The organism is Streptomyces sp. NPDC040718 (genome assembly GCF_055593565.1).
The window spans coordinates 166,724-221,530 of record NZ_JBVIXO010000010.1; the positions used below are offsets into that span (position 1 = coordinate 166,724).

At 73.9% G+C, this 54,807-nt stretch carries 57 protein-coding genes and 1 pseudogene (2 of these 58 only partly in view); 34 read left to right on the top strand and 24 right to left on the bottom strand.

What is annotated here, in order from left to right:
• Positions 1-1,005, bottom strand: partial view of a CHAT domain-containing protein gene (locus ACZ597_RS24560; protein ID WP_471333870.1) — the beginning only. Its footprint begins 1,143 nt before the window's first position; 1,005 of the gene's 2,148 nt are visible here — the first part of the coding sequence; the start codon lies at positions 1,003-1,005; its stop codon lies beyond the left edge, outside the window.
• A 125-nt stretch (positions 1,006-1,130) separates the two neighbouring features.
• Between ACZ597_RS24560 and ACZ597_RS24565 the strand changes: the two genes are divergently transcribed.
• Positions 1,131-1,706, top strand: a complete 576-nt coding sequence (locus ACZ597_RS24565) for a hypothetical protein (RefSeq protein ID WP_471333872.1) — start codon at positions 1,131-1,133, stop codon at positions 1,704-1,706.
• 41 nt (positions 1,707-1,747) lie between these two features.
• Entirely contained in the window at positions 1,748-1,915 is a 168-nt protein-coding gene (locus ACZ597_RS24570; RefSeq protein WP_471333874.1) for a hypothetical protein, read from the top strand.
• Positions 1,916-1,921: 6 nt separating this feature from the next.
• Here the strand turns inward: ACZ597_RS24570 and ACZ597_RS24575 are convergent, their stop codons facing one another.
• The 3 genes from ACZ597_RS24575 to ACZ597_RS24585 all read right to left on the bottom strand — a co-directional run bounded on the left by ACZ597_RS24575 (position 1,922) and on the right by ACZ597_RS24585 (position 5,699).
• On the bottom strand, positions 1,922-2,551 hold the full coding sequence (locus ACZ597_RS24575; protein WP_471333876.1) for a hypothetical protein: 630 nt from the start codon (positions 2,549-2,551) through the stop codon (positions 1,922-1,924).
• Positions 2,552-2,579: 28 nt separating this feature from the next.
• Positions 2,580-3,194 (bottom strand): nucleotidyltransferase domain-containing protein, encoded by a 615-nt coding sequence (locus tag ACZ597_RS24580; RefSeq protein ID WP_471333878.1) that lies wholly within the window; start codon positions 3,192-3,194, stop codon positions 2,580-2,582.
• A gap of 72 nt (positions 3,195-3,266) precedes the next feature.
• Positions 3,267-5,699 carry a SpoIIE family protein phosphatase gene (locus ACZ597_RS24585; protein WP_471333880.1) on the bottom strand — a complete coding sequence of 811 codons (2,433 nt, stop codon included), beginning with the start codon at positions 5,697-5,699 and terminating at the stop codon, positions 3,267-3,269.
• 177 nt (positions 5,700-5,876) lie between these two features.
• Between ACZ597_RS24585 and ACZ597_RS24590 the strand changes: the two genes are divergently transcribed.
• On the top strand, positions 5,877-6,419 hold the full coding sequence (locus tag ACZ597_RS24590; protein WP_471333882.1) for a hypothetical protein: 543 nt from the start codon (positions 5,877-5,879) through the stop codon (positions 6,417-6,419).
• A 1-nt stretch (position 6,420) separates the two neighbouring features.
• Positions 6,421-6,906, top strand: a complete 486-nt coding sequence (locus ACZ597_RS24595) for a PB1 domain-containing protein (protein WP_471333885.1) — start codon at positions 6,421-6,423, stop codon at positions 6,904-6,906.
• A gap of 80 nt (positions 6,907-6,986) precedes the next feature.
• On the opposite strand, the gene ACZ597_RS24600 is transcribed toward ACZ597_RS24595, so the two are convergent.
• From ACZ597_RS24600 to ACZ597_RS24615, 4 genes are all read right to left on the bottom strand, one after another.
• The gene (locus ACZ597_RS24600; RefSeq protein ID WP_471333888.1) at positions 6,987-7,211 is read right to left on the bottom strand and encodes a DUF6213 family protein; all 225 of its coding nucleotides are present in this window, start codon (positions 7,209-7,211) and stop codon (positions 6,987-6,989) included.
• 70 nt (positions 7,212-7,281) lie between these two features.
• A complete protein-coding gene (locus ACZ597_RS24605; RefSeq protein WP_471333891.1) occupies positions 7,282-9,402 on the bottom strand; it encodes a xanthine dehydrogenase family protein molybdopterin-binding subunit in 2,121 nt (706 codons plus the stop codon).
• A gap of 46 nt (positions 9,403-9,448) precedes the next feature.
• A complete protein-coding gene (locus ACZ597_RS24610) occupies positions 9,449-10,441 on the bottom strand; it encodes an FAD binding domain-containing protein (RefSeq protein ID WP_471333895.1) in 993 nt (330 codons plus the stop codon).
• Positions 10,438-10,929, bottom strand: a complete 492-nt coding sequence (locus tag ACZ597_RS24615) for a (2Fe-2S)-binding protein (protein ID WP_471333897.1) — start codon at positions 10,927-10,929, stop codon at positions 10,438-10,440. The genes ACZ597_RS24610 and ACZ597_RS24615 overlap by 4 nt, the downstream gene beginning before the upstream one ends.
• A gap of 156 nt (positions 10,930-11,085) precedes the next feature.
• Between ACZ597_RS24615 and ACZ597_RS24620 the strand changes: the two genes are divergently transcribed.
• Complete coding sequence (locus ACZ597_RS24620; RefSeq protein ID WP_471333899.1) at positions 11,086-11,289, top strand: CsbD family protein; 204 nt, start codon at positions 11,086-11,088, stop codon at positions 11,287-11,289.
• 187 nt (positions 11,290-11,476) lie between these two features.
• On the opposite strand, the gene ACZ597_RS24625 is transcribed toward ACZ597_RS24620, so the two are convergent.
• Together ACZ597_RS24625 and ACZ597_RS24630 are read right to left on the bottom strand one after the other, a co-directional pair.
• Positions 11,477-11,911 (bottom strand): ATP-binding protein, encoded by a 435-nt coding sequence (locus ACZ597_RS24625; RefSeq protein ID WP_471333902.1) that lies wholly within the window; start codon positions 11,909-11,911, stop codon positions 11,477-11,479.
• 82 nt (positions 11,912-11,993) lie between these two features.
• The gene (locus tag ACZ597_RS24630) at positions 11,994-12,317 is read right to left on the bottom strand and encodes a plasmid stabilization protein (protein WP_471333904.1); all 324 of its coding nucleotides are present in this window, start codon (positions 12,315-12,317) and stop codon (positions 11,994-11,996) included.
• Between the two features lie 322 nt (positions 12,318-12,639).
• Here ACZ597_RS24630 and katG point away from each other — a divergent pair, with 322 nt between their 5' ends.
• Both katG and ACZ597_RS24640 read left to right on the top strand, forming a co-directional pair.
• Positions 12,640-14,829, top strand: a complete 2,190-nt coding sequence (gene katG / locus ACZ597_RS24635; RefSeq protein WP_471333907.1) for a catalase/peroxidase HPI — start codon at positions 12,640-12,642, stop codon at positions 14,827-14,829.
• A 155-nt stretch (positions 14,830-14,984) separates the two neighbouring features.
• Positions 14,985-16,133, top strand: coding sequence for a baeRF2 domain-containing protein (locus tag ACZ597_RS24640; RefSeq protein WP_471333909.1), 1,149 nt, complete (start codon positions 14,985-14,987; stop codon positions 16,131-16,133).
• A 164-nt stretch (positions 16,134-16,297) separates the two neighbouring features.
• Here the strand turns inward: ACZ597_RS24640 and ACZ597_RS24645 are convergent, their stop codons facing one another.
• Together ACZ597_RS24645 and ACZ597_RS24650 are read right to left on the bottom strand one after the other, a co-directional pair.
• Positions 16,298-16,774 carry an anthrone oxygenase family protein gene (locus ACZ597_RS24645; protein ID WP_471333911.1) on the bottom strand — a complete coding sequence of 159 codons (477 nt, stop codon included), beginning with the start codon at positions 16,772-16,774 and terminating at the stop codon, positions 16,298-16,300.
• A 76-nt stretch (positions 16,775-16,850) separates the two neighbouring features.
• Positions 16,851-17,819 carry an SDR family NAD(P)-dependent oxidoreductase gene (locus ACZ597_RS24650; protein ID WP_471333913.1) on the bottom strand — a complete coding sequence of 323 codons (969 nt, stop codon included), beginning with the start codon at positions 17,817-17,819 and terminating at the stop codon, positions 16,851-16,853.
• Positions 17,820-17,962: 143 nt separating this feature from the next.
• On the opposite strand from ACZ597_RS24650, the gene ACZ597_RS24655 reads away from it, so the two are divergent.
• Both ACZ597_RS24655 and ACZ597_RS24660 read left to right on the top strand, forming a co-directional pair.
• Positions 17,963-19,165, top strand: coding sequence for a sensor histidine kinase (locus ACZ597_RS24655; RefSeq protein WP_471333916.1), 1,203 nt, complete (start codon positions 17,963-17,965; stop codon positions 19,163-19,165).
• Entirely contained in the window at positions 19,162-19,821 is a 660-nt protein-coding gene (locus tag ACZ597_RS24660) for a response regulator transcription factor (protein ID WP_471333918.1), read from the top strand. Before ACZ597_RS24655 ends, ACZ597_RS24660 begins: the two co-directional genes overlap by 4 nt.
• 31 nt (positions 19,822-19,852) lie before the next feature.
• Here the strand turns inward: ACZ597_RS24660 and ACZ597_RS24665 are convergent, their stop codons facing one another.
• From ACZ597_RS24665 to ACZ597_RS24680, 4 genes are all read right to left on the bottom strand, one after another.
• Positions 19,853-21,571: an acyl-CoA dehydrogenase family protein gene (locus ACZ597_RS24665; RefSeq protein WP_471333920.1), complete on the bottom strand. Its 1,719-nt coding sequence runs from the start codon at positions 21,569-21,571 to the stop codon at positions 19,853-19,855.
• 56 nt (positions 21,572-21,627) lie between these two features.
• Positions 21,628-22,203, bottom strand: coding sequence for a PadR family transcriptional regulator (locus ACZ597_RS24670; protein WP_471333923.1), 576 nt, complete (start codon positions 22,201-22,203; stop codon positions 21,628-21,630).
• A gap of 106 nt (positions 22,204-22,309) precedes the next feature.
• Positions 22,310-23,278, bottom strand: coding sequence for a DUF1648 domain-containing protein (locus ACZ597_RS24675; protein WP_471333926.1), 969 nt, complete (start codon positions 23,276-23,278; stop codon positions 22,310-22,312).
• Positions 23,279-23,292: 14 nt separating this feature from the next.
• Positions 23,293-23,640: a GntR family transcriptional regulator gene (locus ACZ597_RS24680; RefSeq protein ID WP_471333929.1), complete on the bottom strand. Its 348-nt coding sequence runs from the start codon at positions 23,638-23,640 to the stop codon at positions 23,293-23,295.
• Between the two features lie 74 nt (positions 23,641-23,714).
• Between ACZ597_RS24680 and ACZ597_RS24685 the strand changes: the two genes are divergently transcribed.
• The 17 genes from ACZ597_RS24685 (at position 23,715) to ACZ597_RS24765 (ending at position 36,920) form a co-directional block, all read left to right on the top strand.
• Positions 23,715-24,503, top strand: a complete 789-nt coding sequence (locus ACZ597_RS24685; RefSeq protein ID WP_471333931.1) for a crotonase/enoyl-CoA hydratase family protein — start codon at positions 23,715-23,717, stop codon at positions 24,501-24,503.
• Between the two features lie 175 nt (positions 24,504-24,678).
• Positions 24,679-25,617, top strand: a complete 939-nt coding sequence (locus tag ACZ597_RS24690) for an NmrA/HSCARG family protein (RefSeq protein ID WP_471333934.1) — start codon at positions 24,679-24,681, stop codon at positions 25,615-25,617.
• Between the two features lie 112 nt (positions 25,618-25,729).
• On the top strand, positions 25,730-26,071 hold the full coding sequence (locus tag ACZ597_RS24695; protein WP_471333936.1) for a hypothetical protein: 342 nt from the start codon (positions 25,730-25,732) through the stop codon (positions 26,069-26,071).
• Positions 26,072-26,180: 109 nt separating this feature from the next.
• On the top strand, positions 26,181-26,591 hold the full coding sequence (locus tag ACZ597_RS24700) for an STAS domain-containing protein (protein WP_471333939.1): 411 nt from the start codon (positions 26,181-26,183) through the stop codon (positions 26,589-26,591).
• A 212-nt stretch (positions 26,592-26,803) separates the two neighbouring features.
• Positions 26,804-27,571 carry a GntR family transcriptional regulator gene (locus tag ACZ597_RS24705; protein WP_471333941.1) on the top strand — a complete coding sequence of 256 codons (768 nt, stop codon included), beginning with the start codon at positions 26,804-26,806 and terminating at the stop codon, positions 27,569-27,571.
• Positions 27,572-27,629: 58 nt separating this feature from the next.
• Positions 27,630-27,857, top strand: coding sequence for a 4Fe-4S dicluster domain-containing protein (locus tag ACZ597_RS24710; RefSeq protein WP_125741086.1), 228 nt, complete (start codon positions 27,630-27,632; stop codon positions 27,855-27,857).
• The gene (locus ACZ597_RS24715) at positions 27,854-29,236 is read left to right on the top strand and encodes an ABC transporter substrate-binding protein (protein WP_471333945.1); all 1,383 of its coding nucleotides are present in this window, start codon (positions 27,854-27,856) and stop codon (positions 29,234-29,236) included. Before ACZ597_RS24710 ends, ACZ597_RS24715 begins: the two co-directional genes overlap by 4 nt.
• A complete protein-coding gene (locus tag ACZ597_RS24720; RefSeq protein WP_471333948.1) occupies positions 29,233-30,063 on the top strand; it encodes an ABC transporter permease in 831 nt (276 codons plus the stop codon). The genes ACZ597_RS24715 and ACZ597_RS24720 overlap by 4 nt, the downstream gene beginning before the upstream one ends.
• Entirely contained in the window at positions 30,060-30,815 is a 756-nt protein-coding gene (locus ACZ597_RS24725; RefSeq protein WP_471333951.1) for an ABC transporter ATP-binding protein, read from the top strand. Before ACZ597_RS24720 ends, ACZ597_RS24725 begins: the two co-directional genes overlap by 4 nt.
• A 73-nt stretch (positions 30,816-30,888) precedes the next feature.
• Positions 30,889-33,666 (top strand): fumarate reductase/succinate dehydrogenase flavoprotein subunit, encoded by a 2,778-nt coding sequence (locus ACZ597_RS24730; RefSeq protein ID WP_471334116.1) that lies wholly within the window; start codon positions 30,889-30,891, stop codon positions 33,664-33,666.
• Positions 33,667-33,737: 71 nt separating this feature from the next.
• Entirely contained in the window at positions 33,738-34,532 is a 795-nt protein-coding gene (locus ACZ597_RS24735) for a VOC family protein (protein ID WP_471333953.1), read from the top strand.
• A gap of 144 nt (positions 34,533-34,676) precedes the next feature.
• Positions 34,677-34,892, top strand: coding sequence for a hypothetical protein (locus tag ACZ597_RS24740; protein WP_125814320.1), 216 nt, complete (start codon positions 34,677-34,679; stop codon positions 34,890-34,892).
• A 118-nt stretch (positions 34,893-35,010) separates the two neighbouring features.
• Positions 35,011-35,298 carry a hypothetical protein gene (locus ACZ597_RS24745; RefSeq protein WP_471333956.1) on the top strand — a complete coding sequence of 96 codons (288 nt, stop codon included), beginning with the start codon at positions 35,011-35,013 and terminating at the stop codon, positions 35,296-35,298.
• An 81-nt stretch (positions 35,299-35,379) separates the two neighbouring features.
• Positions 35,380-35,733, top strand: coding sequence for a VOC family protein (locus ACZ597_RS24750; RefSeq protein ID WP_471333959.1), 354 nt, complete (start codon positions 35,380-35,382; stop codon positions 35,731-35,733).
• Positions 35,734-35,792: 59 nt separating this feature from the next.
• A complete protein-coding gene (locus ACZ597_RS24755; protein WP_471333961.1) occupies positions 35,793-35,954 on the top strand; it encodes a hypothetical protein in 162 nt (53 codons plus the stop codon).
• A gap of 135 nt (positions 35,955-36,089) precedes the next feature.
• Positions 36,090-36,578: a hypothetical protein gene (locus ACZ597_RS24760; RefSeq protein WP_471333964.1), complete on the top strand. Its 489-nt coding sequence runs from the start codon at positions 36,090-36,092 to the stop codon at positions 36,576-36,578.
• Positions 36,579-36,656: 78 nt separating this feature from the next.
• Positions 36,657-36,920, top strand: coding sequence for a GlsB/YeaQ/YmgE family stress response membrane protein (locus ACZ597_RS24765; protein WP_471333966.1), 264 nt, complete (start codon positions 36,657-36,659; stop codon positions 36,918-36,920).
• 66 nt (positions 36,921-36,986) lie between these two features.
• On the opposite strand, the gene ACZ597_RS24770 is transcribed toward ACZ597_RS24765, so the two are convergent.
• Positions 36,987-37,319, bottom strand: a complete 333-nt coding sequence (locus ACZ597_RS24770) for a gas vesicle protein K (RefSeq protein WP_471333968.1) — start codon at positions 37,317-37,319, stop codon at positions 36,987-36,989.
• Positions 37,320-37,420: 101 nt separating this feature from the next.
• Between ACZ597_RS24770 and ACZ597_RS24775 the strand changes: the two are divergent.
• From ACZ597_RS24775 to ACZ597_RS24785, 3 genes and pseudogenes are all read left to right on the top strand, one after another.
• Positions 37,421-38,200, top strand: a pseudogene (locus ACZ597_RS24775) (SRPBCC family protein); the annotation flags it as partial.
• Positions 38,201-38,426: 226 nt separating this feature from the next.
• Complete coding sequence (locus ACZ597_RS24780; protein WP_471333971.1) at positions 38,427-39,647, top strand: M4 family metallopeptidase; 1,221 nt, start codon at positions 38,427-38,429, stop codon at positions 39,645-39,647.
• A 2-nt stretch (positions 39,648-39,649) separates the two neighbouring features.
• Positions 39,650-39,952 carry a protealysin inhibitor emfourin gene (locus ACZ597_RS24785; protein ID WP_471334119.1) on the top strand — a complete coding sequence of 101 codons (303 nt, stop codon included), beginning with the start codon at positions 39,650-39,652 and terminating at the stop codon, positions 39,950-39,952.
• A 1-nt stretch (position 39,953) separates the two neighbouring features.
• On the opposite strand, the gene xdhC is transcribed toward ACZ597_RS24785, so the two are convergent.
• The 4 genes from xdhC to ACZ597_RS24805 all read right to left on the bottom strand — a co-directional run bounded on the left by xdhC (position 39,954) and on the right by ACZ597_RS24805 (position 45,264).
• On the bottom strand, positions 39,954-40,763 hold the full coding sequence (xdhC, locus tag ACZ597_RS24790) for a xanthine dehydrogenase accessory protein XdhC (RefSeq protein WP_471334122.1): 810 nt from the start codon (positions 40,761-40,763) through the stop codon (positions 39,954-39,956).
• 1 nt (position 40,764) lies between these two features.
• Positions 40,765-43,143, bottom strand: a complete 2,379-nt coding sequence (gene xdhB, locus ACZ597_RS24795) for a xanthine dehydrogenase molybdopterin binding subunit (protein WP_471333973.1) — start codon at positions 43,141-43,143, stop codon at positions 40,765-40,767.
• Positions 43,140-44,609 carry a xanthine dehydrogenase small subunit gene (locus ACZ597_RS24800; protein ID WP_471333974.1) on the bottom strand — a complete coding sequence of 490 codons (1,470 nt, stop codon included), beginning with the start codon at positions 44,607-44,609 and terminating at the stop codon, positions 43,140-43,142. The genes xdhB and ACZ597_RS24800 overlap by 4 nt, the downstream gene beginning before the upstream one ends.
• Positions 44,610-44,997: 388 nt before the next feature.
• Complete coding sequence (locus tag ACZ597_RS24805) at positions 44,998-45,264, bottom strand: hypothetical protein (protein WP_469116286.1); 267 nt, start codon at positions 45,262-45,264, stop codon at positions 44,998-45,000.
• A gap of 278 nt (positions 45,265-45,542) precedes the next feature.
• Between ACZ597_RS24805 and ACZ597_RS24810 the strand changes: the two genes are divergently transcribed.
• From ACZ597_RS24810 to ACZ597_RS24825, 4 genes are all read left to right on the top strand, one after another.
• On the top strand, positions 45,543-46,970 hold the full coding sequence (locus ACZ597_RS24810; RefSeq protein WP_471333977.1) for an amidohydrolase family protein: 1,428 nt from the start codon (positions 45,543-45,545) through the stop codon (positions 46,968-46,970).
• A gap of 185 nt (positions 46,971-47,155) precedes the next feature.
• Positions 47,156-48,538 (top strand): uracil-xanthine permease family protein, encoded by a 1,383-nt coding sequence (locus tag ACZ597_RS24815; RefSeq protein WP_471333979.1) that lies wholly within the window; start codon positions 47,156-47,158, stop codon positions 48,536-48,538.
• A complete protein-coding gene (locus tag ACZ597_RS24820) occupies positions 48,531-50,003 on the top strand; it encodes an amidohydrolase family protein (protein ID WP_471333981.1) in 1,473 nt (490 codons plus the stop codon). Before ACZ597_RS24815 ends, ACZ597_RS24820 begins: the two co-directional genes overlap by 8 nt.
• Positions 50,000-50,710 (top strand): sulfite exporter TauE/SafE family protein, encoded by a 711-nt coding sequence (locus tag ACZ597_RS24825; RefSeq protein WP_471333984.1) that lies wholly within the window; start codon positions 50,000-50,002, stop codon positions 50,708-50,710. Before ACZ597_RS24820 ends, ACZ597_RS24825 begins: the two co-directional genes overlap by 4 nt.
• Here the strand turns inward: ACZ597_RS24825 and ACZ597_RS24830 are convergent.
• Entirely contained in the window at positions 50,694-51,761 is a 1,068-nt protein-coding gene (locus tag ACZ597_RS24830; RefSeq protein WP_471333986.1) for a LacI family DNA-binding transcriptional regulator, read from the bottom strand. The two genes, ACZ597_RS24825 and ACZ597_RS24830, sit on opposite strands and share 17 nt — an antisense overlap.
• A gap of 219 nt (positions 51,762-51,980) precedes the next feature.
• Between ACZ597_RS24830 and ACZ597_RS24835 the strand changes: the two genes are divergently transcribed.
• Positions 51,981-52,763 (top strand): lysophospholipid acyltransferase family protein, encoded by a 783-nt coding sequence (locus ACZ597_RS24835; RefSeq protein WP_471333989.1) that lies wholly within the window; start codon positions 51,981-51,983, stop codon positions 52,761-52,763.
• 5 nt (positions 52,764-52,768) lie between these two features.
• Here ACZ597_RS24835 and ACZ597_RS24840 read toward each other — a convergent pair whose 3' ends face one another.
• A complete protein-coding gene (locus tag ACZ597_RS24840) occupies positions 52,769-54,220 on the bottom strand; it encodes a proline dehydrogenase family protein (protein ID WP_471333991.1) in 1,452 nt (483 codons plus the stop codon).
• Between the two features lie 85 nt (positions 54,221-54,305).
• Positions 54,306-54,807: the final stretch of a lipase family protein gene (locus ACZ597_RS24845; RefSeq protein ID WP_471333993.1), read on the bottom strand. Its footprint extends 1,043 nt past the window's final position; the window shows 502 of its 1,545 coding nt (coding positions 1,044-1,545); the start codon falls outside the window, past its right edge — the gene reads right to left on this strand; its stop codon occupies positions 54,306-54,308.

Below are 54,807 nucleotides of genomic sequence, written 5' to 3' on the forward strand. Positions count from 1 at the left end.
GGTGTTGGTGCCCGACAGGACGGACATCCGCACGGATGCGGAATCGTCCTCGTCTTCCGGGGGGCCGCGGAGCACCTTCAGGGACAGGTCGGTGGGAGCCACTTCGGCGAGGTGGGCCAGCTGCTCGCGGACCTGGTCGCCGATGCCGGACTCGAAGCCTGCCAGCACGGTGCGCAGGGCCTCTTCCGCCGCGGGTGGATCCGGGCCGTCGGGTGGGGCGGCGTCCCGCGCGCGGGCGAGTCCGGACAGCGCCGTCAGGGCGTACACGGCGGCGGAGGGGACGAACAGCAGGCCGCTGCTCTCCTCACGCAGCTTCGGGTTGACGCGCAGCTGCGGCTGGCCCTCGGCTGCCTTGGTCAGTGCGAGCAGCAGCTGTTCGGCGCGCAGCCGGTCGACCTCCACGAGGAGCACGTCGGTGAGCCGGGGCGCGGGCGCCGGAGGGGCCGTCGACCCCAGCGCGGTGGCGAAACCCCGTACGAGGGCCCGGACCGCCACGCCGACGGAGAGGTTTCCCGGGCCCGCCCCGATGAGGACGGTCGCCATGGTCGCGAAGTGGCCGACGAGGATGGCTTCGCGCAGGAGGGAGGCGTACAGCTGGCGGGCACGGTATTCGGTGAGGGTGCCCATCGGCCCCATGCCGATGACGGCGGCCGACCGTACGAAGCCCCCTTCCTTGCACGGGAAGTAGGTGACCTCGCCGAGTTGGGCGTCGATCCAGCCGAGCCGGCTGTGCTCGGTGATCAGGGGGCGGGAACCGGGGGCGGATATGGCACGGTCCAGTGAGAGTTCCGCGGTGTCCGGCAGGAGCGACTGGTAGTGGCCGGTGACGTGGAGGTCGGCGGCCACCTCCACCAGGCCGCCCCAGACCACGGTGATGTTGACGGTTGGACCATCAATGGGCGGTGGCGGGGCGGGAGCCGCGGCCGGATTGCGGGCGGGCCGCCTGTTGGCGGGCGTCGTCACGCCTTCCAGCAGGTCCTCGATGCGAGCGGTGGGGGTGCTCACCACGACGCGCCTCCTTCGAGTCGCCCGAGATTCGCGTACCGGGTGCACCGCACCTGTCCCCCCACAGGATTATCCCACCGTTTCCGCACGGAGCCCTGCGGGGCCCGCTCGCCCGAACGTGCGGAGTGCGCGGCCCCGTGTTCCTGCTGGCCTGCACCGCGCTGGTGGTCGTCTTCCGGCCCGGCCAGGCGCCGCCCGAGCTGGCCCGGCTGCCGGGCACGCAGGACGTGGCCGTGGTCGGCTTCGGGGGAGTCGGCCCGGGCCAGGACCAGCGGGTGCTGGACGACGTGTCGGAGGCCTTCACGACCGCCCTGTCGCAGGACCGGCTGCCCGAGGGCAGCACGGCGCGGGACTTCGCCCGGGTCACCGCACCTCCGCTGGGGGTGCTCGCCGGCGCCGGGCGGGACCGCCGGAGGCTGGACGACTGGACGGCCGCCTTCGTCGACGAGACCAACGCCGGGACCGTCGTCGGCGGCCTGGTCGGCACCGACTCCGGCGGGCAGATCGGCCTGCGGCCCGCCGTGTACGTACGGGCCGCGCAGGTGCTGGACGCGCCCGAACTCGGGCGGGCCCTGGAACGCGTCCGGTCCGCCGAGGGGGGCGGTGACGCGGTCGAGGAGCTGCGGCTGCCGGCCACGTCCATCGCGGCGGCGTACGCCTACGGGCGCGGGGACCCGGCGGGCGCCGTGGCCACCATGTAGGAGGCGGTCGCCAAGGAGCGCGGCTTCGCCCGGCGCGGACTGTGGCAGGCGATCGCGGCCGGGTCCGCCGGATCGGCACCGTGGTGATGCCCCGGTCGAGGACGGCGGTGTTCACCGTCCCCGAGGCGGTCGTCGAGGAGACCGGCGGCCAGGGTGTGCACTGCGTCACCGTGCCGCTGGAGGATCAGTACAACTGCCCTGAGCCGTAGGCCGGTTCAGCGGTAGCGGGCGGAGGCGGCGGCGAAGGGCGTGGCGTGCTGGGGTGCCGTGGCGACGAGGGCGACCCAGGAGCCGTCGGTGAACTCGATGTCCATCCGCCCCTTCTGCAGGACGCCCGTCGGGTTGGCCCGTACGGCGGCCACCGCCGGGCGGGGCACCTCCCAGTGGTGCTTCATCACCGGCGTCGACTGCCACAGCGGCGAGACGTCGCTGAGCCCGAACCAGCGCCGGTCGGTGAGGACCAGTACGCAGGCGTTGGAACGGCGCACGCTGGCGCGGCTGATGACGAAGTGTCCGGCCGCGCTCTGCCAGCCGCCCTCCATGTTCTTCCCGTGGATCAGGCGCGTGTCGAGCTGGTCCGGCGCGTCGGGCACGCGGTCGATGGCGTCCGCCACGGCGGCCGGCCGCGACCGCCGCGGGTCGAGCACCCGGGACTTGGCGATCTGCCGCAGCTGGCGGGGCAGCCGCGCCTCGATCCGCCGCTGGAGGTCGGAGGGGTCCGGTGGCGCGAGCATCGACTCGGGCGGGGTGGGCACACCCGGCCCGAGTTCGTGGGCGCAGGCGGCTATGAGGTGCTCCCCCGGCTGGAGGAACTGCCGGGCCTGTTGGCGCCTCTCCTCGTTCAACGGGCGTGCTCCTGTCCTTCTTCGGTGGTCATGTCCGGTGGAGGGAATTCTCCCCCATCGCCCGACTTTCATGATCACCGGGGTCGCCCCCGGCGGCGTCCGGGGCGGGGCCGGGACCCCGGCCGCGCAGGGCTTCCTCCAGACGGGCGATGTCCCGCGCGTCCTTCGCCCGGCGCGGCCGGCCCGGGATCCAGACGGGCGTCATCCGCTTGATCTCGATCTGGGCCGGGGGGCTGACGATCGCGCACCGCAGGTCCCCGATGCGGCCGGCCGGGCCGTCCAGCATGCCCGGCGGCCACGGCTCCCCGGCCCACGGGCCGCCGGCGACGACGGGAAGTCCGTCGGGGCCGCGGGCCAGCAGGGCGAAGCTGCTCTCCTCGCCCTGTTTCACGAAGTCGAGCTGCTGGCCGGCGGGCGGGCCGGGCAGCGGCTCGTACCCGGCGGCCGCCAGCGCGCCGGCGAGGGCGGGGGCGTCCCCGCTCCAGGCGAACCAGTCGATGTCCTCGTGGTCCCGAGTGGGCGCGCCGAGGAAGAAGTCCATCGCCCATCCCCCGCGGAGCCGGACCTCCACCCCCAGGGCCGCGGCGATCTCCGTCGTCTCGGCGATCAGCCGGAGCTGGCGGCCGGTGCGTTCCATGTCCATGATCACGCAGGCTACGGGCGCGGCGCCGCCCTCGTGGCTCCTTTTCCGGCGTGCGGCCCGCCCGCCCGCGGCTCAGGCGTCGTCCGGCAAGTGGATGTCGAGGACGCAGATGTCGTCGCGGTTCCCCGGCCGCAGTGCGGCCAGGGAGCGGGCGAGCGTTTCGCCCGCGCCTTCCCGCAGCAGCCGGGCGGCGGATACGGCGAGGCGGTCGAGGCCCGCCTCGATGTCCTCCCCCGGTTCCTCCACCAGACCGTCCGTGTACAGCAGGAGGTGGTCCCCCGGCAGCAGGTCGAACACGTGCTGCCCGTACGTGGAGTCGAAGTCGGCACCCAGCAGGGAGCCGTCCGGCTGCGGCAGGAAGGTCGCCGTGCCGCCCCGGACCAGCAGCGGCGGCAGGTGCCCCGCCCGGACCCAGGTCAGGCGGTGGTCCCACGGCTGGTAGCGGCCCATGACCATCGTCGCGGTGGCCCCCTGCTGTTCCCCGGCCGTGTGCAGCAGGAGGCTGTTGAGGCGCTGCAGTACGTCCGGCAGGGGCGATCCGGTGATCACCATCCCCTTGGCGGTGAACCGCAGCTGGGCCATGGTGCCCACCGCGGACAGGCCGTGTCCGGCGACGTCCCCCACGACGAACAGGGCGCTCCGGTCGGGGAGTCCGATCGCCGAGTACCAGTCGCCCCCCACGTTGATCCCGCGGTCGGCGGGAGCGTAGGCGACGTCGACGCACAGGCCCGCCAGCTCCAGCGACTGCCGGGCGACGGGCAGCAGGGTGTCCTGGAGGCGGGCGGCGAGGGCGCGTTCGGCCGTCAGCATGCCCCGCTGGACCAGGTTGGCCCGTTCGCTCTCGCGCAGGGCCAGCTCCGCGTCGCGCAGCGCGGTGAGGTCCTGGAAGAAGCCGTGCACCTCGATCGGGCTGCCGTCGGCGTCCGTCTGGGCCTCGGCGACGATCCGCAGGTGCCGCACGCCCTGGTCGGTGCCGATCCGGAACGGCTGGTCGACCGCCCTGCCGTCGCCCAGCAGCCGCCGCACCACGGCGGCCATCCTCGGCAGGTCCTCCGCCGGCAGGTGCGCGGGCAGGTCTTCCAGCCGCATCGGGCCCAGCGCCGGGTCCCGGTCGAAGATCTCGTAGACCTGGTCGGACCAGATCACGGTGTCCGTCATCAGGTTCCAGCTGGCCCAGCCCAGGTTCCCCAGCCGCTGCATGTCGGCCAGCCTGCGGGTCTCCCGCTCGTTCGTGTCGTGGCGGATCCACGACACCACCAGCCGCTCCCCGAGCCGGGCCGCCCGCACGGAGTACACGGACTGCTGCGGCACCCCCGCGGTGACCTCCTCGTAGGTGAACGGCTCGCCCTCGTACACCGCGCCCGTGGTCAGCGCGTCCAGGTACCCCTCCCAGAGGGCGCTGCCCGCCACGGTCGGGTACGTCTCCAGGATCCGCCGCCCGACCAGCTCCTTGCCGCTGCGCCCCGCCACGTCCAGCGACTCGGGCGCCGCCGCCTCGATCCGGTAGTCCTCGACCTCCCCCGACGGCGAGCGCAGCGGCGTCAGCAGGACCGCGGGCCCCGCGAGGGCGTCGAAGACCGTCTGGACTGCGTCCACGTCCTCGTGCAGCGGGACGAACCCGTGGGGGCCCCGGTCCTCGCGCAGCGGACCGCCGCAGAGCCGCACGGCCCTGCGGAACAGGGTCCGGGTGGTGGCGTCGAAGGGGCCCGGCCGGCCGCGGAAGAAGCCGACGACCGCCGTCACGGGCCCGGCGCCGGGTACGGGGATCCAGGCGCGCGAGGGCCACTGCCCGGGGGGGCCGCCGATGAGCTGGTACCGGGTGGCGTCGAGGCCCGGGTCCTCCAGCCACACCGCCTCCCCGGCGGCGACGGCCTCCAGCGCGGCGACCCCGCCGAGCGGGGGGATGTGGCTCCACTGCTCGGCGAGCTCGTCGCCGACGCCCGCGTGTCCGGCCAGCTCCAGGCTGCCGGCGGACGCCACGGTGTAGATCATCACCGCTTGCACGTCCTCCGGCTCCCCGAGGGCCGAGCGCAGCAGCTCGGCGATCCCGTCCGCGGTTCCCACGCCCGCCAGGTCCCGGGCCAGGCGGGCGAGGAGCTCCCGGTTGGCAGCCGGGCGCCCGGCACCGGCGACGTACCGGCGGGTGTCGAAGGGAGCGGTCACGGCCTGCGGCTCCCGCCCGGATTCCGGCCGTACGGGGGTCCGGCCGGCCCGCGGGGCCGCGGCGGAACCCCCTCCGGTCCGGCCGAGGGTGATCCAGCACTCCTCCAGGACGGTGCGCCGGTGCTGGGCGGCGCGGTCCAGCAGCAGTTGGTACGCGGCGTCCGCGGAGAGGCCCTCCCGGGCCATCACCACTCCCTTGGCCCGTTCGAGGACGGCCGTCATCGAGGCGACGCCCTCCAGGTCGACCACCTCGGCGCGCAGTCTGGCGACGACCTTGGCCAGTGCCAGCACCTCGGGGGCCGCGGCATTACCGGCATCGGGAAGCACGGACTCGCCCTCCATACGTCGAGCATGCCACGTGGGGGTGCGCCGGGCGCGAGCAACGACCGCGTCAGCGCGGCGCGGCGGAACCGGCCCCCGGACCCGGACCGGGGGCGGGTTCGGCCGGCGCGAGTTTGTCCGGCATGAGGGTGGGCAGCAGCGCCCTACAGGCGAAAGGCCCCAGGACGGAGGCCCAGGATGTCCACAGGCACACTCATAGCCGTCATCGCCGCCGGGGTGGTCGTGGTGATCGCCCTCGCCGCCATCATGTGGCTGCTGGCGCGTCGGCGCCATCTGCGCGACCGCTTCGGGCCGGAGTACGAGCGCACGGTCCGGGAGGAGGGCGGCGCACTCGCCGCCGAGCGCGAGCTGCGCGCCCGTGAGGCACGGCACGACGAACTCGACATCAAGGAGCTCCCCCCGGACCGCAGGCGCCAGTACGCCGAGCAGTGGACCGGTGTGCAGGAGCACTTCGTGGACCGCCCGGCGGGCGCCGTCGACGAGGCCGACGACCTCGTCTCCCGGCTGATGCGGGAGCGCGGCTACCCCACCGAGGGGTACCGGGGAACGGTGCGCGACCTGTCGGTCGAACACGGCCGCACGCTGGAGCACTACCGGGCGGCGCACGACGTCAAGGACCGGAGCGTGAACGGCCGCGCGACGACGGAGGAGCTGCGCGGTGCGATGGTGCACTACCGCGCCCTGTTCGAGGAACTGCTCACGGATCAGAGGAGCCGGTGACATGCAGACCCACGACGAGAACCCCACCACCGAACGCACCCCCCTGACCACGGAGGACCTCGCGGGTCCGGACGTGTCGCAGGAGCGCGGTGCGCCGGTCTACCCCGGCGAGGCCTCCGCGGACCTGTCCGAGGACACCCTCTCCGGCCGCGACGAGGGGGCCCGCGCGGAGGAGCCCTACGAGCCCTCCGACGCCGCGGAGCCCGACGCCGGGGACGGGGAGCCGCTCCTCTCCGCCGGGGACGCCGAGCGCTACCGCACGGAATGGGCCGAGATCCAGGGCCGCTTCGTCGACGACCCCAAGGACGCGGTCACCTCGGCCGACACCCTGGTGGCCGAGGTCATGCAGAACCTCGCGGGGACCTTCGCCGCGCACAAGCAGGACCTGGAGGGCCAGTGGCGGAGCGGGGACCGGGTACCCACGGAGGAACTGCGGATGGCGCTCCAGCACTACCGGTCGTTCTTCAACCGGCTGCTGCGGACCTGAGCTCCTGAGGAGACCTCCCGGGCACCCCGTGCGGAGGGGGGCGGAAAGGCCGAGGCCTTTCCGCCCCCCTCCGCACGGGGTCACTCCGAGGCGCAGCCGATGCACTCGACGTCGATCTGGTCGGCGAGCTCGGTCAGTACGTCGGCCAGCTCGGACACCGTCTCCTCGTCGGCGGGCATCTCGCCCGTCTCGGTGGCGTGCACCCAGTCCTCGGCCAGCCGCCGCAGCAGCGCGGTGACGTGGTCCGCGGGGATCAGCAGACCGCCGTCGTCCGCGGGAAACAGCGGTATCGAGACCTGGATCATGGGACTTCCTCCCGGACGGCTCCTTACCGGCGGCTACCCGCGCCGCGCGGGGGCAACCGTCGCCGGCCGCTCAGGTGCCGCCGTGGCCGCCGGCGGCCTCCAGGGCGGCGAGGACCCGGTCGGGGGTGAGGGGGAGTTCGCGGATCCGGCGGCCGGTCGCCCGGGCGAATGCGTTGCCGATGGCGGCGGCCGCGCCCACCGTGCCGATCTCGCCGATCCCCTTGCTGCCCATCGGTTCGAGGTGCTTGTCGTGCTCGTCGACCCAGTACGCCTCGATGTCCGGCACGTCCGCGTGCACCGGCACGTGGTACGACGCCAGGTCCCGCGCGGTGAAGTCGCCGTACGCCGGGTCCAGCGGGGAGTGCTCGGTGAGGGCCATCCCCAGGCCCATCACCATGCCGCCGACGAACTGGGAGCGGGCCGTCAGCGGATTGAGGATCCGGCCGGCGGCGAAGACGCCCAGCATGCGCAGCACCCGCACCTCGCCGGACACCGGGTCGACCGACACCTCGGCGAACTGGGCCCCGAAGGCGTGCCGGGCGTACGGCGAGCGCTGCTTGGCGGCGGCCGTGGTGTCGGCGGAGGCGCACAGACCACCCTCCGGCACCTTCCCGTCACGCCGTCCGAGTTTCAGCGCGAGCGCGCGGCAGGCCTCGTGCACCGCCCACCCCCAGGACCCGGTGCCGCACGAGCCGCCGGCCACCGACGCCGGGGGCAGGCCGGAGTTTCCGACCACGCTCGTCACCCGGTCCGCCGGCACGCCCAGCGCGTCCGCCGCCACCAGGGCAAGGACGGTCCGCGCCCCGGTCCCGATGTCGGTGGCGGCCACTTCCACCCGGTAGGTGCCGTCCGGCAGGGCGTGCGCCAGCGCCTGGGAGGGGGCCAGGTACACCGGGTACGTGGACGCGGCCACGCCCGCGCCGGTCAGCAGCCCGTCCCGGGCCCGGGGCCCGCGGGTACCCGGCCAGCCGAAGCGCCGCGCGCCCTCGCGCAGGCAGGCGACCAGGTTGCGGCTGCTGTACGGGCGCCCGCTGTCAGGTTCGGCGGCGGGCTCGTTGCGCACGCGCAGCTCGACGGGGTCCACGCCCACGGCGTCGGCGAGTTCGTCCATGGCCGACTCCAGCGCGTACATGCCCGGTGTCTCGCCCGGGGCCCGCATCCACGACGGGGTGGGCACGTCGAGCGGTACGACCCGGTGCGCGGTGAGCAGGTCGGGTGCCGCGTACATGACCCGCGCGGGGACCGCCGCCTGCTCGACGAACTCGCGGATGCGCGAGGTGTGGGTGGTGATCTCGTGGGCGAGGGCCGTGAGGGTGCCGTCGGGCCGCGCGCCGAGGCGGACCCGGTGCAGGGTGGGGGCGCGGTGGCCCACCACCTCGGGCAGGTGGGCGCGGGGCAGCGCGAGCTTGACCGGCCGCCCGGTGTGCCGGGCCGCCATCACGGCGAGCACCACGTGCGGGCGGGGCGTGCCCTTGCAGCCGAAGCCGCCGCCCACGTGCTCCGAGTACACGGTGATCCCTTCCTCGGGCAGGCCGAACAGGGAGGCCAGGACGGCGCCCACGAGCCCGGCCCCCTGGCTGGAGTCGTACACCGTGAGCCGCTCCCCGTCGACGTCCCAGACGGCGGTGGCGGCGTGCGGCTCCATGGGGTGGTTGTGCAGCGGGGGCACCGCGTACCGGCAGTCGAGGCGGACCGGCGCGGCGGCGTGCGCGGCGAGCGCGTCGCCCCGCTCGCGGCGTCCCGGGTAGCCGCCGTTGACCTGCTCGGGCTCGTAGGCGTCGGGGTGCTCCTCGTACAGGCGGACGTGGGGGGTGGCGCCCCCGGTGTCGTAGGTCACGGACACGGCCTCGGCGGCGGCGCGGGCGCGCTCCGGGGTGTCGGCGACGGCGAGGGCCACGTACCAGCCGTGGTGGGGCACCCGGTCGTCCTGGAGGAGCCGCAGCTCGGGGTCGTCGGTGGGCCCCAGCCGGGGGGCGTCCGCGGCGGTGATGACGGCCGCCACTCCGGGCAGCGCCGCGGCGGCGGCCGTGTCCACGCGGACCACCCGGCCGACCGCCACGGTGGCGGGCACCGGCCAGGCGTACAGGCAGCCGGGCGGGGTGTGGTCGGCGGCGTAGCGGGCGGCGCCGGTGACCTTCTGCGGGCCTTCCCGCCGGGTCGCGGGCGAGCCGAGCGCGGGGGTGCCTTCCATGGTCCGTCTCCCTCTTTCGCTGTCTCTCCCGCCCGGCCGGCGGGGCTCAGTCCCGTGCGGGCCCGGCGAGCGCGCCCAGTACGTGGCGGGCGAGGTTGCGGGCGAGGAGCACCTTGAAGGCGTTGTCGCGCAGCGGGCGGGCCGCTTCGAGTTCGGCGTCCACGGCCGCGCGGACGGCTTCGGGCGTGGGGCGCTCGCCGAGCAGCCGGTCCTGCGCCACCCGGGCCCGCCACGGCCGGTGCGCCAGTCCGCCGAAGGCGAGCGCGACCCGGGACACCAGGCCGTCGCGGGTCTCCAGGACCGCCGCCACCGAGGCGAGCGCGAAGGCGTACGAGGACCGGTCCCGGGCCTTGCGGTACGCGGAGGGCGCGCCGAATGCCCCGGGCGGCAGCAGGACCGCGGTGACGAGCTCGCCGTGCCGCAGCGTCGTGTCGCGTTCGGGCCGGTCCCCGGGGAGCCGCAGGAAGTCGTCGAGCGGTACCGTGCGGGCGCCGCCGGTGCCGGTGACCTCCACCTCGGCGTCGAGCGCGCTCAGCGCCACGGCGAGGTCGGAGGGGTGGGTGGCCACGCAGAGCGGGGAGTGCCCGAGTACGGCGTGTTCGCGGTTGGCGCCGTCGAGGGCCGCGCAGCCGCTGCCGGGGTCGCGTTTGTTGCAGGGTTTGGACACGTCCTGGAAGTATCCGCAGCGGGTGCGCTGGAGGAGGTTGCCCCCGGTCGTCGCGGCGTTGCGCAGCTGTCCCGAGGCGCCGGACAGCAGGGCCTGGGCGAGGGCCGGGCAGCGGGCCCCGGCCAGCGGGTGGACGGCGAGGTCGGCGCCGCGGACCCCGGCGCCGACGCGGACGCCGCCCGAGGCGGTGCCCTCGACCCCGGCGGGGAGCACGCGGGCGACGTCCACGAGGGTGTCGGGCCGTTCGACGCCGAGCTTCATCAGGTCGACGAGGTTGGTGCCGCCGGCCAGGTAGGCGGAGCCGGGCCGGCCGCCGTGTGCCTCGGCCGCTTCGGCGAGGCTCGCGGGGCGGACGTAGCGGAAGGGCTTCACGTGATCACGTCCCGTACGGCGTCGACGATCCGCGGGTAGGCGCCGCAGCGGCACAGATTGCCGCTGAGGCGTTCGGCGATGGCCTCGCGGCTCGCCTCCGCGCCCTCGGCCGCCACCTCGGCGAGCATCCCGACGGCCGAGCAGAGCTGGCCGGGCGTGCAGAAGCCGCACTGGAGGGCGTCGCGGGCGATGAAGGCCTCCTGGAGCGGGTGGGGGCGGCCGTCCTCCCCCGCGAGGCCCTCGACGGTGGTGATGCGCGCGCCGTCCTGGGCGACGGCGAGCAGCAGGCAGCTGTTGAGGCGCCGGCCGTCGACGAGGACGGTGCAGGCCCCGCACTGGCCGTGGTCGCAGCCCTTCTTCGTGCCGGTGAGGTCCAGCCGCTCGCGCAGCGCGTCGAGCAGGGTGGTGCGGTGGTCCAGGTCGAGTGCGTGCCGTGCGCCGTTGACGTGGAGCGTGACCTGCGAGTGCGTGGCCTCCTGGCCGTCCATGACGAAGCGCCTGCCTCTCCTCGCGGTTCTCCCCGCCCCTTGGCGTCTAACCGGCGGGGGGTGCGGCGCAACGCATCTCCGGCCGGTTCCACCCGATTGGATTCGGACGGCGGAAGCTGGGCAGGCGCCGGGCGAGGCTCTCGAAAGGAGTTCGCCATGGCTGAGAAGGCCAAGGGCAAGATGGACCAGGCCAAGGGCAAGGCGAAGGAAACCATCGGCAAGGTTTCCGGCAGCGACCGGCTGAAGGCCGAAGGCAAGATGGACCAGGCCAAGGGCAAGGCCGAGGAAGCCGCGGGCAAGGCCGACCAGACCGTCCGCGGAGTCGGCGACTCGCTGCGCGGCCGCCGCCACGGCACCTGACTCCCCCACCCCGTGAGGCGTGCCCCCCGGCCGGTTTCCGGCCGGGGGGCACGCACACGCGTACGCACACGCATCAGAGCAGACTGACGCATCAGGACGGACGGCCCCGCTTCAGGAGGGACGGACGGCCCCGCTCCTGTCGGTGCTTCAGGAGGGACGGACGGCCCCGCTCCTGTCGGTCGGACCGTCAGGACACCGGGGGACGGCGCGGAATGTGCACGTGGATCGTTTTGCCCGCGGGCGGGGCGTCGTGCTGGCGGATCTCCACGTCGGTCCCGAGCCGGTTGACCAGGTGCCATCCCCAGCCGCCCTCACCCCGCTGACCGGGACGGCGGGCCCGGGGCTCCTGGCTGCTGCCGTCCGTGACCTCGACGTCGACGCCGTCGGCCCGCAGGCGCAGTTCCAGCGCGCAGTCGCCGGAGGCGTGGCGGACGGCGTTGGTGACGAGTTCGCTGATCACCAGCAGCGCGGCGTCCAGGGCGAGGGCAGGGAACGGGGGGCCGCCGCTCACGGTCGGGTCGAGGAAGTCACGGGCGGCGTGACGGGCCTCGGCGGCCGCGCCCCGGCCGTGCAGGGCCAAGTGGAGCGTGGTCGGTGTCGGATGGACCGGATGGAGAGGCATCGTCATCGTCTTCCCGGAAGTGCCTCGTGTCGTAGGCCGCGGAGCACCCGCCGCGGGGGCGGTGCCCGCGGAGCGGGGTGGGTCAGTGGCCGAGGGCGCGCTTCAGTTCGGACTTGTCCATCTTCGAACGGCCCTCGATGTTCTTCTGCTTCGCCTCGTTGTAGAGCTGCTCCTTGGTGGGCCCCTGCGAGCCGCTGTGCGAGCGCTGTCCGCCCCGCTCGGAGGAGGAGGTGTCCTGGGTGGAGGAGCGGCTCGCGGTCTTCGACTCGCCGGAGCGGGCGCGTTCCTTGTTGACCGTCCGCGCCGCGATCTCCTTGGCCCGGTCCGTGCTCTCGCCGCGCTGCTCGGCGCTCTCCTTGATGTGCTCGTACTGGCGTTCGCGCTTGGGGCTGGATCCGCGAGGCATGGTCACTCCTCGGCTCGTATCGGGATTCACGGGGCGGATCCGGCGGATCCGCACCATTCGCCTGCCCGGGTGCGGGCGGCTCATTCAGCCTGTTTCAACCGCCCTGCCATCCTGGCGCGGCAACGGCCGGCGCGGGCGGCCGGGACGGAGCGGCCCTCACCCGTTCGGCCCTGTCGGATTCGGGTCCGATTCCCCGTATTCCCGCCTCGGGGAGGTGCCCTGCGTGTTCTGTCAGCCGCACGGGTCACAGTGCGCGACCATACGGACGCCGAGAGCAGGCAGCCCGCAAGGTGGAAACACCGAGACAGGAAGAAGGACGGACGTGTCCGGCAGCGAAAGCGAGAACCCCGCAATCCCCTCCCCGGCCGCCACGCCGACCCGCCCCAGGACGAACCGGGACTGGTGGCCGAACCAGCTGGACCTCCAGGTGCTCCACCAGCACTCGCCCCGGTCCAGCCCGATGGGCGAGGACTTCGACTACGCGGAGGAATTCGCGGGCCTGGACGTCGAGGCCCTGAAGCGGGACGTCTTCGAGGTCATGACGACGTCCCAGGACTGGTGGCCCGCCGACTACGGCCACTACGGGCCGCTCTTCATCCGGATGAGCTGGCACGCGGCGGGCACGTACCGGATCGCCGACGGCCGGGGCGGCGGCGGCTCCGGCGCGCAGCGCTTCGCCCCCCTCAACAGCTGGCCGGACAACGCGAGCCTCGACAAGGCGCGCCGCCTGCTGTGGCCGGTCAAGCAGAAGTACGGCCGAAAGGTCTCCTGGGCCGACCTCCTCGTCTTCGCCGGGAACTGCGCGATGGAGTCCATGGGGTTCAAGACGTTCGGATTCGGGTTCGGACGGGAGGACATCTGGGAGCCCGAGGAGATCTTCTGGGGTCCCGAGGACACCTGGCTCGGGGACGAGCGCTACAGCGGTGACAGGGAGCTCACCGGCCCGTTCGGTGCCGTGCAGATGGGCCTCATCTACGTCAATCCGGAGGGGCCGAACGGGAATCCGGATCCCATCGCGGCCGCCAAGGACATCCGCGAGACGTTCGGGCGGATGGCGATGAACGACGAGGAGACGGTCGCCCTGATCGTGGGCGGGCACACCTTCGGGAAGTGCCACGGCGCGGTCGATCCCCAGTACGTCGGTCCGGAGCCCGAGGCCGGGCCGATCGAGCAGCAGGGACTCGGCTGGACGAACTCGTCCGGAACCGGCGTGGGCGTCGACACGATCACCAGCGGGCTGGAGGGCGCCTGGACGACCGAGCCGACCAAGTGGGACAACGGCTACCTGGACAACCTGTTCCGGTACGACTGGGAGCTGACCCGCAGCCCGGCCGGCGCGCAGCAGTGGACACCGACGGATCCCGCGGCCCAGGGCACGGTGCCCGACGCCCACGACCCGTCGAAGCGGCACGCCCCGATGATGCTGACGACGGACCTCTCGCTGAAGCTGGACCCCGTCTACGGGCCGATCTCGAAGCGCTTCCACGAGGACCCGGCCAAGCTCGCGGACGCGTTCGCGCGCGCCTGGTACAAGCTGCTGCACCGCGACATGGGTCCAGTCTCGCGCTACCTCGGCCCGTGGATCCCCGAGCCCCAGCTGTGGCAGGACCCGGTCCCCGCAGTCGACCACGAGCCGGTCGGGGACGCGGAGATCGCCGACCTGAAGGCCCGGGTCCTCGGCTCGGGGCTGTCCGTCTCCCAGCTGGCCGCAGCCGCCTGGGCCGCGGCCGCGTCCTTCCGCGGCACCGACATGCGGGGCGGCGCCAACGGCGGCCGGATCCGGCTCGCGCCGCAGAAGGACTGGGAGGTCAACGCCGGCTCCGAGGTGGCCGAAACGGTGGCGGCCCTCGACCGGATCCGGCAGGACTTCAACGCCGCGCAGACCGGCGGGAAGAAGGTCTCCCTCGCCGACCTGATCGTCCTGGGCGGCTGCGCCGCCGTGGAGAAGGCGGCCAAGGACGCCGGGCACACGGTCGCGGTCCCGTTCGCGCCGGGGCGTACGGACGCCTCGCAGGAGCAGACCGACGTGGAGTCGTTCTCCGTGCTGGAACCCAGGGCGGACGGGTTCCGCAACTACCTCCGGGCGGGCGAGAAGCTGTCGCCGGAGACCCTCCTGCTGGACCGGGCCAACCTGCTGACGCTGACCGCTCCGGAGATGACGGTGCTGACGGGCGGCATGCGGGCCCTGGACGCCGGTTTCAAGGGGTCCCCGCACGGCGTCCTCACCAGCCGGCCGCAGACGCTGACCACCGACTTCTTCGTCAACCTGCTGGACATGGGGACGGAGTGGACGGCCTCGGCCTCGGACGAGAACGTGTTCGAGGGCAGGGACCGGGCCACGGGCAAGGTCAGGTGGACCGCGACGGCCGTCGACCTCGTCTTCGGCTCGCACTCCCAGCTGCGGGCCCTCTGCGAGGTCTACGCGTCGCAGGACGCGGGCGAGAAGTTCGTACGCGACTTCGTGGCGGCGTGGGACAAGGTGATGACCCTGGACCGGTTCGACCTCGCGTGAGCGTCGGCCCGGCCGTCTGACCGTCCGGCCGCCCGCCCCGCCCGTGCCCGGTCCCCGACGGCCGGGACCGGGCGGGCGGGGTGGGCACGCGCCCGGCGGGCGGCGCATCCTGGAGGAGGACCCCCTCAAGCCTTCCTGAACCCCTTGGGGACATCATGGAGCTCGGCTTCCTCAAACCGCTCTTCGACCGCACCGGCCCCTGGGCCTCCGTGTACGTCGAGGCCGCCCGCGCGACCGAGGACGCGCAGCAGATCCGGGCACTGCGCGAGCGGGCCGTCGCCGCACAGCTGATCGACGCGGGCGCCGACGCCTACACCGTCCGGGCCGTGGTGAACCGGCTCCTCGGGGAGCCGGTCAGCGGGGCTCCGCCGGGCCGGGCGCTGTTCGCGTCGGGCGCCGAGGTGCTCCTGGACGTACCGCTCGCGCGGGCCCCGGCGGCCACCGAGGCGACCTGGTCGGTGCTGCCGCACATCGCCCCGCTGGCGGGCCTGCGCGGCGAGGAGCCGGCCTGCCTGGTGGCGTACCTCGACCGCACCGGCGCCGATCTGGAGCTGCGCGACGGCCCCCGCCGCCAGGCCGTGGGGCGGGCGGCGGGCGGGCGGGAGCAGGACCACGGGCACCGCGGCGTGCCCGCGGACCGGCACGAGTGGCACTACCGGAACCGGGTGGAGAACGCCTGGAACGAGACGGCCGACGCCATCGCCGCCGAGCTGGCCCGGCAGTGGCCCGGGAGCGGGGCCGGTCTGCTGGTGCTGGCCGGCGATGCCCGGGAGCGCCGGGCCGTCCACGGCCGGCTGCCCGAGCGGATACGGGCGGTGGCCGTCGAGGCCGAAGGCGGCGGGCGCGCGCCGGGGGCGTCACGGGAGGTCCTCGACCGGGAGATCGCGCGGGTGCGGGAGGGCTTCGCCCGCGAGCGGCTGGAGGCCGCCCTGGAACGGTTCCGCAGGGGCCGGGGCCGCCCCGGCGAGCACCGGGAGTCCACCGTGGACACCGGGCCGGGCCAGGCCGCCGAGGGCATGCCGGCGGTGGTGGACGCCGTACGCAGCCACCAGGTGGCCACGCTGCTGCTGGGGCCGGAGGGCTCCGACGCGGGGCGCGACGTGTGGATCGGTCCCGGCGTGGACCAGGTCGCGGTGCAGCGCGGCCAGGCGCGGGCGATGGGCGTCGACAAGCCCGCACGGGCGCGCGCGGACGACGCCCTGCTGCGGTCCGCGGCGGCGGCCGGCTGCGAGGTGCTCGTCGTACCGGCGGGCATGCCGGGGCCGGCGGGCGGGCTGGGGGCGGTGCTGCGCTGGACGGTGTGAGGGGCGGGGCCGGGGCGGCCCGCGGCCGGACGACGACGACTGTCCGGCCCGTCGGACGGGTGGGGCCGGGCACGCGGCGATCGGGCTGCCCCGCCGGCGGTCGCGGGGGCCGTTTGGTCCATCACCGGCCGCCCCGGCGCGGCATGCGCCTCCCCCTGCGCCGGTCAGTTCGCGTCGTGCTCGATTCCGGGTCGGCGTAGGACCAGGAGGATCAGCAGAGCGAACGCCGCGAACGCGGTGCCGGTGCGGGCGTGATTGAAGATCTCCCAGCGATCGAGGATCTCGGCGTGATCGACGGGCGGCGAGGTGACGGCCCACTCCTTGATCCGGCCGTTGATGGGGACGTTGCCGAGCCGGGTTATCAGGAAGGAGGCCAGTACCAGCAGCCCCGCCCCGCCGGCCAGCCATCGCGGGGTGCCGCGGGTCATCACGGCGAGCGTCACGGCGCTGAGTGCGGACAGCGCCATGGCGCCCTGCATGGTGATGCCGTTCATCTCCATCAGCCGGGCGTGGAAGGACAGCCTCATTTCGAGCGGTACGGCGTCGAACGTGGGGACGAGATTGGCCGCGCCGTAGCCGAACGCGCCCGCGAGCGCGCCGGTGGAGAGCAGGGCGAGACCCTTGACGAGTCGGATGAGCATGTGGAGCACCTCTGTGGGTCTGGTGCGGCGGGTGACGGAGGGCGTGGGCTGTGTGCCGCTGCCTCGACGGCGCGCCTCAGGCGCCGCTCGGCTGGATCATTCTGCGGCCCGCGGTGCTTCCGCCGTCCACGGCGATCGAGGCACCCGCCATGTAGGGGAAATCGTCGGACGCGAGGCCGAGCACCGCGCTCGCGATCTCCTCGGCATCGGCCATCCGTTCGAGACCGTCGACGTTGAGCGGGCCCCACGCCTGCTTGTACTTCAGCCAATCCGCGTCCGGGATTCCCGGCGGCCGGACGAAGGGGGTGTCGGTGGTGCCCGGCAACAGGGCGTTGACCCTGATTCCCTTGGGTCCGTACGCGAGTGCCGCGGACTTCACGAGGCCCTGCACCGCCCGCTTGCTCGCGGCGTACGCGGCGCCGTTCGGCCGCGCCTGCTCGGCCGCCGACGACGAGGTGCAGATGATGACGCCGCGCTGGACCCTGAGCATGTGCGGAACCTCGTACTTGATCGCGAGGAACATGCCCCGCGCGTTGGTCGCCTGGACGTCGTCCCACTCCTCGACGCTCATCTCGTGGGGCAGTCTGCCGCCGCCGATCCCGGCGTTGTTGAAGGCCACGTCGATGCCGCCGTAACGGCTCGCGACCCGGTCCACGAAGGCGCGCACCTGGGCGTCCACGCGCACATCGGCCTGTACGTAGGTCGCTTCACCGCCCGCGTCCCGGATCTCCCGTTCCACCTGGCGCCCCAACTCGGCTCGTCGACCGCAGAATCCGACGTGGGCGCCCTCCGCGGCGAACGCCTTCGCCGCCGCCCTGCCGATGCCGGACGTGGCACCCGTGACGAGGACCGACTTCCCCTGGAAGCGGCCCGCCTTGGCGCGGGACCTCGACGGGGCGCCGGCCGCGTGGGCGGTGGTGCCGAAGGCCACGCCGCCCAGCCCCAGTCCCGCCGCTCCACCGAGGAGGGACCGCCGCCCCAGGGTGGCGGACTGCGCGTCCGCGTCGGCACTCGTGTCTGTACGCGCGTTCGGGTTCGTGTTCACTTCCGTATCCATGGCGATCACGCTCGCAGGCCACAGGGGGTTCCCGACTCCCTCCACGGGGCGGACATCGCGGCCGGTGGGAGGAGGTGGCTCCTCCCACGGCAGGACCCCGGGCGCGCCGGCGAACACCTATCGTGAGAGGCGTGAACCGACCCTGGATCGAGCTCGCGTTCGACAGAAGATTCGCCACCCTACGGATCCTGGCGCTCGCCGGCGTACTGGTCGGCTACTCCCTGCTGCTTCGACAGCCGTCCGGGACAAGGGACTGGGGCCTGACCGCAGCCGGCCTGGTGCTGTGCCTGGTCGCGGGCAGATGGGTGTTCGGCTCGCTCCTGGCACAGTCAGGCCTGCTCGTCCTCGCACACGCGCTGGGCTCCGACACCGTCTCCTCGTTGAAGGTCCTGGCCGCCGTCACCCTCTTCGAGCTGGCGGTCCAGCGGTCCGGGCGCCGCCTCGCGGCCGGGGCGACCGTACTGACGCTCACCATCGCCGTGAACCGCTTCGAAGAACTGCCCGGCGGATTCCTCCCGATCCTCTACAAGATGTGCATCGTCGCAGGCGTGCCGCTGCTCATGGGCTCGTACGTACGCGTGACCCGCGACGCCGCACTGCACGCGCGGGAGTACGCGAAGCAGCAGGAACTCCGGGCCGAACAAAGTCTCCTGGCCGCCCGCGCAGCGGAGCGCACCACCATCGCACGCGAGTTGCACGACCTCGTCGCCCACCACGTCTCCTCCATGGTGCTGCGCGTCGGCGTCGCCCGGCACGTCACCGCCGCGCCCGGCACCACCGCCACCACCGACCCGCGGATCACCGAAGTCCTGGACGACCTGCACGCCAGCGCCGGCGCGGCCCTGACGGACCTGCGGCGCCTGGTGGCCGTGCTGCGCGCCCCGGAACGCACCAACCGCGACATCGGCTCCCTGGTCGCGCCCGGGGCGCTGCTGACGGCACTGGAGTCGGTGGTGGAACACAGCCGCCAGACCGGCCTGACCGTGACCGCTTCCGTGGATCCCCTCGTTGCGCGGCTGGACGCGGTACGCGGCCTCGCGGTCCTCCGCCTGGCCCAGGAGGGCCTGGCCAACGCGGCCAAGCACGGCGGGCCCGGCGCACGGGCCGAGCTGGCCGTTCGGGTGGTCGACGACGTCGTCCACGTGACGATCCACGACGACGGGACCGGAAAGACCCGGACACCGGCCCCCGGCCCTTCCGGACACGGCTTGATCGGCATGCGCGAACGCGTGGACCTGCTCGGCGGACGGCTGGACGTCGGCCCCGCAGCCAGAGGCTGGCGACTCTCGGCCGAACTACCCGCCCTCGAAAGCCACATGGAGCCCCGGACGTGATCGGAATCCTCGTCGTCGACGACCAGCAGCTCGTCCGAATGGGACTGCGCATGCTCTTCGAGCAAGCGCAGGACGTCAAGATCCTGGGCGAGGCGGACAGCGGCGCGGAGGCCGTACGACTGGCCGAACACCTCGCTCCCGACGTCGTTCTCATGGACCTGAGGATGCCCGGAACGGACGGCATCACGGCCACCCGCCGCATCCTGACCGTGCGCCCCGCCACCCGGGTCGTCGCCCTCACCACGTTCGACGACGACGACCATCTGTACCCGGCGCTCGCGGCCGGCGCCTGCGGATTCCTCGTCAAGGACACCCCACCGGCCGAACTCCTGGAGGCCGTACGCCGGGCCGCCGACGGACAGGCCCCTTTCAGCCGGGACGTGCTCGACCGCCTCGTGGCCCAGGCGCTCCACACCCGCTCGTCGCCGGACGCGCCGATGGACACCCCGGCACCGGCCATCACCCCGCGCGAACGGGAGGTACTCGGACTGCTCGGCGCGGGCCTGTCCAACAAGGAGATCGCCGACCGGCTGCACCTCGGTGTCACCACGGTCAAGACGCACGTGGCCAGCCTCATGGCGAAGACGGGCCGGGACAACCGCATCCGTCTCGCGGTCCTCGCCGTCCTCACCGGCATCACCCCGGAGCCCTCGTGATGCGGCTCCGCGGTGATGGGCCGGACAGGCCTTAGGGGGCCATCTCGTAGGAGCCGGACAGCGCCTCGACGCGCTGCCAGATCCTCGCCGCGCGGGCCTCGTCGACGACCGGGCGGCGTACGGCGCCCAGGGCCCAGGCCTGCTGCGCCCCGGTGGCGGAGTCCTTGCCGTGCAGTTCGACGGCGTGGCCGGAGAAGTCGCGGACGAGGACGGAGAACAGCTCGTCGAGGACGTCCGGGTCCAGGTCCGTCAGGCGGGCCTGCTCCAGGATCAGCTGGGCGTGCACCACCAGGGCGAAGAGCTGGCCGACGGAGAGGAGGAAGTCGAGGTCGCGGCTCTGCGCCTCGTCCGGGGCGATGGTGGCGACGAACTCGCACAGGGCGTCGGCCTGTTCGCGGAACCGGGCCACGTTCGCCACCTCGGCGTACGCGTCGAACGCGGGCCGCCAGTCGTGGAAGCGTACGGAGCCGAGGCCCCGGGCCGGGCCCTGGCGGAAGAGGAAGCCGTCGTCGGCGGCGTCGAGCCGGGTGGGCACGGCCGGGTAGTCGACGGGCTCCAGCAGGTGGTTGCGCATGAACTTGAGGATCAGCGCGAGGTTGACGTGGACGGTGCCTTCGAGCTTGGGCAGGCTGCGGATCTCGACGGCCGCCTCGGCGAAGTAGGTGTCCTTCTCGAAGCCCTTGGCCGCGATGACGTCCCACATGAGGTCGATGACCTTCTCGCCCTCGGTGGTCACCTTCATCTTCGTCATCGGGTTGAAGAGGAGGTACCGGCGGTCGTCGGGGCCGGCGGAGCGGAAGTAGTCGACGGCGCGGTCGCTGAAGAGCTTCATGCCGACGAGGCGCACGTAGGCGTCGGCCAGTTCGCGGCGCACGTGCGGGAAGGCGGTGACGGGGCGGCCGTAGAGGACGCGGTTCTGCGCGTGGGTGACGGCCTCGTACATCGCGTGCTCGCAGATGCCGATCGAGGCGGTGCAGAGGTTGAACTTGCCGACGTTGACGGTGTTGAGCGCGGCGTCGAAGGCGGCGCGGCCGGTGTGCAGGACGTCCTCGGGGGACACCGGGTAGGCGTCGAGGCGGAACTCGCTGACGTACTTGGAGGAGTCGACGACGTTCTGCACGAGGTGGTAGGCCGGGTGGCGGCTGTCGGCGGCGAAGAAGACGTACCCGTCCGGGCCCTCGACGTCGGTGCGGCGGCCGAAGACGGAGACGAGTCCGGCGGCGTTGCCGTTGCCGATGTAGTACTTGGAGCCGCTGGCGAGGAAGCCGCCGTCGCCGTCGGGCTCCAGCAGCATGTCGGTGGAGTAGATGTCGGCGCCGTGGGTCCGCTCGGACAGCCCGAACGCGAACACCTCGCCCTGGACGAGGAGTTCGGCGGCGCGGGCGCGGGCGTCGGCGTTCTCGCTCTGCCAGACGGGGCCGAGGCCGAGGATGGTGACCTGCCAGGCGTACCAGTAGTCGAGGCCGTAGAAACCGAGGATCTCGTTGAGGGCCGCGATCCGGGCGGTGTCCCAGCGCTGGTCCACCCGTCCGGCGGCGGAGGCCGGGGTCAGGAAGGTGGCGAACAGGCCCTCCTTGGCGGCGAAGGCGAGAAACTCCCCGAGCCAGGCGCGGGAGCGGTAGTCCTCGATCAGCTTGCGCTTGCCGCGCTCCTCGAACCAGTCGACGGTGGCGCGCAGCAGCCTGCGGGTCTCGGGGTCGAAGTGCGCGGGGTCGTAGGTGCGCGGGTTGAAGAGCAGGGAGTCGGCCATGAGGGGTCGCCTTCCGTGGAGAGGATGGTGTGGGTGGTGCGTGTGCGTCTGCGTGTTCAGGCGGGGCCGGACGCGGGCGGGACCGCGCCGAGCCGGTGGAGGGTGGCGAGGACGTCGTCCAGCCAGGCGACCGTCATCCGCTCGTACGCGATGCCGCCGCGCAGTACGGCGTGCTGGAGCTCCTGTCCGGCGTCGAGCGGGGCGGGGGCCTCGGGGCCGGTGAAGTCGCGCAGTTCCCCGGCGAGGTAGTGCGCGAGGCGCTCGCCGTGCACCCGGTGGTGCCGTTCGACCTCGCGGATCAGCGCGGCCGGGTCGTCGAAGGCGGCGCCGCGGATCTTGACGGCGAGGTCGTGGCGCATGCTCTCGGGCTCGATCGGCTCGTGCAGCCACCGGGAGAGCGCCGCGCGGCCGGGGCCGGCGACGGAGTACTCCTTCTTGTCCGGCCGGCCCTGCTGCGCCACCGCGCGGGCGGTGAGCAGCCCGTCGCGCTCCATGCGGGCCAGTACGCGGTAGATCTGCTGGTGGGTGGCGGTCCAGAAGTACCCGATGGACCGGTCGAACCGCCGGGCGAGTTCGTATCCGGAACCGGGCATCTCCAGCAGGGAGACGAGGATCGCGTGGTCGAGCGCCATGCCTCCGATCCTCTTATGCAACTCGTTGCATAGACAAGTGCCGGGGCCCGGGTGAGACGCGGCTCACCCGGGCCCGGGAGCGGGCGCCGGCACCGCGGTCATCGCGCTAGCGGCTGCTGCGCGCGATCAGGGAGTTCAGCAGGGCGGCGCCGCGCTCGGCGTCCCCCACGCTGACGGCGAAGTCGGCGCCCCGGCGGGGGTGGATGACCAGGCATTCGCCCGAGCGGAGCATCACGGTCGTCCCCCTGCCGCTGAGCCGGTACCCCCACCCGCCCACCTGCGCGGGGGTCCGGTGCTCGGCGCGCGCCGACTCGATGTCCTCGGCACGCCAGCGGCGGACGGGCAGGCCCAGCGGGCCGAAGGCCATTTCGAGGCCCCGCTCGCCGACGTGCGCCCGTACGGAGGAGCAGGCCAGCACCACGACGGAGGCGATCGCCAGCGGCGCGATGAGCGCCCACGGCGGTGCGACCAGGCCCGCCACGGCGGCCAGTCCGGCGGCGAGCGCGCCGGCTCCGGTCAGGGCCGCGAGGGCCCTGAGCCAGGGGTTCGCCGCGCGGGAGAGCCATACGAGGGTCTCGCCGGGCGGTGTCTCCATGCTCGGCGCGTTTCCCGCCGGCCGGGGTGCCGGGGTGGAGCGGTTCCGGAACGCCAGCCAGCCGGCCAGTCCCGCGACGGCCGCCATCGCGACCGTCACGCCGACCCCGAGGTTCACCGACCGCGCCTGGTGCCAGTCCGTACGGTCCAGGTTCGCCCGGACGATCCAGGCCTGCCCGCCGACGAGGAAGACGGCCCCGGCCGACAGGGTGGCGTACACCGCCGCACCGCCGCGCGACCGGGCGACGGCGACGGTCAGCAGCGCGAGGGCCGTCCAGACGAGCGCCGGGAACAGCGCGGCGGCCCACAGCGGCATCGAGCCGTCCGGTCCGCCGGAGCCGCCGCCCCAGTGGGTCGCGAGCCGCTCCGGCAGCCGGCCGCGCGCGGCCCAGGGCAGTACGGCGAGCACCGCGGACGGCCCCGCCACCCAGGCCGCGGCCGACCACGCGCCCGGAGCCCCCTGCCCTCGCGTGCCCTTCACACCGTCCACCCCGTTCACGGCAACCCCCTGATCATTTCGATGAGATCGGACCTGCTGTACCCCGAGTGCGCGGCCTCGCCGACGAGTTCGCGCACCCGGTCGAGCAGCGCCGACCGCCGGTCCGCCCCCGCGGCCACGGTCACGCCCCGCCCCCGCCGGAACTCCAGCACGCCCTCGTCCCGCAGGTCCCGCAGCCCGCGCAGGACCGTGTTGACGTTGACCCCCAGGGCCAGGGACAGGTCCCGCGCGGGCGGCAGCCGGTCCCCGGGCCCGCACTCCCCGTCGGCGACGGCACGACGGATCGCGCCGGCCACCTGCTCGTGCAGGGGGCGGCCGTCCGCGGTGTTCAGTCTCAGCAGCATGGTGCCAATGACACTAGCACCATTGGCTTCAATGGCTCTGGCCGCGGGGCCTGCGGCCGCGTGAGAATGCCGCCATGACGATTCCGCCCGCCGCCCCCGCCGTCCGTGTCGAACGCGACGGGCCCGTGACGACCGTGGTGCTGTCGCGGCCCGCCGCCCGCAACGCCGTGGACGGGCCGACCGCCGCCCGGCTGGCCGACGCGTTCCGGGCGTTCGAAGCCGATGACGGGGCCTCCGTGGCGGTGCTGTGGGGCGAGGGCGGGACCTTCTGCGCGGGCGCCGACCTGAAGGCCGTCGGCACCGGGAGCGGGAACCGGGTCGAGCCCGACGGGGACGGCCCGATGGGGCCGACCCGGCTGCGGCTGACCAAGCCGGTCATCGCGGCCGTCGCCGGGCACGCGGTGGCCGGAGGACTGGAACTCGCCCTGTGGTGCGATCTGCGCGTGGCCGAGGAGGACGCGGTCTTCGGGGTGTTCTGCCGCCGGTGGGGGGTACCGCTGATCGACGGCGGCACCGTACGGCTGCCCCGGCTCATCGGCGAGAGCCGGGCGATGGACCTGATCCTGACCGGCCGTCCGGTGCCCGCCGCCGAGGCCCACGCGATGGGGCTCGCCAACCGCCTCGTACCTCCGGGGCGGGCCCGGGAGGCGGCGGAGGAACTGGCCCGGGAGATCGCCGCGTTCCCCCAGCTGTGCCTGCGCCACGACCGGCTGTCCGTACGGGAACAGCACGGCCTGCCCGAGTCCGAGGCGCTGGCCGCCGAGCTGCGGCACGGCATGGTCCCGCTGGGGGCGGGCGAGACCCTCTCGGGCGCCGCGCGCTTCGCGTCCGGGGCGGGCCGGCACGGCTCCTTCAACGGCTGACGTCGAGGGCGCCCGGCGGCCTCACTCCGCCGGGCAGCGGCCCTCCGCACGTCCTTACGGCCATCCGGGCGGGCCCGGCGTGTGGCGTCGGCGGCTCCGGCCCGCCACCCGTAGGTTTCGCAGCGGAAGCGCCCCGCGGGGGCGCGGAACGCGTGCGGGAGTGGGGTGACCGGCGATGACCGGGAAGCGGACGATCACGGTGTTCGGCGCGACCGGGCAGCAGGGAGGCTCCCTGGCCCGGTCGGTCCTGGAGGACCGCGACGGCGAGTTCGCCGTGCGCGCCGTGACGCGCGACCCCGGCTCGGACCGGGCGCGGGAGCTGGAGCGGCTCGGGGCGCAGGTGGTGGCGGCCGACCTGGACGACGAGGCGAGCCTGGGACCCGTGCTCGAAGGGGCGTACGGGGCGTACCTGGTGACCGACTTCTGGGAGGACATGGACGCCGCGCACGAGAAGCGGCAGGCGGCGGCCCTCGCCCGGGCGGCCGGCCACGCGGGCGTGCAGCACGCGATCTGGTCGACTCTGGAGGACACCCGCCACTGCATTCCGGTGGACGACGACCGGATGCCGACGCTCCAGGGGCAGTACAAGGTTCCGCACTTCGACGGCAAGGCGGAGGCGGACCAGTACTTCCTCGACGCGGGCGTGCCCGTCACCTTCCTGCGGTCCACCTTCTACTGGGAGAACCTGCTGGGCAGCTTCGCGCCCCACCAGGCGGAGGACGGCAGCCTGGAGCTGAACTTCCCGATGGGCGGGAAGCGGCTCTCCGGCATCGCCGTCGACGACATCGGCAAGACCGCGCACGCCGTCTTCAAGGGCGGCGCGGACTACGTCGCCGCCACCATCAGCATCGCAGGCGAACACCTGCGGCTCGCCGACATGGCCGCGGCCATGACCGAGTCCCTGGGCCGGCCGGTCCACTACCGGCCCCTGACCCCGGACGCGTACCGCGCCCTCGGCTTCCCCGGCGCCGACGAGGCCGGGAACATGTTCCAGTTCTACGCCGACTGCGAGGCCTCCTTCACCGCCGCCCGGGACCTCGACGCCGTCCGCCGCATCAACCCGGCCCTCCAGGACTTCGCCACCTGGCTGGCCGCCCACCGCGACCGGTTCTGACCGGGCCGGGCGCGCTCCGGCGCGCTCGGGCGCTCCGACGGGGCGCCGTCAGGTTTGTCCCCCGGCGGCCGGGGCAGGCGGGGTACGCCGCATCGGAAGGAAGGCGAGCACCATGGGCTGGGCTTCGTGGACGACACGGTCCGTCGCCGCCGGAAGGGACGGGGTGCGGACGACGGGAGCGGGTGTGCTGACGGGTGAGCTGGAGGTCCGCACCGACTGGTCCGACGGACTGGCGTACGTGACCGTCCGCCAGGGCGGCGACTCCACCTGGCACACGGTGGCGGGAAGTCCCGTCCCGTGCCCGAACGGGTACGCCAGCAGGCGCCTGCACGACACCGTCCTCGACTCGGTCCGCGGCCGGGGCACGACGGACCTGACGTCCGGGTGGCCGCGCGTCGACGCCGGCCGCTTCCGGGACCCCGCCCCCGCCCTGCCCGTCCTGAGCGAAACCTGACAAAACGCGGCGGAACGTCAGCGAGCCTCTTACCCGCTCCGCCCGGCGCCGCGCCAGGATGGGGCCCCGCGGGCCCGTCGCCCGCGCGGGTGATGGAAAGGGGAACGTATTGATCATCACGGACGTCCAGTACCGCGGCACCACCGTCCTGGTCAGCGCCGGCGGAGAGCTCGACGAGGAGTCGGGCGCGGCCCTGTGTCAGGCACTGGAGCACGTCACCGCCGGCGAGCGGGTCCTCATGGTCGATCTGCACGGAGTCCCGCTCATGACCGCGCGCGGCCTGCTGCACCTCCTGGACCTGCACCGGCGCGCGGAGGACCGGGGACTGCGGGTCCTGGTCGTCGGCTGGCAGCCGCAGCCCCGGGAGCTGATGGCACGGATCGCGGGTCTGCCCGGCCCCGCGTCGGCCACCGCCGACCGGTACGCGACGCCGGGATTCCGCCGGCTGCTCGCGGAACGCGCGCAGCTCACGCGCGAGTTCACGGAGTCGGGTACGGGCCGGGTGCCGGCCGGCGGGTGAGCCGTCTCCCGCCGCTTCCCGCACCAGCCGGGAGGGGCGGCGGGCCACCGCTCGCACCGTGACGGCCGTATGGTCCACATGGTGGGCGCCGTAGTGGCGGATCTTGCCATTCTTTCGAAGAAACAGCAGGTCAGAGACGTACGCACCGGGCGTCAGGTGGCGCAATACTGTGGCAACACCACCGGGAGGGCTCTCCCGGTACGTTCCTTGCCATGCCAGCCGAACCCGCCCCCGCCGCCCGCCCGGTCGCCGCCGCGCGCCGCCGACGGCTGCGTGCGGACCAGGCCCGGCAGCTCGCCGACCTGCTGCGCCACCAGATCCTGACGGGCGGCTTCCCGCGCGGGGTGCTGCCCCTGGAGGACGCCATCGCCGCCGACTACCGGGCCAGCCGCAACACCGTCCGGCAGGCCCTGGACCTGCTGCGCGGCGAGCAGCTCGTCGACCGGCAGCCCGGCGTCGGCACGGTGGTGGTGTGCGAGAAGTACCCGCACGGGCTGGACCGCCTCCAGGGCCTGGCCGAGACCCTGCACGAGCACGGCCGGGTCACCAACGAGGTCCGTACCGTCAGCCCCGTGACCGCCCCCGGCCCGGTGGCGCACCGGCTGGGCCTGCCCGAGCACACCGACGTGCTCTGTATCGAGCGGCTGCGCCGGCTGAACGGACTGCCGCTGTCCCTGGACCTCTCCTACCTGCCCATGGACGTGGGCGGCGAACTCCTCGGCTGCGACCTGGAGAACACGGACGTGTTCCGGCTCCTGGAGTCGCTGACCGGCGGCCCGCTGGGCCATGCCGAGATCACCCTGGAGGCCGTCAACGCCGACGCGCACTCCGCCGCCGTGCTCCAGGCTCCGCGCGGGGCCGCCGTGTTGATGCTGGAGAGGCTGACCTGCCTGCCCGACGGCCGGCCGGTGGACCTGGAGTTCATCCGCTTCCGCGGTGACCGCATCACCATGAGCGGCGTGCTGCGCCGCTCCCTCTGAGCCCCGTCCCCCCTGCTCCCCTCCCCCGTTCCCCGCCCCCGCGGCCCTTGGAGAAACCATGCCTCTCGTCCCCCAGCGCGCCGACGTGCCCGTGACCATCGACGAGTCGAAGTGCATCGACGGCTGCACGCTCTGCGTCGACATGTGTCCGCTCGACTCGCTCGCGATCCGCGAGGACAACGGCAAGGCGTACATGCACGTGGACGAGTGCTGGTACTGCGGCCCGTGCGCCGCACGCTGCCCCACCGGTGCGGTGACCGTCAACATGCCCTACCTGCTCCGATGAAAGGCCCCGCTCCGATGAGCCGCAGATTCGTCAGTCCCGCCGTCCCACTCGCCCTGCTCCTCCCCCTGGCCACCGCCTGCGGCGGCGGCAGCGGTGACGGCGGCGGTGGGGGCGAGGCGGGCGGCAGCCCGTCGAAGACGGTCACCGTGACCGTCGGCTACCAGTCCAAGACCATCAACACGGTCACCGCGGGCACCCTCCTGCGCTCCCTCGGCTACTTCGAGGAGGAGCTGGCGGCACGCGGAAAGAAGGAAGGGGTGACGTACCAGGTCGACTGGCAGGACTACGCGACGGGCGCCCCCATCACCGCGCAGATGACGGCGGGCAAGATCGACATCGGTTCGATGGGCGACTTCCCCCTGCTCCTCAACGCCGCCCGCGGCAAGGAGCTGAAGCAGCCGACCTCGCTGGTCTCCGTCACCGGCTACAACCTCCGCGGCGGCCTCAACACGGTGGTGACCGCGCCGGACTCGAAGCTGGAGTCGCTGGCCGACCTGCGCGGCAAGAAGGTGTCCACGAGCGTGGGCTCGGCCGCCGACGGGACCCTCGTACGGGCCCTCCAGCGCGCCGGGATCGACCCCGACAAGGGCATCCGGAAACTCAACCAACAACCCAGTGTGGGCGCTTCGGCCCTCCAGGCCGGCAGCGCGGACGCGCTCTCGCAGTTCGTGGCCTGGCCCGGCCAGCTGGCTTTCGAGGGCCGGGCGAAGGCCCTGTACGACGGGGCCGAACTGAACCTGCCGACCTTCCACGGGGTGACCGTGCGGCAGAAGTTCGCCGGTGAACGGCCGGGCGTGGTCGACGACTTCCTGAAGGCCCAGCGCCGCGCCACCGACTACCTGCGCAAGCAGCCGGTGGCGGCCGCCGAGTCGGTGGGCAAGGAGACCGGGCTGCCGGCCGAGGTCGTCTACCTGTACAACGGCGCGAACGGCATCGCCACCTTCGACCCGGAGCTGCGCCCCGAACTGATCGCCGCGCTGAAGGAGGACGTGCCGGTGCTGAAGGGCGCCGGGCTGGTGGGCGACGTCGACGTCGACGCCTTCGTCGACCCGGCGCCGCTGAAGCGGGCCGTACAGGAGCCGGGGTACCCCAAGGCGGACGCCGGCAAGTCCGAGCTGTGGCTGAAGGGCCAGGCCACCACGGCCTCCTTCGACACCCCCGGGGAGCTGCTGAAGGCCGCCAGGGGAGCGGACGTACGGGCCGCGTACGTCCCGGACGCGGTGACCGGCACCCTGTGGTTCGCCGACAAGGCGGTGTGGGTCGCGGACGGCTCCGAGCTGCGCGCCTTCCTCACCCCGGCCGGCGCGAAGGGGTACGTCGGGCAGCACCCGGGCTCCCGCGTCATCGGCTACGAGGACGCCGTGGGCCTGGCCTCGTGAGCGCGGGCCGCCGGCTGCTGCGCGCCGCCTCGCTCGCCGCGGCCCTCGGGCTGTGGCAGCTGCTGACCTCGCTGGACGTGAACCTGTGGCTGCGCTTCGAGCAGTTCCCGACGGTCGGCGAGGTGGCCTCCGCCTTCGCCGGCCGGGTCGGCACCGGCCCGTACTGGCAGGACCTGGGCCACAGCCTGCGCCGGATCGGGGTGGGCTTCGCCCTGGCCGCCGTGCTGGGGGTGGCGGTCGGCACGGCCGTCGCCCGCTCCCGGTGGGTGGCGGACCTGCTGGGACCGCTGGTGGAGGTGGTACGCCCGGTGCCGGCCATCGCCCTGGTGCCGGTCGCCATCCTGCTGCTGCCGACCAACGAGCAGGGCATCGTGTTCATCACCCTCGCCGCCGCCTTCTTCCCGGTGGCCGTCTCGACCCGGCACGCGGTCCGGGCGCTCACCCCCGTGTGGGAGGAGGCCGTGCTGACCATGGGCGGCGGACGGGCGCGGGTGCTGTTCTCGGTGGTGCTGCCCGGGGCCCTGCCGGGCATCTTCGGCGGCCTGTCGGTGGGCATCGGCGTCTCGTGGATCTGTGTGATCTCCGCGGAGATGATCTCCGGCGAGTACGGGGTGGGCTACCGCACCTGGCAGGACTACACGGTCGTCGACTACCCCGGCGTGTTCGTCGGCATGACCACCATCGGCGCCCTCGGCTGGCTCACCTCCACGGCCGTGGAGGTGCTCGGCCGCCGCGCCACCGCCTGGCTGCCCCGCCCGGCCGTACGCACCACCGGCCGGGCGGCAGCGCCCCGTACCGCCGTTCCCCGGAAGGAGCCGGTCGCATGAGCACCACCCTGCGCGTAGCCCCGCCCGCCCCGGCCGGCACCGAACTCGCCCTGGAGGACGTACGGCTCGGCCACCCGGGCGGCGCGGTCCTGCCGGGCACCGTCACCCTGCGGATCGCCCCCGGCGAGCTGCTGACGGTGGTCGGACCCTCCGGCTGCGGGAAGTCCACGCTGCTGCGCACCCTCGCCGGGCTGCTGCCCCCGCTCGGCGGCCGGGTCACCCAGGGCGGCGAGCCCGTGACCCGGCCGGCCTCGGACCGGGCGCTCGTCTTCCAGCACGACGCGCTGCTGCCCTGGCGCACGGTACGCGCCAACGTGGAGCTGCCCCTGGCCATCCGGCGGGTCCCCCGCGCCGAGCGGCGCCGGTCGGCGGCCGACTGGCTGGCGCGGGTCGGGCTGGCCGAGCACGCCCACAAGCTGCCGCACCAGCTGTCCGGCGGGCAGCGCCAACGCGTCCAGCTGGCCCGCGCGCTGGCCGGCCGGCCCCGCGCGGTCCTGATGGACGAGCCGTTCGGCGCGCTCGACGCGCGCACCCGTGCCGAGATGCAGGACCTGCTGGTGGACATCCTCGCGGGTACCGGCGCGACCGTCGTCTTCGTCACCCACGACGTGGACGAGGCGCTGCACCTCGGCGACCGGGTCGCCCTGCTCGGGTCCGGACGGGTACTGGACGTACCGCACCCGCGCCGGCGCGACGCGCAGCACGCGCCCGGCACGGCCGAACTGCGCCGCCGCATCCTCGAATTCCTCTGAAAGGCAGAAAGGCACCCCCGTGGACACCCTGGTGGACGCTCCCCCGGCCATCCCCGCCCCGGCCATCCCCCCGCTGGCCATTCCGGCCCTCGCCGACGCGACCGAGCTGTCCTGCGACGTCCTCGTGATCGGCGGCGGCACCGCCGGCACGATGGCGGCGCTGACCGCCGCCGGACGCGGTGCGGACGTACTGCTGCTGGAGAAGGCGCACGTACGGCACTCCGGCGCCCTCGCCATGGGCATGGACGGGGTCAACAACGCCGTGATCCCGGGCCGGGCCGAACCCGACGACTACGTCGCCGAGATCACCCGCGCCAACGACGGGATCGTCGACCAGTCGACCGTCCGGCAGACCGCGACCCGCGGCTTCGACATGGTCCGGCGGCTGGAGTCGTACGGGGTGAAGTTCGAGAAGGACGAGCACGGCGAGTACGCGGTGCGCCAGGTGCACCGGTCCGGCTCCTACGTGCTGCCGATGCCGGAGGGCAAGGACGTCAAGAAGGTCCTCTACCGGCAGCTGCGGCGGCGCGAGATGCGGGAGCGGATACGGATCGAGAACCGGGTGATGCCGGTCCGGGTGCTCACCCACCCGGAGGACGGCCGGGCCGTCGGCGCGGCCGGGTTCGACACCCGCACCGGCGCGTTCGTCACCGTACGGGCGGGCGCGGTGGTCCTCGCCACCGGGGCCTGCGGCCGGCTGGGCCTGCCCGCGTCCGGGTACCTGTACGGGACGTACGAGAACCCCACGAACGCGGGCGACGGCTACGCCATGGCCTACCACGCGGGGGCCGCCCTCACCGGGATCGAGTGCTTCCAGATCAACCCGCTGATCAAGGACTACAACGGGCCCGCTTGCGCGTACGTGGCGAACCCGTTCGGGGGCTACCAGGTCAACCGGCACGGCGAGCGGTTCGTGGAGTCGGACTACTGGTCGGGGCAGATGATGTCCGAGTTCGCGGCCGAACTCGCCTCCGACCGGGGCCCGGTGTACCTCAAGCTCAGCCATCTGCCGGAGGAGACCGTCTCCGCCGTCGAGTCCATCCTGCACAGCACGGAGCGTCCCACCCGCGGCACCTTCCACGAGGGCCGCGGCCACGACTACCGCACCCACGACATCGAGATGCACATCTCGGAGATCGGGCTGTGCGGCGGGCACTCCGCCTCGGGCGTGCGGGTCGACGCGCACGCCCGCACCACCGTGCCCCGGCTGTACGCGGCCGGCGACCTGGCCTGCGTACCGCACAACTACATGATCGGCGCGTTCGTCTACGGGGACCTGGCCGGCGAGGACGCGGCGCAGTACCGGGCGTACGAGGGGGAGCTGCCGCAGGACCAGCTCGCCGCCGCCCACGAGCTGGTCTACCGGCCGCTGCGCAACCCGGACGGGCCGCCGCAGCCGCAGGTGGAGTACAAGCTGCGGCGGTTCGTCAACGACTACGTGGCACCGCCGAAGTCGGGGGCGAAGCTGTCCCTCGCCGTGGAGGCCTTCACCCGGATGTCGGGGGAGATCGCCGGGATGGGGGCGCGCACCGCGCACGAGCTGATGCGGTGCGCCGAGGTGTCCTTCATCCGGGACTGCGCGGAGATGGCCGCGCGGGCCTCGCTGGCCCGCACGGAGTCCCGGTGGGGCCTCTACCACGAGCGGATGGACCACCCCGGGCAGGACGACGCGGGCTGGCTGCACCACCTCGACCTGCGCAGGTCGGCTTCCGGGGCGATGGAGTTCACGGCGCGGCCGGTCGAGCCGTACACGGTGGCGGTCCCGGAGTTCACACCGGTGGCGGGGCCGGAGCGGTGGCTCGGCGAGGTGGAGCTGGTGCCGGTGGCCACGGCCGGGCCGAGGGACGCCGCTCCGGCGGCACGTCCGGGTGCCGCGGCCGTGCCGGATCCGGCTCCGGGGCCGGGTCCTGGTCCGGGTCCGGCGGTCGCGGCGGCCTCCGACGGTACCGGGGGCGGCTCCGCGGCCGGCCCCGCCCTGCTGCGGCTGCTCGCCCTGGCCGAGGAGTCCCCCGGCCTGGAGGCCCTGCGCCCCTTCCTGGCGGATGCCGATCCCGGGGTGCGGGCGGCCGCCGTGGCCGTCCTCGGGGAGACCGTGCCGGACGGCGCCGGGCCCGCGCTGGCCGCGTGCCTGCGGGACCCCGCGCCGGGGGTCCGGGGCGCCGCCGCGGCCGCGCTGCGAGAGCTCGTCTCGGTGCTGCCGGCCGGGCCGGAGCTCGGGGCCGGCCTCCGGACCGCGCTGGAGGCCGCCGACCCGGCGGTCCGGGCCGCCGCGCTGGAGGTCCTGCGGGCGCTGCGGCTGGGCGACGCAGGGGTGTACGCGCGGGCGTACGGCGCCGCCCTCGCGGACGCCGGCGCCGAGGTCCGCATCACCGCCGTCCGGGCGCTGGTCTCGGTGGACGCCGTGCCGGAACTGGCGGCGGCCGCCGCCGACCCCGCCCGCGAGGTCAGGGTCGCGGTCGCGCGGGGCCTCGCGGCCGTCCACGACCCGGCCCCGGCGCCGCTGGACCCGCTGCTCGACGACGCCGACCCGCTGGTCCGGGGCGCGGCCCTGGCGGCGCTGGCCGCCACCGGCTGCCCGCCCGGGTACGCCTCGCTGGCCGGGGCGGCCCTCGGGGACCCGGCGTGGCAGGTGCGGGCCGGGGCCGCGACCGCGCTGCGGGCTGCCGCGCCGGCGCGGGCCGTCCCCGCCCTGGCGAAGGCCCTGGCCGACCCCAACGCGGACGTCCGCAAGGCGGCCGTGCTGTCCCTGCTCCGCCACCGGGAGGACCCCGGCGCCCGTACCGCGCTGGCCGCCGCCACGGCCGACCCCGACGCGGACGTCCGCGCGTACGCCGCCCGCGCGGGGTCCTGACGGCCGACGGGCGGGGGCCGGGGTCCGGTGCCAGGCTGGGGCCCATCGGACCCGCGTGAAAGGCCGGCCACATGATCACCACCGACTACGTCCCCGGCTCCCCCTGCTGGCTCGACCTCGGCACCCCCGACGTCCCGTCCGCCGCGGCCTTCTACGGCGCGGTGTTCGGGTGGTCGTACGAGGCGATGGGCGGCATGGAGGGCGGGATGTTCCGCAAGGACGGGAAGGTCGTCGCCGGGCTCGGCAAGCTCACCGAGCAGGGCGCGCGCCCTGCGTGGATGATCTACTACAGCGTCGCCGACGCGGACGCCGCCACCCGGGCCGTGGAAGGTGCGGGCGGTAGGGTCAGGGTGGCTCCGATGACGCTGGACGACGCGGGCCGGATGGCCCAGTACAGCGACCCCCAGGGCGGCCAGTTCGCCGTCTGGGAGCCGGGCACGGACAAGGGCGCGGAGCTGGTGGACGAGCCGGGCTCGCTGTGCTGGACCGAGCTGTTCACGAGCGACGCGGCGGCCGCGCGGGAGTTCTACGGCGGGGTCCTCGGCTGGCGGTTCAGCGACATGGAGCTGCCGGGCGGCGGGGGCGCGTACTCGCTCATCACCCCGGCGGGCCTGCCGGACGAGCGCATGCACGGCGGGCTGATGCGCCTGGGCGAGGAACACCTCGGCCTCGCGCAGGGCCGTCCGTACTGGCACCCCGTCTTCGCCGTAGCCGACTGTGACGCGGCGGTGGCGGCGGTCACCGGCAACGGCGGCAACACGCAGACCGGCCCGGAGGACGTGGAGGGCATCGGCCGCCTGGCCGTCTGCCTCGACCCGTGGAACGCCGACTTCGTACTCCTCGCCCCGGCGGCCGCCGAGGGCTGAGCGGGCCGTCCGCGGGGCGCGGCCGGCGGCGCCGTTCGGGTCAGTGCCGGGCCGCGCCTGCCCGGTGCGCCGGGGCGGGCTGCGCATGCTGGGCGCGGGGCCGTCGCGTACCGGGCCCTCCCCCCCAGCGACAAGGAGTACGGGATGTCCTCGGACGTGGTGGAACGCTTCCTGGCCGCTCTCGACCCGGCCCACCGGGAGGCCGTGGGCGGGCTGCCGCGCGCGGAGCAGGAACGGCTCGCCGCGGAGTGGGAACGGGAGCTGGAGCGGGACACCGACCTCGACACGCTGGACGAGCTGTCGCCGCCCGCCGCCGAGCACGAGGCGGCCCGCCGCGTGGTGGAGCGGCCCGCGGAGTAGGCCTGGGCTCTGAGAAATAAGGTGACATACACGCATATAACCCGTTCGAGCGGGGTATCACGCCAGCCCGCACCCACCCGCGTTCCCGTACCGGTACGGGACGGCTCCTGGAGGCCGGATGACCTGGGCATCATGGACCACCCGCGGCGTCTTCGCCGGACGCGGCGGCGTCAGGACCGCCGAGTCGGTCCTCCTGACCGGCGAGCTCGACGTCCACACGACCTGGACCGAGGCCGACGGGCTGGCGCACGTCGCCGTCCAGCACAGCGGCGCGACGGAGTGGCTCACCCTGGCGGGGAGCCCCGCCCCGTGTCCGAGCGAGGAGGCCAGCCGCGCCCTGCACGACGCCGTGCTGCTGGCCGTACGCGAAGGGGGCGAGGCCACCCTGCCGGCGCGGACCGGCTGAGCCCGACCCGCCCCGTCCGGAGGGGCGGGCGCGCGTGCGTGGTGGCGGCCCGTCAGGTCGCCGTCCTGGCAGGATGGCCGTATGGAACGCGTACTCGGCATCGGCGGATACTTCCTGCGCGCCGCCGACCCGGCGGCCCTCGGCGCGTGGTACCGGGACTGCCTGGGGCTGGACGCCGACGAGCACGGCCTGTGGCGTCAGGAACCCGGGCCGACCGTGTTCGCGGCCTTCGACTCCGGTACCGACTACTTCGGCTCCCGCGCCCAGCACACCATGCTGAACTTCCGCGTCCGCGACCTGGAGGCGATGCTCGCCCAGCTGCGCGCCAAGGGGGCCGACGTGGCGGAGGAGACCCAGGACATGGACGGCGTCGGCCGGTTCGGCTGGGTCACCGATCCGGAGGGCAACCGGATCGAGCTGTGGCAGCCCGCGTGACGCACGGCCCCCGCACGGCCGGCCGACAGGGCTCCGGCCATGACGGGCACCACCCGGCCGTGACGGGCACCATCCCTCCCCGGCGGCTCGACGCCGAGCCGCCGGTGTCCCGGTGCCCCTTCGGCGCGCACGGCGAGAGCGGCACCGGCACGTTCTCGGAGCTGCGCCGGCGCCGGTCGCGGGAGGTGGGCGACGGGACCGGCCCGGGGCCGGCGGGCTGACGGAGGGGGCGGCGCATCGGAGGGTTGGCGGCGATTTGGGATTTTCTATGGCGTATCAAAACACCGCCTCGGGAAATGCCGATTCCGTCTCCCTTTTGTCCGTTATGCGACTCCCCGGACGGACGTGCGCTCCACATGACCGATCCCGAGCTCCCTCCCCCCTCACCCGAACCGGCCACGGCCACCCACTGCCCCTACTGCGCCCTGCAGTGCGGGACCCTGCTCACCGGGGCGCGCGGCGCGGTCGCCGCCCGCCCCGACCCGGCCTTCCCCGCCAACCGGGGCAGCCTGTGCCACAAGGGGTGGACCGCCGCCGCCGTGCTCAACGCGGCGGACCGCCTCACCACCCCCCTCGTCCGCGACGCGGCGGGCCTGCTCCCCCGGGGGCTCGGTTCGCGCTGCGGCGCGTGCTGCGGGCCGCGTTGTAGACGGCACCGGCGGATGCCATGGAAGCCCCGGTGCTGGTGGGCGTGGACGGCTCACCCACGCGCGGTACGGGCAGGGTGGCCGGGTTCCTGCTCGGCTCGGTGTCGCTGGACGCTGCCGGCGCGGCCCGGCGGCCGGTGGTACGTGGTGATCCGACACGGCACCGCCCCGGTGGCCGTGGTCCCGCTGGGCCGGTGAATTCCAGGTTTGAAATCGCTTCTACGGTGTAGAAGCGCAATTGACCACGACTTCACGCCACGAGACGAAGAAGGCGCCATGGGCATAATTGCTTGGATCCTCATCGGGCTGCTCGCGGGCATCATCGCCAAAATGCTGATGCCGGGGAGGGACCCGGGCGGAATCATCGTCACCATACTCATCGGAATCGCGGGCGGACTGCTCGGAGGATGGCTGGGCAAGGTGATATTCGGCGTCGACTCCATCGACGGGTTCTTCGAGATCTCCACCTGGATCGCCGCCATCGTCGGCTCGCTCGTCCTGCTCGGCGTCTTCCGATTGTTCAGCCGCGCCACGCGGTGACGGAGGGCCCGGGTGAGTCCGGCCCCTGGTGAAGGCCCCGCCCCTCGACGGGCGGGGCCTTCGTCGTCAGGGTTCGAGGAGCGGGCCGAGGGGGCCCAGGTCGAGGTTGAGGTCCTCCAGGGCGTATCCGTGCTCGGCGCACAGCTCGGTCATGCGGTCGTGCAGCGCGAGCAGCGTGGCCCCCAGCTCCTCTTCCTGCTCGTCGGTGAGGTCTCCGGCGTCGACCCGGCGCAGGGCCTGGCGTTCGATGAGCTGGCGCAGGAGTTCCACGAGGGTGAGGACGAGCTTGAGGAGGTCCTCCCCCGCGGTCTCGGGGCCGGTGCGGACGCGGCGGGCCGGCGTCCGGGGTTCTCCGGGTGCCGCGGGCGGTGCCCGGAGCAGGCGGAAGGCGTCGGCCATGGTGTCGCCGACGGCCGTGAGGTCCGGGGGGCGCGGCGGGCGCGGGGCGTTCGGCGGTCACGGCTGCTCGTGCCCCGCCCGGAGGGGCCGACGGAGGTTCGGGGCAGGCCCTGGGCGGTCTCAAGGACAAGGTGACGGACCTGGGCGCCGGCCTGCTGGGCGGCAAGGGGAAGGGCAAGGGTCGCAAGAGCAGCGCCGGGGCCATCAACATCGTCGAGTCGTGGGACGTGGGCGTACCGCTGCGCACCGCCTACGACCACTGGACCCAGTACGAGGACTTCAGCAGCTTCGCGAAGGGAGTGCGCAGCGTTTCGCAGGGCGATGACACGACCTCCGACTGGAAGGTCAAGGTGGGACCCTCCACACGCAACTGGAAGGCCACGGTCCAGGAGCAGGTGCCCGACGAGAGGATCGTCTGGACCTCCGACGGGCCCAAGGGGACCACGCGCGGCTGCGTGAGCTTCCACGAGCTCGGTCCGTCCCTGACCCGGATCCTCCTGGTCGTCGAGTACTACCCCGCCGGGCTCTTCGAGAGGACCGGCAACCTCTGGCGGGCGCAGGGCCGCCGCATGCGTCTGGACCTGAAGAACTTCGACCGGTTCGTCGCCCTCTCCGACGACGAGCCCGAGGGCTGGCGCGGAGAGATCCAGGACGGCGAGGTCGTGGTCACCCACGAGGAAGCCCTGGAGGAGGAGGAAGCCTCGGCCGGGGAGCCTGCCGAAGAGGACGGGGACTACGAGCAGGACGAGGACTACGAGCAGGAGGACGCGTACGAGGACGAAGAGGGCGGCGTAGAAGAAGCCGGGGCCCCTCGCCGCACCGGAGCCGCCGGCGCTGAGTCCGGCCTCGCGGCAGCCGTCGGGCACGTGGCGCACGGGTAGCGTGCGCCAGGCGGGGCCGGAGCGTTTGCCAGCCGCTACGGGCGGCAGCAGACTGGTGGTATCAGCGTGGCCCCGCCGTGGGAATCAGGGCTGGCCGGCGCCAACGCTTCGCCCTCCGCTGGTCAGTTGAACCGTCAAGGGCCTGTCTGCGTACCGATATACCTCAAATCCTGCGGCGAAAACGATGAACCCTCAACCGTTGGTCCTCTCGCCCAGGAGGTGCCCCATGAGTAGGACCCGACCGATCAACTGCATCATCCCGCCGTACCTCCTCGAAAAGCTCATGGAGAGCGGGGACGGCGAGGTCCGGCAGGCGGCGTTGGACACCCTTCTGACCACGGCTCGCCTGCGGGGCGAACGGTCCCTGCGCTCCGGCCTCACCGGCCTTACCGCCACGCCCGGCGACGCCCGGCGCACCATCTTCGACTCGGAGCAGAGCGAAGACCTCTCCGAGGCCGTCATGGCCAGGTCCGAGGACGGACCGGAGTCCCTGGACGAGGCCGTGAACCAGGCGTTCGAGTCGCTCGGCCTGACCCGGGACTTCTACAAGGAAGCGTTCCAGCGCAATTCGATCGACGACCGGGGCATGCGTCTGAACGCATTCGTCCACTTCGGCCGCAGGGTCAACAACGCGTTCTGGGACGGCAGCGAGATGCTCTTCGGCGACGGGGACGGGGTGGTGCTCGGCAACCTCGCCGCGTCCCTGACCGTGGCCGGCCACGAGTTGACGCACGGAGTCGTCGATCACACCTCGCGGTTCGAGTACCACAACCAGTCCGGTGCCCTGAACGAGTCCATGGCGGACGTCTTCGGATCGCTGGTCAAGCAGTGGTCGCTGAAGCAGACGGCCGAGGAGGCCGACTGGCTGATCGGGGCCGAGGTGTGGACGCCGGGGATCGAGGGCGACGCCCTGCGGTCCATGAAGGCACCGGGGACCGCGTACGACAACCCGCTGGTGGGGAAGGACCCGCAGCCCGACCGGATGAGCAGGTTCGCGCACCTGCCCGACACCCCGAGGGGGGACAACGGCGGGGTGCACATCAACTCCGGCATCCCGAACAAGGCGTTCTTCATGACGGCCGTCGGCATCGGCGGGTTCGCGTGGGAGCTCACCGGCCGGATCTGGTACGAGGCGCTCAGGGCCTCCCGCCCCCGGGACACGTTCCAGGACTTCGCGGACATGACCTTCCAGCAGGCCGGCAGGCTGTTCGGCGGCGGCAGCCCCGAGCAGGCGGCCGTGGTGGCGGGCTGGCGCGAGGTGGAGATCCAGATCACCGGGGTCCCGCCGGGGTTCAGCCAGCCGCGGTCGTTCGCGGTCAACGGGCACGGCGGCGCGGGCCGTGAGGCCGACCTCGCGGCCCTGACCCGGCAGATCGCCACGCTCGGCGACAAGGTGACGGGGCTGGCCAAGGAAGTGGCCGCCCTGAAGGTGAAGGGCTCCAGGTGACGATGAAGGTGGTCCTGGAGTCGTACGGCGGGCTGGCGGCGGCGGCCAACCTCCGTCGCCCGCCCGACGTACTGGACTCGGCCGCCCTGCCCGAGGGCGCCGCGGCCGAGCTGGAGCGGCTGGTGGCCGCGGCCGCGGCGGCGCCCCCGCCGCGGGACACGGGTCGCGCGAGGGACGCGATGGGCTACTCGATCACGGTGGAGGAGGGCGGCCGCTCGACGGTGCTCGAACAGTCGGACGCCGCCATGTCCCCCGCCTTCGCGGCCCTCCTCGCCTGGCTCCGGGACCACTTCGCGCAGGCGTGACTCAGCCGGCGTCCCGCTCGAAGGTCCGCAGCAGGTCCGCCGCGACGCCGACGGCGATGACGGCGGGTTCCTTGCCGGTGATCTCGGTCAGGCCGATCGGGGTCTTGATCCGGTCGATGGCGGCCGTGTCGTGGCCCCCCTCGGTCTCCAGGCGCCGGCGGAACCGCGCCCATTTCGCGGCCGAGCCGATCAGTCCGATCGAACCGAGACCGGGGGTGCGCAGGGCGGCGTCGCACAGGGCGGCGTCCTCCGCGTGGTCGTGCGTCATGATCAGGACGTGCGTGCCGGGCGCCAGCTCCCCGAGCACCTCCTCCGGCAGCAGCGGGACGTGGTGCACATGGACTTGTGCCACCGCGTCCGCGAGCACCGCGAGCCGTTCCTCGGCGAGTTGGCCGGGACGGGTGTCGATCAGGTGCAGATCGAGGTCGTGCCGGGCCAGGATCCGGGCCAGCTCCATGCCGACGTGCCCGACGCCGAAGACGGCCACCGCCGGGACCACCGGCAGCGGTTCGAGCAGTACGCTGACCGCCCCGCCGCAGCACTGCACGCCGTGCGGGCCGGTGACCTTGTCGTTGAGGGCGAAATCCATCAGCTCGGGCTCCGGATCCGGCGTGCCGATCACCTCGCGGGCCCGGTCGATGGCGACGGCCTCGATGTTGCCGCCGCCGATCGAGCCCCAGGTCCCGGTCCGGCCCACGACGAGCTTGGCGCCGGCCCGGCGGGGCGCGTGGCCGCGCACGGCCGCGACGGTCACGAGCGCGCCGGGTTCCCGGCGGGCCCGCAACCGCGCGACCGCGGCCACCCAGGTCATGTCAGACATTGCTCAGAACGCTCGTGTCGGCCGGGGTCCCGCCGCCGCGCGCGTCGCCGCGACGGGCGGATTCGATCGCCCAGTACACGGCCTCCGGCGTCGCGGGCGAGGCGAGTTCCACACTGGCTCCGGCGGGCCCGAACGCCGCGGCGGCCTGCCGCAGCGCCTCCCGGACCGAGAAGGCCAGCATCAGCGGGGGCTCGCCGACCGCCTTGGACCCGTAGACCGCGCCCTCCTCGGTGGCGTTCTTCAGCAGGGTGACGTTGAACTCCTCGGGCATCTCCGAGAAGCTCGGCAGCTTGTAGGTGCTGGCGGCCTGGGTCAGCAGCCGGCCGCGGTTCGGACCGTCGCCGGTGTCCCAGCGCATGTCCTCCAGCGTCAGCCAGCCCGCGCCCTGGACGAAGCCGCCTTCGACCTGACCGATGTCGATCATCGGGGACAGGCTGTCGCCGACGTCGTGCACGATGTCCACCCGCCGGATGCGGTACGCGCCGGTGAAACCGTCCACCTCCACCTCGGCCGCGGCGGCGCCGTGGGAGAAGTACTTGAACGGGGAACCCCGGAAGGACTTCGGGTCCCAGTGCAGGCCCTCGGTCCGGTAGAAGCCGGCCGCCGACAGCTGGACCCGCTGGAAGTACGCGGTGCGCACCAGGTCGTCCCAGTCCAGCTCCTTGTCACCGCCCACGACGCGTGCGACGCCCTCGACGATCCGCACGTCGGAGGCGTTCGCGCCGAGCTGGGTGGCGGCGACCTGGAGCAGCCGCTCGCGCAGCTGCTCGCAGGCGTTCTTCACGGCCGCACCGTTGAGGTCGGCCCCGGCGCTGGCGGCGGTGGCCGAGGAGTTGGGCACCTTGTCCGTCCGCGTCGGCGCGAGGCGCACCTTGTGCAGCGGGATGCCGAGGGAGGTCGCGGCCACCTGGAGCATCTTGGTGTGCAGGCCCTGGCCCATCTCGGTGCCGCCGTGGTTGATCAGGACGGAGCCGTCCTTGTAGATCAGCACCAGTGCGCCGCCCTGGTTGAAGGCGGTGAGGTTGAAGGAGATGCCGAACTTGACGCCGGTGAGCGCGAGCGCCCGCTTGGTGTCCGGGTGTGCGGCGTTGAAGGCCGCGATCTCGCGTTCGCGGTCGGCGAGGCGGCCGTTCTCCTTGACCTGCTCCCAGACGGCGGAGATCCGTTCGGGCTGGGCCACCTGCTGCCCGTAGGGGGTGGACTGGCCCCGCCGGTAGAAGTTCCGTTCGCGCAGTTCTTTGGGGTCGAGGCCGAGCAGCGGGGCGCAGCGGCCCATGATGTCCTCGATGACCAGCATGCCCTGCGGTCCGCCGAAGCCTCGGAAGGCGGTGTTGGAGACCTTGTTGGTCTTGGCGATGCGGCCGCGGACGTGTGCGTTGGGGATCCAGTAGGTGTTGTCGATGTGGCACAGTGCGCGGGCCACGACCGGTTCGGAGAGGTCCAGGCTCCAGCCGCCGTCCGCCGTCAGGGTGGCGTCCAGGGCCTGGATGCGGCCCTCGGTGTCGAAGCCGATCCTCCATTCGGCGTGGAACCCGTGGCGCTTGCCGGACATGGTGAGGTCCTGGGTCCGGTTGAGCCGCAGTCGCACCGGCCGGCCGGTCAGCTTGGCGCCGAGCGCGGCGATGGCCGCGAACCCGTGGGGCTGCATCTCCTTGCCGCCGAAGCCGCCGCCCATCCGCAGGCACTGCACGGTCACTTCGTGGCTGTGCAGGCCGAGTACGTGGGCGACGATCTCCTGGGTCTCCGAGGGGTGCTGGGTGCTGCTCTGGACGAACACCTGCTCGGCCTCGTCGACGTGGGCGAGCGCCGCGTGGGTCTCCAGGTAGAAGTGCTCCTGGTCGGAGAAGCGGAACTCGCCGGTGAAGACGTGCGCGGAGTCGGCGAAGCCCGCTTCGACGTCGCCGGTCAGCATCTCGGGCCGGGCGCCGTGGAAGCTGCCGGCCGCGATCGCCTCCTCCAGGGTGACCACGGAGGGCTGTTCGTCGAGTTCCACCTCGACGGCCGCCGCTCCGAGCCGGGCCGCCTCCAGGGTCTCGCCGAGCACCCAGGCCACCGCGTGGCCGTGGAACATGACCTCGTCGGGGAAGAGCGGCTCGTCGTGCTTCATGCCGGCGTCGTTGACGCCGGGCACGTCGGCCCCGGTCAGTACGCGGACCACGCCGGGGACGGCGAGCGCGGGCCCGGTGCGCAGCGCGGTGATCCTGCCGCGGGCCTTCATGACCTGGACCGGGTGGGCGTGCAGGACGTCCTTGGTGCGGTGGACCAGGTCGTCGGTGTAGAGCGCGGCGCCGGTGACGTGCAGGTTCGCGCTCTCGTGCGGCAGCGGGAGGCCGACCGCGGGCTTCTGGGGGCGTTCGGACAGGTGACTCATGACGACACCGCCTCGGGGTTCTGTGCGTACAGCTTCAGCAGGCTCTGGCCGAGCATCGCGGAGCGGTACTCGGCGCTGGCGCGGTGGTCGTCCATCGGGGTGCCCTGGGCGCGCAGGATCCCGGCGGCGGCCCGGGCGGTCTCCGCCGACCAGGGCCGGCCCTCCAGGGCCGCCTCGGTGGCGAGGGCGCGGATCGGGGTGGCTGCCACGCCGCCGAGGCCGATGCGCGCCTTGCGGACGATGCCGTCCTCGATGTCGAGGGCGAAGGCGACGGCCACGCTGGAGATGTCGTCGAAGCGCCGCTTGGCGATCTTGTGGAAGGCGGTGACGGGTGACAGGGGCAGCGGGACGCGCACCGCGCGGATCAGTTCGCCGGGGCGGCGGACGCTCTGCCGGTAGCCGGTGAAGTAGTCGGCGAGGGGGACCTCGCGCTCCCCGTCGGCGTCGGCGAGCAGCACCGAGGCCTCCAGCGCGAGCAGCACCGGCGGGGTGTCGCCGATGGGCGAGCCGGTGCCCAGGTTGCCTCCGAGGGTGGCGCTGTTGCGGATGAGCCGGGACGCGAACTGCGGGAAGAGTTCCGCGAGCAGCGGGACGCCGCCGTCGAGCCGGCGTTCGATCTCGGTGAGGGTCTGGGCCGCGCCGATCAGGATGGAGTCGGATTCGACGCGCAGTTCCCGCAGTTCGGGCAGCCGGTCGACGGCGACGACGCAATCGGCGCGGCGGGCGCGGATGTTCACCTCCACGCCCCAGTCGGTGCTGCCGGCGACCACGACCGCTTCGGGCCGGTCGCGCAGCAGCCGCAGGGTCTCGGCGAGGGTGCCCGGGCGGAGGAACGCGCTGTCGTCCCGGGTGTATTCGGTGGCGGCCGGGGCGGGTGGGGCCTGTTCGCGGCGCAGGGCCAGAGGGTCGTCCGCGGCGGGGGCGCCGACCGCGTACGCGGCGTCGCGGATGGGGCGGTAGCCCGTGCAGCGGCACAGGTTGCCGCTGAGCGAGTGCAGGTCGAAGCCGTTCGGGCCGTGCTCGGGGTCGGGGTCGGCGCCGTCGGCCGGTTCCGGGTGGGCGCAGCGGCCGGGCCGGTAGTACTCGGCGGCCATGCTGCAGATGAATCCCGGTGTGCAGTAGCCGCATTGGGAGCCGCCGCGGACCGCCATCTCCTCCTGTACGGGGTGCAGCGCGGGCGGGGTGCCGGGGGCGCCGGGGGTGGCGAGGCCTTCGGAGGTGACGAGCTCCTGCCCGTCGAGCGCCGCGACCGGGACCAGGCAGGCGTTGACCGCCACCCAGTCGGTGGGCTTGTCCACGCCGGGGCGGGCCACGAGGACGGAGCAGGCGCCGCATTCGCCCTCGGCGCAGCCCTCCTTGGTGCCCGTGAGGCCGCGTTCGCGCAGGAAGTCCAGCACGGTGGTGTGGGGCGCCGCGGGCGCGATCGGTGATTCCTCGCCGTTGACCGTGATCCGCGCCGCTACCACGGCAGGTCCTCGTTTCGGGAGGCGGTGGGGCTGGTTGTCCTAGTCGCCATTTCAGGAGCCTTCTGTTCGGTGGCGCGCCCGGAGGGACCCGGAGAGCGCGCATGGGCACGCGACGGCGTGCCACAGGCGGTGACAGAAAATCGAAAGGGGAGCCGGGGCCGCAATCGGGCACGCCGGAACGGAGGCTGTTCAGCAGCCGTGTGCTACACGGCCCGGAGCCCAGGCGACCTGGTGAGCGAGGCGGAGCAGTGCGGAGAGGGTCGACATCCGACTTCGCCTCCTTCCGTGACTCACGAGCCGGTCGGGCAGAAGCTACGTCGCCGCAGGTCCATCGGTCAAGCCACCACGTACGGACCCCCGCGCCGGTCCCCCGGCGTTCGCCGGAGGGTCAGTCGGCCAGCTGGGCGATCCAGCCGTACGGGAGCTCCTCGCCGTCCACGGTGACGGCCTCGACGGCCCGGCTCTCGGGATCGATCTCGGCCTGGACCCCGTCGCCCTCGTAGCGCGGGTAGCCGGAGACGCCGGTGGCACCGGTGGCCTCGACCCGGGCGGTGCGCAGGACCGCGTCGTGGCCCTTGGCGTCCTGGGCGCCGGGCGGGCCGGGGCGCAGGACGACGGTGTACCGGTCGGGGGCGGGGCGGGCGGCGGGTGTCATGGGGTCAGGCTAGTGACCGGGCCCGCCGCGCGCTCAGAGGCGCGGCCGGGGAGGCGGGCGGCGGGCGGGCCGGGCGCGCGGGCCGTGACTGTACGGGGGATGACGATGTGTCGGCGGAAACATGACGGCCGGAAGGCCGCTGTGGAAAAAGTTTTCCACTGACGCCTATCGAATGACCGTTCGCTGGGAATGCTGCGGATAATCTCCCGCCCCGGCCCGACGTCCGCCATCGGTCCCGGGCGGGCCTTCCGTTCTGAGTCCTCGGGAGGCAACACGCCATGCAGTCAGCCCCCACGCAGTCCTCGGTCCCCAGCCGCCGCGATCTCCTCGCCGGCCTCGGCCTGGCCGCCGCCGCCCCGCTCGTCCTCGGCGCCGCAGCCCGCCCCGCACAGCGCGACCGGTCCTCCCGGCAGGCCGTCCAGGGCGGCCGCACCGTCCTGCTCCGCGCGGCCGCCCTGGTGCTCACCATGGACCCCGGCATCGGCACCGGCCCCCTCGGCGCCGTCGAGAACGCGGACGTGCTGATGCGGGACGGTGCGATCGCCGCCGTCGGCCCGGCGCTGCGGACACCGCCCGGGACCTGGGTGGTGGAGTCCTCGGGAAAGCTGGTGATGCCCGGGTTCGTCGACACCCACAACCACCTCTGGCAGGCGGCGATCCGCGGCGGGTGCACCGACCGGGACCTGTTCGGCTGGTTCCAGGGGTGTACCGACCCCCAGCGCGGCCGCCTGACGCCGGCGGCCCTCCACAGCATCGTGCGGCTCGCCGCCCTGGACGCCGTCCAGTCGGGCGTGACGACGCTGGTGGACTGGGTGGACATCTTCTCGTACGACCTGGTCGAGAGTTACGTACGGGCCCTGGCCGGCACCGGGCTGCGGTTCACCTACGCCATGTACCCGCCGGCGCCCGACGCGGTACTGCTGACGAAGGTGAAGAGGGAGCTCGTCGACCCGGTGCCGCTGGGTTCCTTCCAGGTCGCCACGCACGCGGCGCGGGCCGTCGAGTCCCACAACCGCGCCCACTGGGAAGCCGCCCAGGAGCTGGGGGTCATGCTCAACTCCCACGTCCTGGAACGGCCCGAGCAGCGCGCCGACGACCCGATCGGGGTCCTCACCGACATCGGCGCGATGGGCCCGCGGCTGCTGATCAACCACGCGATCCACCTGACGGACGCGGAGATCGCCGCCGTGGCGGAGCACGACGTGCGCGCGGCCCACTGCCCGCTCAGCAACATGCGGCTGGCCTCCGGCATCATGCGGCTGTCCGACCTGGCGGGCAGGGGCGTCAAGGTCGGACTCGGCCTGGACGGCGGGACCAACGACAGCTCGGACTTCCACGCTCTGATGAAGGCGGCCGTCGGCCTGCAACGCGTCCGCACCACGCGGGCCGGGGTCTTCCCGCAGGTGCCGGACGTGCTGCGGATGGCCACCCTGGGCGGCGCCGAGGCCCTCGGCGTCTCGGACCGGGTGGGCTCCCTGACCCCCGGCAAACGGGCCGACGTCGTGGTCGTCGACCCGGCCGCCCTGAACTTCGCCCCGCGCTTCGACTGGGTCGGCCAGATCGTCTTCAACGGGCGGCCCGAGAACGTCGACGCCGTGTTCGTGGACGGGCGCGCGCTGAAGCTCGGCGGCCGGCTGGTCGACGTCGACACGGACCGCGTCGTACGGGAGGCCGAGGCGGCCGCCACGCGCCTGCGCACGGCCTGACCGGCGGGCGGGGAGGGCGGGGAGTTGTCCTCGCCGGAAACCCTGGAACCGATGCGTCCGCAACCCTTGACGGACCTTCACGGCGCTCACATACTGGCGGCCAAATCGATTTGGCCAAATCGATTTGGCGCCTTCTCGGAGCCGGATCGCGGCCAACGCCGGAGCGAGCCGAACGGAGCTCGAACGTGTCCAGTCCCAGCACTCTCCCCCACCCCGTGGACCAGTCCCGCCCACTGAGCCGGATCCTCCTGTTCGGTGTCCAGCACGTCCTCGTCATGGCGGCCACGCCCGTCTCGGCGATCTTCCTGATGAGCGCGACCCTCCACCTCGATCCCGGACTCACCGTGAACCTGCTCTCGGCGGCCTTCGTGCTCTCCGGGATCGGTTCGCTCATCCAGTCGCTGGGCCCCTGGAAGTTCGGGCCCCGGCTGCCCTTCGTCATGCTGCCCGGCGGGGCCCCGCTGATCCTCTTCCTGGCCATAGCCGAGGAGCACGGCGTACGCACCGCCACCGGAGCGGTGATCATCAGCGCGGCCTTCTACTTCGTCGTCCTGCCGGTCTTCTCCCGCCTCCTCAGGTTCTTCCCCACCCTCGTCATCGGCACGATGATCGTCATCGTCGGGGTCAACCTGGTGAAGGTCGGCGCGCTGCTCGTCACCGGCCGTCCCGGACAGCCCGGCTTCGCCGACCCCGCGAACCTGGCACTCGGACTGGCGACGATCGGCTTCACCGTCGCCCTCTACTGGCTGTTCACCGGCGTACTGCGGCAACTCGCGGTGATGCTGGGCCTGATCGCCGGCAGCGTGCTGGCCTTCGCCCTCGGACGGCTCGACTTCGGCGGCGTCACCGGCGGCGGGATCCTGAGCGCCCCGCAGCTCATGCCGTTCGGCACGCCCGAGTTCCACCTCGTCGCCGCGCTGCCCCTGATGCTGTACGGCCTGGCCTCCATGGCGGAGGCCACCGGCCAGACCGTCATCAACGCCGAGACCGTCGGCAAGGAGATCGATACGCGCACGCACGTGCCGAGGACCATCCGCGGTGACGCCCTCGTCTCGCTCCTCGCCGGTTTCCTCGGGCTGCCGCTGATGGTGACCAGCGGCGAGAACATCGGCATCGTCCGGGTCACCGGCGTGCGCAGCCGGTTCGTCACCGCGGCCGCCGGCGTGGTGCTCGTCGCCATCGGCTTCCTCGCCCCGGTCATCCGCGCCATCAGCGTCATCCCGTCCGCCGTGGTCGGGGGCACCGCCATGGTGGTCTTCGCGGTCATCACCGTGCTCGGCGTCCAGATGCTCGGCAGGGCCGAACTCGACCGGCACTCCAACGCGTTCATCTGCGCCGTCGCCATCGCCCTGGGCCTGCTGCCGATCCTCGTCCCCGGTGTCTACGCGGGGCTGCCGTCCGGCGCGCGGATCCTGCTCGAAAGCGGCGTCGCCGTGGGCGCGTTCACCGCCGCCGTCCTCAACGTCCTCTTCCACCACGTACGGCCCCGGCTGCCCGCCGGCCGCGCCGCGCGGCCCGCCCACTCCCCCGTCGACGCGGGCGGCCCCCGCCCCCTGCCCCATGCCTGACCCTTACGCGAAGGACGAGATGACCGACCCCATGACGTACGACAGCGCCACCCACGTTCCGGCCGCGGACGGCCCGCCGGCCCCCCACCGGCTGGACGCCGACGTACAACTGATCGCCCCCGCGCTCGTGATGACACCCGAGGGGCTGATGGAGCGCTACGCGGCCGTCGTCGCCGACGGCGCCTTCCTGGCCGTCGGGCCGGCCGCCCTGCTGGAACGCGAGCACCCCGGCCTGACCCCGGTCCGGCTGCCCGGACACGTCCTGATGCCCGGGTTCGTGGACGCGCACCACCACCTGACGCAGAGTTTCGGCGCGGCCCTGGCCTTCGGGGAACCCTCCGAGATCTTCAGACGCGTGTGGGTCCCCCTGGAGGGCGCCCTGGACGAGGAATCGGCGCACGTGGCCGCGAAGCTGGCCGCGCTGGAATCCCTGCGGGGCGGGTTCACCACCGTCGCCGACGCGGGCACCCGCGCCCCGGTGGACCTCGACGCCGTGGCGACCGCCACCGCCGGGGCCGGCATCCGCTGTGTGCTGGGGCTCGTCTGCAACGACGCCGACGGCGCCGGCCGCGCCGACGGGACCACCGCCCTGGCCGCCGCCGAGAAGCACCTCGCCCGGTACGCCGGCACGGAGCTGGTGCACCCCTCCCTCGCGGTCTCCGTCCCCGACGCCGCCACGGCGACGACGCTGCGGGACACCGCCCGGCTCGCCGCCGAAGCGGGCACCGTCGTCCAGATCCACGTGAACGAGCACCTCGCCGCCGTCGAAGGCTCCCTCGTCCGGCACGGGCTGCGCCCCCTGGAGTACCTGCGCGAAGCCGGCGCCCTGGGACCGCAGTTGCTGGCCGCGCACACCACCCTGGTCACCCCGTCCGAGCTGACCATGCTCGCCGACACGGGCACCGCGGTCAGTTACAACCCGGTCGCCAGCGCCTGGAAGGGCAACGCCGTGGCACCGGCGACCACCATGGCCGAACGCGGGATCCGCTTCGGCCTCGGCACGGACGGCACCCGGGGCGACGCGTTCCGCCTCGCCGATGCGGCCGAGTTCGCCCAGCGCCTCGCCTACGGCCTGGCCACCGGGGACTCCTCCTGCGGCGCGGGCTGGTCCTGGCTGGACCGCGGGGGCGCGGGCGGTGCCGACGCCGTCGGCCTCGGAGCGCTCACGGGCCGGATCGCCGCCGGGGCGGCCGCCGACTTCCTGCTCGTCGACGTGAGCGGGCCGGAGATGCGGGCCTCCTGGGACCTCCCCTGGGAACTGGTCCGGCGCGGGAACCGCGACCAGATCACCGCGGTGTTCGTGGCCGGCCGGCTGCGGATGTGGCGGGGCCGGGCCGTCGGCTGGGACGACTCCGCGCTCGTCGAGCGGGCGGCCGAGCTGGCCGCGGAGGTGGTCGGACGGGCCGGGGTGACGCGGGTCCACCCCACCTCCACGCAGGCCCGGGCCGGGAGCGCCGGACGGTGAGCGCCCAGGCGGTGGCGGTCCTGGCCCTGGTGGTGGCGGCCGCCGCGTTCGTCCAGGGCACCAGCGGCCTCGGATTCGCGCTGGTCGTCGCGCCGGTGGCCGGGCTGATCGATCCTTCCCTGCTCCCGGTGTTCGTCCTCGCGTCGATGATCCCGCTGAACGTGTACGTGGCCTGGCGCGAGCGGCGGTCACTGGACCTGCGGGGCGCGGGATGGATCACGGCGGCCCGGCTGGCGGCGACCCCGGGCGGGCTGGCGCTGCTCTGGGCCGTGCCGGAGCAGCGGCTCGGCGTGGCCGTCGGCGTGGCCACCGTACTGGCCGCGGCGGTGAGCCTGGCGGCCCCGGCCTTCGTGCCCGGCCGGGCGGCCTATGTGGGGGCGGGGGTCGTCACGGGGCTCACCGAGACCGCGACCGGGGTGGGCGGTCCGCCGCTGGCCCTGGTCTACCAGCACCGCCCTCCGGCGGAACTGCGGTCCACGGTCGCCCTGTGCTTCCTGATCGGCGAGGTGGTCTCCCTCGCCCTGCTCCTCGCGACCGGGCGGGGCACCCCGGCGCAACTGGGCTGGGCCGTACTGCTGCTGCCCGCCCTGGCCGCCGGGGCGTGGCTGAGCCGGCTGGCGCACCACCGGGTCGACGCCGCGCGGATGCGCCCCCTGGTCCTGGGCTTCGCGCTCGTCTCCGGTGCGGTGCTCATCCTGGCGCCGTGACGCGCAGGGAGGAGGCCCGCGCGATGACGCGGGGCTCGGGCGGCCCCGCGACGGCGGCGTCCTCGCCGCGCAGGCGCGCCAGGAGCAGTTCCACGGCGTCGGTGGCCGCCCGGTCCAGCTGGAGGTCGACGGCCGTCAGCGGGGGTTCGCAGGTCCGGGCGCGGGGGCCGTCGTACCGGGTGGCCACCAGTACGTCCTCGGGGACGCGCCGGCCGCTGTCCCGGATCGCGCGGACCGCGCCAACCGCGAAGACGTCCACGAGGGCGCACACGGCGTCGGTCTCCGGGTGTTCGGCGAGCAGGGCGGCGCAGCTGTCGTACCCGGCCTGCTCGCCGCCCTCCTCGGGGGCGGTGGCCACCAGGGCGGGCCAGCCCCCGGCGGCCGCGGCGCGTTCGTACGCGGCGCGGGCGTCGACGGAGGAGTGGCGGGTGCCCGCGCCGATGAGGAGCGCGGGCCGGCGGGCCCCCTGCTCGCGCAGGTGCTCCAGCAGCAGTTCGGCGACCCGGCCGCCGCGCAGATCGACGTACGGGGCGTCCGCGGGCGAGCCCACCTCGCGGCCGAGCGCGACGTACGGCAGCCCCCGCTCGCGCAGCTGCGCGACGGCCGGGTCGTCCTCACCGGGCTCGACCACGATCGCGCCGTCGATGTCGAGGGAGTGCAGCGCGGCTCCGGACCGCACGGGCGGGACCAGGACGAGCGCGTAGCCGTGCATCATGGCGCGTTCGGCCGCGGCGGCGGCGATCTCCATGTAGAAGCCGAGCCGGGAGGGGCCGGCGGCCACCGAGAAGGGCATCGAGGAGGCGAGCGCGATGGCCTTGGCCTGTCCCTGGCGCAGCCGCTGCGCGCGCAGGTTGGGCCGGTACCCGAGTTCGGCGGCGGTCCGCTTGATGCGTTCACGGGTCCGGGGGTCGACCTTGCCCAGCCCGTTCAGGGCGTGCGACACGGTCGTCGGGGACACCGAAGCGGCCCGGGCGACGTCGGCGATCGTCGGCGGTCGTCTGCGGGTGCCGCCGGCGGGAGCGGCACCGGTACCGGAACCGGGACTGGACATCTGTGCGGGCGCTCCTCGCTCGATCGGCCGGGACGGTGCCATCTTCGCCGACCCGCCCGGCGTCCTCCAGCCCCGGCAGCAGGGGAAGGGGCGAACGAAGTGCCGATTGACGAATCCGGACGGCCCTCGTGATCAAACGGCCATTGCGCCCGTTCACCGTGAAAGCCCTTGCTCCAAGGGCGATTTGACAGCGCAGACGGTGAAGGAAGAGGGGCGTCCGTGTCCGAGAGCTTGGCCGATGTCATCGAGGTCGCCGGGGGTGAGCTCCGCTTCCTGCGGAAGCTGCTCGCGGACGCCGGGGAGAACGCCTGGGAGAGGCTGCTCGAATGGCTGATGGACGACTGGTTCCGACTGGACGTCCTCGGGCTGGAGAACATCCCCGCCGACGGGCCGGCGGTGCTCGTCTCCAACCACTCCGGCGCGTGGGGGCTGGACGCGTTCGTCCTGCAGAAGGCTCTGGTCCGGTCGCTGCGGCGGTCCTTGCACGTGCTCGCAGCGCCGTTCGTCTTCGGTCTGCCGGTGCTGGGTCCGTACGCCGCGAAGAAGGGCGCCGTGCCCATCGACCCGAGGGCGGCGATGAAGCGCCTGGGCGACGGTGAGCTGATCGCCGTGTTCCCGGAGGGGGTTTCCGGGCTGGAGAAACCGTTCCGCGAGCGCTACCGGCTCCAGCCGTTCAACCCGGGCTTCGCCGTGGCCTCCCTGCACACCGGGGCGCCGATCATCCCGGTCAGCGTGATCGGGGCGGAGGAGTCCTCCCCGAGGTTCGGGGAGGTGCCGGCCCTGGCGAAGCTGCTGCGCGTGCCCTACTTCCCGCTGACCTCGCCCTTCCCGCTGCCGGTGAAGTGGCTGATCACCGTCGGCGAGCCGATCGCGCCGCCCGAACGGCCCCGGGGCCACGGCGCCCGCTCGGAGGCCGCCCGGCGGCTGTGCGGTGAGGTGCAGGACACGGTGCAGGGCATGGTCGAGCGGGATCGCGGACGGCGGGACGCCCTCGCGCGGTAGCCGTCTCAGCCTCCGAGGCGGCGGGCGGCCGCGCGGACGTCGGCGGCCGCGCGGCCGCACCGCTCGGCGTGCTCCAGCAGCCGCGCCCGGAAGCGTTCGCCGGTCTCGTCGCCGTTCCACCCCGTCTCGGCGGCGCAGGCGGCGAGGCGGTGCGCGTGCCGGTCGAGGCGTTCGGCGCCGGCGCGGGCGAGCACCGCGTACGAGGCGGGGGTGGCGGCCCGTGCGGCCGGCGGGACGGCGCCGGGGGCGGGGTGGGCGAGCAGCAGGGTGTGCGGGGCGAGGGCGTACGGGATGCGGTCCGGGGTGAGGACCGGGGACAGCAGGGCCGGCCGCCCGGCATCGGTGAAGTACCGGACGACGGCCTCGGCGACCTGCACGGCGAAGGCGGAGGCCGTGCACCGGGTGGCGGAGCCGCACAGCGGCGAGGGCCCGTCGTGCCGCGGGACGCCCGGGCCGGGGCCGTCCGCGCTGTCCTCGGCGTCCTGGAGCCAGCCCGGAGCGGCGAGGATCTCGGTCCCGGCGTCGACGGCGAGTCCCTCCCACACGAAGCGGGTCCGCACCGGGTGGACGGCGGCCTCGACGGGCGGGAAGCGGCCGAGGGCGAGCGCCACGGCCGCGGCGGGGCCGCCGTCGGCACCCGGTACGCCGACGGCCGTGAGGGCGAGCGCCTGGAGCGCGGTCGTGACGGCCGCCTCCGAGACCACGGCCAGGGTGTGGGCCAGCGCCTCGCCCGGCCCGCCCTCCGCGGCCGGCGGCGCGGCCTCCGTGCGGGCGGCGGGGACGGCGGGCCCGGCCGCCGGGCCGCGGACCAGGCCGGCGGCGACGGAGCCCGGGGCCGGGTCGGCCAGGTAGGGGGCGAGCCGGCGGCTCAGGGCGGCGGCGCGGCCCTCGTACGCGCGGCTTCCCGCGGCTTCGGCCGTCCGCGCCAGCACCTCGCTCAGCAGGGTGTCGTCGGCGGCGGCCGCGCCCGCCACCACCCGGCGGGCGGCGCGCAGCAGGCCGGGGCGCCAGGCCTCCCAGGGCAGTGCGTGGTCGTCCCGGCGGGCGGCGGCCACCCGCTCCAGTTCCCCGGCCAGCGCTCCGGCGAGCGCGGCGGCGGTCGGGACGGCGTCGGGCGGGAGCGGGACGTGGGGGTGCAGGCCGTGGCGCCGTCCGGCGGCGTCGAGCCGGACTGCGGGGCCCAGCGCGTGCGACGCGGCGCCCTCGGCGAGGAGTCCGGCAGTCTCGGCCGGGCCGAGGGGGACGAGGAAGGTGCCGAACGGGGTGCGGAGCCGGACCGGACGCCCGGGCCGGGTGCGGCGCAGGTGCGCGAGGACCCCTCGGGCGGCGCCCTCGCGGGTCAGCGAGTCCAGGCCCAGGGCGCGGGCGGGTGCGTCCGCCCAGGGCAGGCGGTGGGCGAGCATGGCCGCGCCGAACACCGCGTTCTCCAGCGGCCCGGCGGTGGCGGGGGTGGTCATCGGGGGTCGGTCTCCCTCGGGTCGCGCGAAGGCACGGGCAGGGGCGGGCACAGGAGTGGGTACGGGGCGGCGGGCACGGGGTGGGTCACCTGTCGCGCAGCCTGTACGGCTGGTTCGCGGTGATGTCGCCGTCGTAGCACCGGATCAGCGCGTTCACCTGTGCGCGGTAGGGGGACAGCTCGCCGCGCAGGCTGTCCGAGTAGGCCTGCGGGGCGTGCGAGAGCGGGTAGTCGTACGTCTCGTCAAGCCAGGCCAGTTCCAGCCAGCCGTCCGGGGTCTCGTGGGGCGAGGCCGGGCCGCGGCCGTCCAGCATCGGGATGACGTCGTGTTCGTTCACCAGGCTGATGACGCGGGTGGTGTGGTCGGCGGGCACCTTGCCGTCGATCGGGGAGCCGAGCGCGATGACGTGGGTGATCCGGTACTCGGAGGAGACGTCCGCGTCGGCGGCCAGGTTCATCGCGGTCAGCCCGCCGAGGCTGTGGCCGACCAGCATCAGCTCCGATCCGGCCGGCACCCCGGCCCGGAGCAGGAGCTTCTTCGCCGCCCGGGTGTAGGTGGTGTCGGTGCGCAGGAGGCCGTCGAAGGCG

Coding starts and splice junctions, on each gene's coding strand:
- ACZ597_RS24600 (WP_471333888.1), bottom strand. CDS start 7,211: ATGATCCAGGTCTCGATACCGCTGTTTCCCGCGGACGACGGCGGTCTG.
- ACZ597_RS24740 (WP_125814320.1), top strand. CDS start 34,677: ATGTCCTCGGACGTGGTGGAACGCTTCCTGGCCGCTCTCGACCCGGCC.
- ACZ597_RS24585 (WP_471333880.1), bottom strand. CDS start 5,699: ATGGAGGGCGAGTCCGTGCTTCCCGATGCCGGTAATGCCGCGGCCCCC.
- ACZ597_RS24785 (WP_471334119.1), top strand. CDS start 39,650: ATGAAGGTGGTCCTGGAGTCGTACGGCGGGCTGGCGGCGGCGGCCAAC.
- ACZ597_RS24710 (WP_125741086.1), top strand. CDS start 27,630: ATGCCTCTCGTCCCCCAGCGCGCCGACGTGCCCGTGACCATCGACGAG.
- ACZ597_RS24830 (WP_471333986.1), bottom strand. CDS start 51,761: ATGTCCAGTCCCGGTTCCGGTACCGGTGCCGCTCCCGCCGGCGGCACC.
- ACZ597_RS24680 (WP_471333929.1), bottom strand. CDS start 23,640: ATGCTGCTGAGACTGAACACCGCGGACGGCCGCCCCCTGCACGAGCAG.
- xdhB (WP_471333973.1), bottom strand. CDS start 43,143: ATGAGTCACCTGTCCGAACGCCCCCAGAAGCCCGCGGTCGGCCTCCCG.
- ACZ597_RS24805 (WP_469116286.1), bottom strand. CDS start 45,264: ATGACACCCGCCGCCCGCCCCGCCCCCGACCGGTACACCGTCGTCCTG.
- ACZ597_RS24760 (WP_471333964.1), top strand. CDS start 36,090: ATGACCGATCCCGAGCTCCCTCCCCCCTCACCCGAACCGGCCACGGCC.
- ACZ597_RS24820 (WP_471333981.1), top strand. CDS start 48,531: ATGCCTGACCCTTACGCGAAGGACGAGATGACCGACCCCATGACGTAC.
- ACZ597_RS24715 (WP_471333945.1), top strand. CDS start 27,854: ATGAAAGGCCCCGCTCCGATGAGCCGCAGATTCGTCAGTCCCGCCGTC.
- ACZ597_RS24615 (WP_471333897.1), bottom strand. CDS start 10,929: ATGGACGGCCAGGAGGCCACGCACTCGCAGGTCACGCTCCACGTCAAC.
- ACZ597_RS24640 (WP_471333909.1), top strand. CDS start 14,985: ATGGAGCTCGGCTTCCTCAAACCGCTCTTCGACCGCACCGGCCCCTGG.
- xdhC (WP_471334122.1), bottom strand. CDS start 40,763: ATGACCTGGGTGGCCGCGGTCGCGCGGTTGCGGGCCCGCCGGGAACCC.
- ACZ597_RS24750 (WP_471333959.1), top strand. CDS start 35,380: ATGGAACGCGTACTCGGCATCGGCGGATACTTCCTGCGCGCCGCCGAC.
- ACZ597_RS24605 (WP_471333891.1), bottom strand. CDS start 9,402: ATGGAAGGCACCCCCGCGCTCGGCTCGCCCGCGACCCGGCGGGAAGGC.
- ACZ597_RS24665 (WP_471333920.1), bottom strand. CDS start 21,571: ATGGCCGACTCCCTGCTCTTCAACCCGCGCACCTACGACCCCGCGCAC.
- ACZ597_RS24725 (WP_471333951.1), top strand. CDS start 30,060: ATGAGCACCACCCTGCGCGTAGCCCCGCCCGCCCCGGCCGGCACCGAA.
- ACZ597_RS24630 (WP_471333904.1), bottom strand. CDS start 12,317: ATGCCTCGCGGATCCAGCCCCAAGCGCGAACGCCAGTACGAGCACATC.
- ACZ597_RS24735 (WP_471333953.1), top strand. CDS start 33,738: ATGATCACCACCGACTACGTCCCCGGCTCCCCCTGCTGGCTCGACCTC.
- ACZ597_RS24770 (WP_471333968.1), bottom strand. CDS start 37,319: ATGGCCGACGCCTTCCGCCTGCTCCGGGCACCGCCCGCGGCACCCGGA.
- ACZ597_RS24685 (WP_471333931.1), top strand. CDS start 23,715: ATGACGATTCCGCCCGCCGCCCCCGCCGTCCGTGTCGAACGCGACGGG.
- ACZ597_RS24595 (WP_471333885.1), top strand. CDS start 6,421: ATGCAGACCCACGACGAGAACCCCACCACCGAACGCACCCCCCTGACC.
- ACZ597_RS24690 (WP_471333934.1), top strand. CDS start 24,679: ATGACCGGGAAGCGGACGATCACGGTGTTCGGCGCGACCGGGCAGCAG.
- ACZ597_RS24695 (WP_471333936.1), top strand. CDS start 25,730: ATGGGCTGGGCTTCGTGGACGACACGGTCCGTCGCCGCCGGAAGGGAC.
- ACZ597_RS24705 (WP_471333941.1), top strand. CDS start 26,804: ATGCCAGCCGAACCCGCCCCCGCCGCCCGCCCGGTCGCCGCCGCGCGC.
- ACZ597_RS24625 (WP_471333902.1), bottom strand. CDS start 11,911: ATGCCTCTCCATCCGGTCCATCCGACACCGACCACGCTCCACTTGGCC.
- ACZ597_RS24810 (WP_471333977.1), top strand. CDS start 45,543: ATGCAGTCAGCCCCCACGCAGTCCTCGGTCCCCAGCCGCCGCGATCTC.
- ACZ597_RS24620 (WP_471333899.1), top strand. CDS start 11,086: ATGGCTGAGAAGGCCAAGGGCAAGATGGACCAGGCCAAGGGCAAGGCG.
- ACZ597_RS24745 (WP_471333956.1), top strand. CDS start 35,011: ATGACCTGGGCATCATGGACCACCCGCGGCGTCTTCGCCGGACGCGGC.
- ACZ597_RS24840 (WP_471333991.1), bottom strand. CDS start 54,220: ATGACCACCCCCGCCACCGCCGGGCCGCTGGAGAACGCGGTGTTCGGC.
- ACZ597_RS24645 (WP_471333911.1), bottom strand. CDS start 16,774: ATGCTCATCCGACTCGTCAAGGGTCTCGCCCTGCTCTCCACCGGCGCG.
- ACZ597_RS24580 (WP_471333878.1), bottom strand. CDS start 3,194: ATGGACATGGAACGCACCGGCCGCCAGCTCCGGCTGATCGCCGAGACG.
- ACZ597_RS24590 (WP_471333882.1), top strand. CDS start 5,877: ATGTCCACAGGCACACTCATAGCCGTCATCGCCGCCGGGGTGGTCGTG.
- ACZ597_RS24765 (WP_471333966.1), top strand. CDS start 36,657: ATGGGCATAATTGCTTGGATCCTCATCGGGCTGCTCGCGGGCATCATC.
- ACZ597_RS24670 (WP_471333923.1), bottom strand. CDS start 22,203: ATGGCGCTCGACCACGCGATCCTCGTCTCCCTGCTGGAGATGCCCGGT.
- ACZ597_RS24780 (WP_471333971.1), top strand. CDS start 38,427: ATGAGTAGGACCCGACCGATCAACTGCATCATCCCGCCGTACCTCCTC.